Origin of the sequence: Marilutibacter maris (assembly GCF_003233695.1) — a bacterium.
Classification (GTDB): domain Bacteria; phylum Pseudomonadota; class Gammaproteobacteria; order Xanthomonadales; family Xanthomonadaceae; genus Marilutibacter; species Marilutibacter maris.
In genome coordinates this window covers 3,787,866-3,844,780 of record NZ_CP029843.1, presented here as the reverse complement: position 1 = coordinate 3,844,780, position 56,915 = coordinate 3,787,866, and the positions used below count along the sequence as shown (strand labels likewise).

The following is a 56,915-nucleotide window of genomic DNA, read 5'->3' as shown; positions in this document are numbered from 1 at the left end:
CCGGTGCGTATGTGCGAATGGGTCGCATCTTCGCTGTATCTGGCCGGAGTGTGTGCTATATCGGACCTCTGCCAAGGGGGCAGGTGCGCCGCGACCGGCGCGCTCGGGCATGCGGAACGGGGCCGCGCAAGCTGTCGCGACCGGCGCAGCGCGCGGATCGTGTCGATCTGGATAGGCCATGCAGGGACGTAGCCATGACGCTGAAGGAACTGAGATGCCTGTTGGCGATCGTCGACGCCGAGCTCAATGTCAGCGCGGCGGCGCAGGTGCTGCATGCGACCCAGCCGAGCCTCTCGCGCCTGTTGAAGCTGCTCGAGGAGGAACTGGGATTCCAGTTGTTCGTCCGCCACGGGCGCAGCCTGGCCGAGGTGACCCCGGCCGGACATGAGGTCATCCGCATCGCGCGCCGCATCGTCGGCGACGTCGCCAACATCCGTGCCTACGCCGCCAACGTGCGCGGCGGGAATTCCGGCGACCTGTTGCTGGCGATGCCGCAGATCTATGCGCGCCACGTGCTGCCGTCGGTGCTGTCGGAGCTGGTCAGGCGCTATCCGCGCCTCAACGTGCATATCCAGACCACGGCCGAGGGCGAGTCGCTGGAGCGGCAGATGCTCGGCAGCGGCGACATGATCCTGGTCAGCACCGCCGGCGACGGCGTGCCGCCGGGCCACGCGATTCCGCTGTTCACCTGGAAGCGGGTGGTCCTGGTGCCGCAGACGCACCCGTTCGCGCACCTCGACCGCGCCCTGACCCTGCCGGAGCTGGCCAGCGAGGCACTGGTGACCTACGAGGCCTCGCGGCGCCGGGATTCATCGCTGCGACGGGCGCTCGAGCAGGCCGGACTGGAAGCGCGCTTCGCCTGTTCCGCCCAGGATGCGGGCCTGATCAAGGCCTACGTGCGGGCCGGGCTCGGCATCGGTCTGGTCGGCGAACTGGCGGTGGAGGACGAGGATTGCGAGACCTTCGCCGTGCTCGAGTGCGATCCCGCGTTGCCGGAGTGCGTGGCCTGGGCGCTGTTGCCGCCGGGCGCGGTGATCCGCGACTGCGCCTTGCAGTTGATCCAGCTGCTGGCGCCGCAACTGGACCCGCAGCAGATCCGGCAGGTGCTGGAAGACGGCAAGCGACCACTGTGGCCCGATCCGCTGCCCTGGCGGGGGGGCGCCACGGGGCCGGCCGGGGCCGGCGCGCATGCGCATCGGCGCCCGCTCCCCCGGGCGATGTCGCCGGGCGCCTACCTGGGCTGATCGGCGCGGTCGTCCGCGCGCAGGGTCACCACCAGCACGTCGCGATGGGCGGCGGCATCCGGGTCGAGCGCCTCCACCGCGGTGACGCCGTGGAATACCCGCCGGTCGTCGACCAGGGCCGCATCGAAGGCACGGGTCAGGGTGAAGTGGCCGATCTCGGTGCCATCGGGCGCATGGATGCTGGTGGTGCCGCTGGCGATGTTCTCGCGGTCGATCAACAGCACCAGCACGTAGTCGACGCCGTCGCGATGCCGGCCTTCGGGCGTCGGCAGGCCGGGCGTGCCGGCCCGGGCCTCGATGCGGAACTGGTGCACCTCGGTGTGCCAGCGGGCGACCCGCGGTGCCAGCGCGCCGAAGAACCGTTGGCAGTGGCGCAGGATCGTGCCCAGGCTGCGGCTGGTGGCGACCGCGTCCTCGACCGGCTCGAACCAGCGCTCGATGTCGCCCTGCAGCGGGTTGTAGTCGAGGGTCTGGTAATGCGGTTGATGCGGCTGGCGACGGATCGCCGGCACCGGCGTATCGACACCGTCGAGCGAGAACACCGCATGACGGCGGCGACGGTGCTTGCCGAGCCGGGCCAGGTAACTGTCGGTCGCCAGCCGGTTCCAGCTCCCGGCGAAGTCTTCCCAGTCGTCGAGCGGGCCGGTCGTTTCCAGCCACGCGCGCATCGTCGCCGCGTCGACGAAATCGAAGCCCTGGCCCCGCATCAGGGTGTCGTGGATGCGGGTGGCGGGCTCTGGATCGGTGCTTTCGTGCATGTTGGCGGGCCGGGCGGCGGGCTCAGCCGCCGACCCGCAGCGCCGCCTGTGCCAGCAGCGCCAGCACGCAGCCGAGGCCGGCGAACCAGGACAGGCTGCGCAAGCTGTGCAGATCGGCCAGGTAGAAGACGCCGTGCAGCACGCGCGCGACCACGAATGCGATCGCCAGCACCGCGATGCGTGCTTCCGGCACCCCGGCCAGCTGGGCGAGCACGACGCCGGCGGCGAACGGCGCGAACGCCTCGAAGGCATTGAGCTGGGCGGAATTGGCGCGATGCAGGCGCGGATTGTCCTGGCGCGCGAGCCAGCCGCGCGGGTCGCGGTTGTTGTAGCGCTCGCCGCCGGCCTTGGCGATGCTGACCCACAGATACGGCAGCAGCGCGGCGATCAGCACGCACCAGTAGGCGGTGGCCAGGGTCATCGCGGTTCTCCGGTGGGGGGCGAAGGGCGGGCTCGGGGCGCCGGCATGCGGACATCGGACACGCCCTGCGCGGGCGCGCCCTATCGAGCACGCACAGCGTAGCCGAAAGCGGGGCCGGCACGCGATCCCCGCGCCGGCGCGGAGGGGAGGCGCCGATACGACGACGGCGCCATCCGGCGCCGTCGTGAACCCTGTCGGGGCGGCCTGCCCGCCCCGGCGCCGGGTCTTACTCCGATCGCGACTGTTTCAGCTTGTCGTTGGCGGCGCGGAAGGCGTTGCCTTCGTACCAGTTCGGCCAACGGTCGCCGCCGGCCAGGTCGCGGCCGACGCTGTACAGCGCCTCCAGGTCCTGGACCACGCCGTCGAGTTTCCAGTCGGCGCTGAACTCGTCGGCGGGCTTGTGGTAGCGGTTGTCGCGATAGTCGAGCTGGGCCGCGTGGCCGGCCTCGGTGCCGCCCTCGAGCAGGTCGTCGCCGCCCTTGGCGTACAGCGCGGGCACGCCGGCCTTGGCGAAGTTGAAGTGGTCGGAGCGGAAGTAGAAGCCATCCTGCGGCGTGGCCTCGGCGACCAGGCTGCGGCCCTGTGCGTCGGCATGGGTCTTGAGGATGTCCTCCAGCTCCGAGCTGCCGAAGCCGACCACGGTCATGTCGCGGGCCTTGCCGATCACCGGCATCGCGTCGAGGTTGACCACCGCGACGGTCTTGTCGAGCGGGATCGCCGGGTGGGCGACGTAGTACTTGGAACCGAGCAGGCCGGACTCCTCCAGCGTCACCGCCAGGAACAGCAGCGAGCGTTCCGGCGCCGGCTCCTGCGCGGCGAAGGCCTCGGCGATCTCCATGATGCCGGCCACGCCGGTGGCGTTGTCGACCGCGCCGTTGTAGATGTGGTCCTCGCCGCCGCTGCCGGCGTCCTTGCCGTGGCCCTCATGGCCGCCGGCGTCGCTGTGGTTGCCCAGATGGTCCCAGTGCGCCATGTAGACCACCGCCTCGTCCGGACGCGTGCTGCCGGGCAGCATCGCGACCACGTTCTTGGACTCCTTCTCGGCGATCGTGCTCTTGAGGTCCAGCGACAGCGTCGCGTCGAGCGGGATCGCCTTGAAGCCCTTCTTGTTGGCGGCCACGTACAGCGCGTCCAGATCCTGGCCGAGGTCGGCCATCAGCGTGCGCGCGACATCGCCGGTGATCCAGCCCTGCGCCGGCAGGCGCGGCTCCGGATCGTCGGCCGCGCGCAGGTCGAACTGGGCACCGGACCAGGAATTCTTGACCACGTCCCAGCCGTAGGAGGCGCCCTCGGTGTCGTGGATGATGATCGCCGCCGCGGCGCCCTGGCGGGCCGCCTCCTCGTACTTGTAGGTCCAGCGGCCGTAATAGGTCATCCGCTTGCCTTCGAACAGCGACGCGTCCTTGGCATGGAAGCCCGGATCGTTGACGAACATGACCACGGTCTTGCCCTTGACGTCGACGCCGGCGTAGTCGTTCCAGCCCTGCTCGGGCGCGTTGACGCCGTAACCGACGAACACCAGCTCGCTGGCATCGATCTTCACCTCCGGTTGCCCGGTGCGGGTGCCGATCACCATGTCGCTGCCGAAGGCCAGCTCGCGCGGCTCGCCCTTGACGTCGAGCTTGAGCACGGTCGACTCGTCGGCGGTGGTTTCGACCATCGGCACCTCCTGGAACCAGCTGTCGCCGTTGCCGGGCTTCAGGCCCATCGCCTCGAACTGGGTCTTCAGGTAGTCGAGCGTGCGGGTCTCGCCGGCGCTGCCGGGGGCGCGCCCCTCGAACTCGTCCGAAGCCAGCGTCTCCACCCGTGCGGCGAAATCATCGGCGTTGATGCCCGCGCTGAACGCGTGGGCGGCGGCGCCGTCGGCGGGTGCCGCCGTGTCGGTCGCCGCCTCCGGCGCCGGTTGACTGCAGGCCGACAGGACCAGCGCGGCCGCGACCAGCGAGGTGGCCGCGGAGAGCGGGGTTCGGGCGGGAGTGCGGGACATGGAGCCTCCGTGGTGCGAATGCAGGACGAAGGATCGATCATACGACGGCGGCCCGGGACGTGCCCGGGCCGCCGGTCATGCCGTACCGCGGCGCCTACTCGGCCGGCGCGCGATCGGTGTCGTAGCGAACCGCGGTGGCACCGCTGATCGGGCCGGTGCGGGCGCTGGTGTGGACGTAGAGGGTGACCTCGCGCTCGAAGCGCAGCGCGCCCTCGACCACCGCGTTCGGGCCGATGATCACCCGCGGCGGACGCCGCTTGGTGTTGATCCGGATCAGGCTCGGGCTCGGCTTTTCGTAGTGGATGCCGCCGCGCACGTGCGAACCGGCGCCGACGGTCAGGTCGCCGGTCACCGTCTCGATGCCGCCGCCGACATCGGCATCGACCAGGCCGATCGCGCCGTTGACCGTCTCGACGTCGCCGGAGACCCGGCCCTGGCGGCCGACGAAGATGCTGCCGTTGACGGTTTCCATGCTGCCGTCGACGGTCACCGTCTCTTCCAGGCGGATGCTGCCGTTGACGGTCTCCAGAGCGCCGGTATGCGCCGACGCGGCGACCTTGATGCTGCCGTTGACCGTTTCCGCATCGCGGACCCGGGCGTTCTCGTGGATCCGGATGCTGCCGTTGACGGTCTCCAGGTCGCCGTACTGCTGGCCGGCCTCGGCGGTGATGCTGCCGTTGACCTTGTCGATGCTCTGCTGGGCGGCGGCCGCCAGCGGCATCAGGGCCAGCGCCAGCGCCAACGGGAGGGCGCCGACGGAGCGGCGGCGGGACGGGGCGGTGGTGTTCGGAGGGCTCATGGGCGATGTCCGTTCATGAAGGGTCTGCAGATGTGATGCACGGCAGGCCGGATGGGTTTAACGCGCGGTCCGGTGCCGGTCTGTCGGCTGCACGGCGACGGCGGTGCCGCGGCGCGGGCGGAAGGCGTCGCGACATCGCGTCGCCGGGCGCTCCGATACAATCGCACTCTCATGCACCCCGGGCCCCTGCCCGAAGTCACGGAACCCCGCCATCGTGTCCGAAATCTCCCGCGCCAAGCCGGCCCGAACCAAGCCGGTCGTCCTGCTGATCCTGGACGGCTGGGGCCACCGCGAAGACCCCGCCGACAACGCGCTCGCCGCCGCCCGCCTGCCGAACTGGGACGCGCTGCTGGCGGAGGCGCCGCATACCCTGATCCATACCGAGGGCCGCCATGTCGGCCTGCCGGACGGACAGATGGGCAACTCCGAGGTCGGCCACATGAACCTCGGCGCCGGTCGCATCGTCTACCAGGACCTGACCCGGATCGATGCCGCGATCGAGGATGGCAGCTTCGCCGCCAATGCCGAGCTGCTGGCCGCCTGCAACGCGGCCAGGGCCAGCGGCGGCACCCTGCACCTGATGGGGCTGCTGTCGCCCGGTGGCGTGCACAGCCACGAGCGTCACCTGTTCGAGATGATCGCCCTGGCCGCGCGCGAGGGTGTCGAACGCGTCGCCGTGCACGCCTTCCTCGACGGCCGCGACACCCCGCCGCGTTCGGCCGAGGCCAGCCTGAAGGCGCTGCAGGCCGCCTGCGAGGCCGCCGGCAACGCCCGCGTCGCGACCGTCAGCGGCCGCTATTACGCGATGGACCGCGACAAGCGCTGGGACCGCGTGCGCCGCGCCTGGGACGCGATCGTCGAGGCCGCCAGCGACCACCACTCGCCCGATCCGATGACCGCGCTGGCCGACGCCTATGCCCGCGACGAGAACGACGAGTTCGTGTCGCCGACCGTGGTCGACGACGGCGCGACCATGCGCGACGGCGATGCGGTGGTGTTCATGAACTTCCGCGCCGACCGCGCGCGCCAGCTGACCGCGGCCTTCGTGGCGCCGGATTTCGAGGGTTTCCACGCGCGCCGGCCGGTGCTGTCGCGCTTCGTCTGCCTGAGCGAGTACGACGCCAGGCTGCCGGCCCCGGTGGCATTCCCGCCCGACGATCTGCGCAACACCCTGGGCGAGGTGCTCGAGCACAACGCGCTGAGCCAGTTGCGCATCGCCGAGACCGAAAAGTATGCGCACGTGACCTTCTTCTTCAGCGGCGGTCGCGAGGCGCCGTACCGCGGCGAGGAGCGGATACTGATTCCCAGCCCGCAGGTCGCGACCTACGACCTGCAGCCGGAAATGAGCTGCCCCGAGCTGACCGCGAAACTGGTCGAGGCGATCGGGTCGGGCCGTTTCGACGTGGTCGTCTGCAACATCGCCAACCCGGACATGGTCGGCCACACCGGCGTGTTCGAGGCCGCCGTCAAGGCGGCCGAGGCGGTCGACACCGCGGTCGGCGCGATCCGCGCGGCGGTGCGCGCGGCCGGCGGCGCGCTGCTGGTCACCGCCGATCACGGCAACCTGGAGATGATGAAGGACCCGGTCACCGGCCAGGCGCACACCGCGCATACCGTCGGTCCGGTGCCGTTCGTCTACGACGGCCCGCGCGCGGCATCGTTGCGCAGCGGCGGCGCATTGCGCGACGTCGCGCCGACCATGCTCGACCTGCTCGCTCTGCCGCAGCCGGCGGAGATGAGCGGGCAGAGCCTGCTGGCCGGTTGATGCGCGCGCGGCGCGGCGACACGCTCGCCCTGCTCGCCGGCGTCGTGCTGGCGACGGTCGCGGCCACGGCGCCGGCGCAGAACAGCCGCGAGACCGAGCGCAAGCTGCAGGAGGTCCGGCGCGAGCTGAAGGCGGTCGCCGCCGAGCGGCGCCGGATCGAGGGCGAGCGTGGCGCCGCCAACCGCGAGTTGCGCCAGGCCGACGAGCAGGTCGGCCGTTCCAGCCGCCGCCTGCGCGAGATCGAGCTGCAACTGGCCGACGAACAGGCCTCGCTGGATGCGCTGCATGCGCGCCGCGCCGGGATGCGGGAGACGATGCAGGGCCAGCGCGAGGAGCTGGCGCGGTTGTTGCGCGCGGCCCACGCCCAGGGCGGGCAGGCGCCGCTGAAAGTGCTGCTGTCGCAGGACAGCGTGGCCGAGGCCAACCGGCTGCTGGCCTATCACCGCTACCTCCAGCGCGACCGTGTCGCCCGCATCGCCGAGCTCACCGCCGCGCTGGAGGAGCTCGACGCGGTCGAGCGCGACATCGCCGAACGCCAGAAACAGTTGCAGGACTCGCGCCAGGCGCTGGACCGCCAGCTCGCGCAGTTGCAGGACGACCGCAAGGCCCGCGCCCAGCTCGTCGCCCGGCTCGACCAGCGTTACCAGGACCGGCGTGCCCGCGAAGGCGCGCTCGGCCGCGATGCCAAGGGCCTGGAGCAACTGCTGGCGCGCCTGCGTGCGGCGGCGGCCCGTGCCGAGGCGCAACGCCGCGCCGCGGCCGCGCGCGCGGCGCGCGAGGCCAGCGCCAGCGGAACGCCGGCGCCGGCACGCACCGCGGTGGCGGCGGCCGCGGTCGGCGGCCCCCAGGTCGGCGGCGTCGGCTGGCCGCTCAGCGGCACCCTGCTGGCCGGCTTCGGTGCGCGCATGCCCGACGGCCGCAACAGCGACGGCCTGCTGCTCGCGGCCAATGCCGGCACCGCGGTCAAGGCGGTCGCCGACGGCCAGGTCGTCTACGCCGAGTGGATGACCGGCTACGGCCTGTTGCTGATCATCGATCACGGCAACGGCTACATGAGCCTGTACGCCCACAACGACGCCCTGCTCAAGGACGCCGGCGACAGCGTCAAGCGCGGCGATGCGGTCGCCAGCGTCGGCAGTTCCGGCGGACACGGCCGTCCGGCGCTGTATTTCGAGCTGCGCCGCAACGGCCAGCCGGTCAATCCGAACGTCTGGCTGCGACGCTGAACCGTGCATTCATCGCGTCACTGGGTTAACGAAAGCTTCCGTCGCCACCGCCTAACGTGTTCATATTCAAAGGGCCGTCGCCGGCTGTGGTGACGCCCGACTGGAAACGCCCCGGAGGGCCGTGCATGAAATCCCGTTTCCCCGTCCTGTTGACCGCACTGCTGCTGGCCCTGCATGGCCTGAACGGCGCGATCGCCCAGGAGGCCCCCGCCGTGCCGCAGACCGATGCGCCGGCACAGGACGCCCAGCCCGAGCCCGACGCCGGCAAGGCGGACGACAGGAAAGTGCCGCTCGACGAGATCCGCCGCTACGTCGCCGTCTACAGCGCGATCAAGCAGGCCTACGTCGAGCCGGTCGACGATGGCGACCTGATGCAGTCGGCGATCCGCGGCCTGCTGTTCGACCTCGACCCGCACAGCGTCTACTTCGAAAAGAGCCAGGCCGAGGAATTCGACGAGCAGTCGCGGGGCGCCTACGAGGGCATCGGCGTGGAGCTGCAGCGCCAGCCCAACGGGACCTTGAAGGTGGTCGCGCCGATCGACGACACCCCGGCCGCGCGCGCCGGCCTGCAGTCCGGCGACCTGATCACGGCGATCGACGGCAAGGGCTTCAAGCCCGACGAAGGCGACACCTCGGCGCCGTTGCGCGGTCCGGCCGGCTCCTCGCTGACCCTGACCGTGGTCCGCGAGGGGCGCGACAAGCCGTTCGACGTATCGCTGACCCGTGAGGTGATCCGGATCACCAGCGTGCGCGCCAAGATGCTCGAACCCGGCTACGGCTACGTGCGCATCAGCGCCTTCCAGGCCGACACCGCCGCCGATTTCGAGAAGCAGCTCGCGGTGCTGAAGGAACAGGCCGGCGGCCGCCTGCGCGGGCTGCTCATCGACCTGCGCAGCAATCCCGGCGGTTTGTTGACATCGGCGGTGCAGATCGCCGACGACCTGCTGGAGAAGGGCGTGATCGTCAGCACCCGCGGCCGCCTGGCGATCAGCGACGCCGAGTTCTCGGCGACCCCGGGCGACCGCCTCGACGGAGCGCCGGTGGTGTTGCTGGTCGATGCCGGTTCGGCCAGCGCCTCGGAGGTGCTGGCCGGCGCGCTGCGCGACAACGATCGCGCCCGCATCGTCGGCAGCCGCACCTTCGGCAAGGGCTCGGTGCAGACCGTGATGCCGCTGGACAACGGCGATTCGGTCAAGCTGACCACCGCGCGCTACTACACGCCCAGCGGGCGCTCGATCCAGGCTTCCGGCATCGCCCCCGACGTGCTGCTGCACCCCGGCGAGGACGCGGCCAACGGCGGCCGCGCCAGCTACGTCGAGTCCAGCCTGCGCGGCCACCTGGCCGGCAGCGAGGAAGAAGGCGAGGGCCCGGCCGGCGAGGAGCAGACCGGCGAAGTGCTGGCCGGCGAAGCGCATATCGCCTCGGCGCTGGCCGAGCTGAAGAAACTGGCGACGACGGTCGCGGGCGCCACGCCCGCGCAGTGAGCGCGGCGATCGTCGTCGCGGCTCGGCCGGTCGCGAGAGAGCGGCCGAGCCGACGGTCCGGGTGGTCGCGGGAGATGGTCGCAGGCGTCGCGACAAAGTCGACGCCCGCGGCGATGCCTCAGCGAGGCGGCTTGGCCGGCATCGGGAACGGCGTGACCACCTTCTCGCCGGTGGCGGCATCGCGGATCGCCGACTGGCTTTTGCGTTCGACTTCCTCGATCCGCACGATGCTCTGGATCGGCAGGTGCAGGGCGCGGGTATTGCCGAACTCGTCGCGCAGACGCTCCTCGGTCGGGTCGATGACCACCCCGTCGCCGAGATCGAAGACCAGCTCGCGGATTTCGGTGAAGCCCCACAGCGCACCGGATGCGACCTGGCGGGCATACAGTTCGTAGACCTTGCCGGCGTTGAGGAAGGTGACCTTGTAGAGCGTCTTGGACATGGGCAGGGACCGGGAGCGTTCACCCCTACGATGGGGCTGCGCCGGCGCCTTCTCAAGCGTCGGCGGCCGGGGTCAGTAGCCGCTGCGCTGGCGCATCCGGCGGGCGATGCCGGCCCGGGTCGCCAGCGCGAACGCGCCGCCGAAGGCGAAGCCGGCCAGGTGCGCCGACCAGGCGACCGCGCCGAACGCCGGTCCGAACCAGGTGAACAGGATCTGCAGCAACGCCCAGATGCCGATCAGCAACGAGGCCGGCACGCGCAGGAACTGCAGGTACAGGCCCAGCGGCAGCACCACCCCGAGCTTGGCGTGCGGGAACAGCGCCAGGTAGGCGCCGATCAGCGCCGAGACCGCGCCGCTGGCGCCGATGATCAGGCCGTCGGGGGTGCCGATCGTGATCACCGCCGCCAGGTTGGCGATCGCGCCGCCGAGCAGGAACACCAGCAGCAGCCGCCACGGCCCCATGCTGCGCTCGGCCGGCAGTCCGAAGATCAACAGGAACACCAGGTTGCCGAGCAGGTGCGCCCAGTCCGCGTGCAGGAACAGCGCGGTGACCAGGCGCTGCCAGTCCGCCGCGGACGAGGAGGTCAGCCCGCCCGACAGCGCCCCCCATTCCATCAGCAGGCGTTGCTGCTCGCCGGCCGGCAGCAGCGCCACCCAGGCGAAGCACAGCCACAGCGCCGCGAACAGCAGGGGCGTGGCCCAGCGCATCGGCGCTTTCTTGCGGGACGGGACGGCGATGAACATCGGGTGGGCGGAATCGGGTCCGTTCGTGGAGGGGAAGGCCCCGGGATGGGACGCAGTGCCGGGTGGCCATGACCTGTGGGACTGGGGCGCGGGCCCCGTCCCGGACGATAAGGCATCCGTGCCGGCCGATGTGGATCCCGATGCCGAAACGCCAAGTTGGGTTGTTAGCATCGGGTTAATTCGCACGCTATAGTGCATACGGCGTCGTATGTCGGGAGGGGTTTCCGGCACGCCCGGCACAGGGATACCGGTGCCGCGCAAACGACCCGGAAGACCAAATAACACTCCAATGGAGACGACACGCATGCAACACGCACACCGCATCACGCGCCTGTCGGCGCTCGCGCTGGGCATTACCGGCGCGCTGGCCTTCGGCCAGGTCCACGCTTCGGGCTTCCAGCTGAAGGAAAACAGCGTCAAGTCGATGGGCAGCGCATTCGCCGGCGCCGGTGTCCGCAACGACGACGCCTCGGTGGTCACCAACAACCCGGCGACCATGACCCAGTTCGAGGGCACCACCATTCAGGGCGATTTGACCGTCATCGACCTGAACTACGAAGCCGACGACGTGCACGGCTACGACGTGCTCGGCCAGCCGCTGAGCGGCGGCAACGGCGGCCAGGCCGGCGATGTCGCCCCGGTGCCGGCGGTTTCGATCGTGCACAAGTTCGACAACGGCACCGCGATCGGTGCGATGGTCAGCGCGCCGTTCGGTCTGAAGACCGAGTACGACCGCGACTGGGTCGGCCGCTACTACGCCGCCACCTCCGACGTGCAGATCGTCGACCTGACCCTGTCCGGCGCGATCGACCTCAACGACCGCTTCTCGGTCGGTGCCGGCCTGATCTTCTCCAGCGCCGACGTGACCCTGTCCAAGGGCGTCGACTTCGGCACCGCGCTGTTCGGCAACCCGGCCACCCGTCCGCTGCCGTTCGCGCGTCCGCAGGCCGCCGACGGCTTCGCCGAGGTGCAGGGCGACGACGTCGGCTTCGGCTGGCTGCTGGGCTTCAACCTGCGTCCGACCGACAAGCTGACCATCGGCCTGTCGCATCGCTCCGAGATCGATTTCGAGCTCGACGGCGACGTCGACTGGACCGTGCCGGCCAACGTCCGCGCGGTGTTCGATTCCAACCCGATGACCGCCGCGCTGTTCAACGACGGCGGCGCGGGCGCCAAGCTGACCACCCCGTCGGTGACCACCCTCGACGTGCGCTACCAGTTCACCGATGCGTTCTCGATGGCCGCCAGCTACGTGGAGACCGATTGGAGCTCGCTGCGCGAGGTCCGCATCGAATTCGACGGTCCGGACCCCGACTCGGTCGAGGAGTTCCGCTGGGGCGACACCAGCTTCGCCTCGATCGGCGCCGACTACAAGCTCAACGAGAGCTGGACCGTGCGCGCGGGCTTCGCCTACGACGAGACCCCGACCACGTTCGCGCACCGCACCCCGCGCCTGCCGGACGAGGACCGTCGCTGGTACTCGCTGGGCGCGACCTGGAACGTCAGCGAGGCGCTGGAGGTGAACTTCGCCTACACCTACCTCGATCCGGACACCCCGAACATCGGCATCATCACCCCGCCGCAGGCGGGTGGTCAGCGCCTGTTCGGCTCGTTCGACGGCGATGCGCACCTGTTCGGTGTTTCGGGCCAGTATCGCTTCTGATCGCGGTCGACGCCTGGCAACAGCCACAAAAAACCCCGCCTCGGCGGGGTTTTTTGTGGGTCCGGGAAGCGCGCCTCAGTCGCTCAGCGTCAACAGCGAGGCGTTGCCGCCGGCCGCGGTGGTGTTGACGGTGATGGTCTTCTCGGTGGTGAAGCGCGGCAGGTAGTGCGGGCCGCCGGCCTTGGGGCCGGTGCCGGACAGGTTCTGGCCGCCGAACGGCTGCACGCCGACCACCGCGCCGATCTGGTTGCGGTTGACGTAGCAGTTGCCGACCTTGACCTTGGCGGCGATCTTCTCGACGGTCTCGTCGATGCGCGAGTGGATGCCCAGGGTCAGGCCATAGCCGGTGGCGTTGATTGCGGCGATCACCGCATCGAGCTGGCTGGCCTTCCAGCGGATCACGTGCAGCACCGGGCCGAACACCTCGCGCTGCAGCTGGTCCAGCGACTTCAGCTCGTAGGCGCGCGGGGCGAAGAAGCATCCGTGCGCGGCATCGTCGTCGAGAGCGGCCTCGGCGATCAGGGTCGCCTCCTTGTCCATGCGCGCGGCGTGATCGACCAGGATCTGGCGCGCGTCCTCGTCGATCACCGGGCCGACGTCGGTGGACAGCTGGCCCGGATCGCCGACCTTGAGCTCGGCCATCGCCCCGGCCAGCATGCCGATCACCTTGTCGGCGATGTCCTCCTGCACGAACAGCACGCGTGCGGCCGAGCAGCGCTGGCCGGCCGAGGTGAAGGCCGAACCGATCGCGTCCTTGACCAGTTGTTCCGGCAGCGACGACGAGTCGGCGATCAACGCGTTCTGGCCGCCGGTTTCGGCGATCAGCACGCCGATCGCCGCGTCGCGCGCGGCCAGCGCGCGGTTGATCGCGCGCGCGGTCTCGGTGGAGCCGGTGAAGGCGACGCCCGCCACGCGCGGGTCGCGGGTCAGCGCGGCACCGACGGTGGCGCCGTCGCCGGGCAGGAACTGCAGCACCGCTTCCGGCACGCCGGCCTCGTGCAGCAGCTTGACCGCGTAGTAGCCGATCAGGTTGGTCTGCTCCGCGGGTTTGGCGATCACGCTGTTGCCGGCGGCCAGCGCCGCGGCGACCTGGCCGGTGAAGATCGCCAGCGGGAAGTTCCACGGGCTGATGCAGACGAACACGCCGCGGCCGGACAGCTGCAGGGTGTTGCTCTCGCCGGTCGGGCCGGGCAGCGCCTCGGGGGTGAACAGCTTGCGCGCCTGGCCGGCGTAGTAACGCAGGAAGTCGACCGCCTCGCGAACCTCGGCGACGCCGTCGGGGATGCTCTTGCCGGCCTCGCGGGTGCACAGGGCGATGTACTGCGGCATCCGCTGTTCCAGCAGGTCGGCGGCGTGTTCGAGGATCGCGGCGCGACCGGCCGCCGGGGTCTCGTTCCAGCCGTCGTGCGCGGCGACGGCGTTGTCCAGCGCCTGCTCGACGGTGGCGCTGTCGGCGGCCTGCCAGTGGCCGACGACCTGGCGGCGGTCGGCCGGGCTGGTCACCGCGCTGTCGGCGCCGGCCGGATTCGCGCCGGGCACCAGCGGGGTGGCGCGCCAGGGCCGGGCCGCCTCGGCGTTGATCTGCTCGGCGAGCGCGCGCAGCTGATCGTCGTTGGCCAGGTTGACGCCCATGGAATTGCTCCTCTCCAAATGTTGTTCCGAAGCCTGCTGGTTCGATGCCGCGAAGCTGCGGTACAGGTCGACCGGCAACGGGATGCGCGGGTGGGGGATGGATTCGAATGCCGATACCGTCTCGACCGGGTCGGAAATCAGCTCGTCGATGACGATGTCCTCGTCGGTGATGCGGTTGACGAAGCTGGAATTGGCGCCGTTCTCCAGCAGGCGGCGGACCAGGTACGGCAACAGGTCCTCGTGGCTGCCGACCGGGGCGTAGACCCGGCATGGCGCGTCGAGGCGGTCGGCCGGGATCACTTCGGCGTAGAGGTCGTCGCCCATGCCGTGCAGCTTCTGGAACTCGAACTGGCGCTCGCGGCCGAGCAGCTTCGCGCGCTGCCACACCGCGGCGATGGTCTGCGCGTTGTGGGTGGCGAACATCGGGTAGATCGCATCGCCGGCCTCCAGCATGCGCCGCGCGTTGGCCAGGTAGCTGACGTCGGTGTTCGGCTTGCGGGTGAACACCGGGAAGCCCTCGTAGCCGTCGACCTGGGCGCGCTTGACCTCGCTGTCCCAGTACGCGCCCTTGACCAGGCGCACCGGGATGCGGCGGCCGTGGCGGCGGGCCAGCTCGGCGATGAAGTCGATCACCTCCGGCGCGCGCTTCTGGTAGGCCTGGATCGCCAGGCCGTAGCCTTCCCAGCCGTCCAGGGACGGGTCGGCGTAGGCGGCGGCGATGACATCGAGCGAGAGTTCGAGGCGATCGGCCTCCTCGGCGTCGATGGTGAAGCCGATCGCGTAGGACTTGGCGAGCCGGGCCAGCTCCAGCACCCGCGGCACCAGCTCCTCCATCACCCGCGCGCGCTTGGCGTGTTCGTAGCGCGGATGCAGCGCCGACAACTTGACCGAGATGCTGGGCGCGGCGAACACCTTGTCGCCGGTCGCGTCGCCGCCGGCATGAGTCTTGCCGATCGCATGGATCGCGTCGTGGTAGGCCTTCAGGTAGCGCAACGCGTCCCGGGTGGTCAGCGCGCCCTCGCCGAGCATGTCGAACGAATAGCGGTAGCGGGCGTTGCCGCCCTTCCTCGAGCGCGCCAGCGCCTCGCCGATGGTCCGCCCCATCACGAACTGGTGGCCCATGATCCGCATCGCCTGGCGCACCGCCAGACGGATCACCGGTTCGCCGACGCGGCCGACCAGGCGCTTGAACGCGCCGTGCACGTCGCGCTTGGTCTCGTCGTTCATGTCGACCAGGCGGCCGGTCAGCATCAGGCCCCAGGTCGAGGCGTTGACCAGCACCGACTCGGACTGGCCCATGTGGCGCTTCCAGTCGGCCTCGCCGAGCTTGTCGCGGATCAGCTTGTCGGCGGTGTCCTGGTCGGGGATGCGCAGCAGCGCCTCGGCCACGCACATCAACAGCACGCCTTCCTCGCTGCCCAGATCGTACTGGCGCATGAAGGCTTCGATCGCGCCCTGGTCCTCGGCGCGCGAGCGGACCCGGGACACCAGATCGGCGGCCTGTGCCTGGGCGGCGGCGCGCTCGGGTTCGGGCAGGCGGGCGGCGTCGAGCAGGGCGCGCACGTGGGCGGCTTCCTCGCGCCGCCAGCCGGCGGTGATCGCCGCGCGGGGCGCGTCGGGAACCGGCGGCAGCTCGGGGGACAGGATCGGTCGGGACGGCGGGCCGTCGCTGTCGACGGCGGCGGGGGAGAGGTTGGCGGGCATCGGGACCACGGAACGGCCGGGAAAGTCCGCTAGTGTAGGCCGCCGCGCGCGCGCGCGCCCGTACGCGGGCGACTGGAACAGGGTCGGCATGGTCCGGCCCGGGCGGCGGCGCCCGCATCCGCGCCGCACGGGCCCCGGACCGGGGTCGGCGCGGCCGCCGCCGGAACCCGACCGGGAGCGCAAACCCCGTGGCTTTTGCCTGTGTTATCAGTCGCTTGGGGGCGGAGTTGCGGGCCTTGCCAGGGAGTCGATGAGATGCGGCGTCTTGTCGCAGGGCCCCCCGCTCGCTACCATTTCCCGGTTTTCCGTAGCGCCGGACGCGGCGTGATGGGCCCCCGCATGGCGCGATGGGCTCGCCAGCCACCTGAGTCGGACGGTCCTTCCGCGCACACCTGCCTGTACCGGGGTGCGCGAACCGGGCCGGGTCGGGCAGCCCGCGGAGCAACCCAAGACACCATTTGATTGATTCGATTTACTGGGGCTCGAGAGTGATGAAAGCCGGTTGGTTCAAGCAGTGGGCAGCAGGCGTCGCCGTGATGGCGCTGCCGATGCTGGCGCAGGCGCAGGCGGCGGATCCCAAGCCGTGGCAGCTCAACATGGGCCGTGGCGTGACCCACCTGTCGCACAATGCCTACGAGGCCCACATGCTGGCGCTGTGGATCTGCGTCGGCATCGGCATCCTGGTGTTCGGTGCGATGGCGGTGGCGATGGTCAAGTTCCGCCATTCCAAGGGCGCCAAGCCCGACACCAGCTTCACCCACAGCACCAAGCTGGAGGTCATCTGGACCGTGGTTCCGGTGGCGTTGCTGGTGCTGATGGCCTTCCCGGCCACCAGCAAGCTGATCAACATGTACGACACCCGCGACTCGGAAATGACCGTCAAGGTCACCGGCTTCCAGTGGATGTGGAAGTACGAGTACCTGGGCGAGGGCGTGGAGTTCACCAGCCGCCTGGACCGCAAGAGCGACGAGCTGCGCCAGCAGACCCGCCAGACCCGCCAGACCGTCACCGCCGAGGACCACGAGCACTACCTGCTCGACGTCGACAACGTGCTGGTGCTGCCGACCGACACCAAGATCCGCTTCGTGATCACCGCCGACGACGTGATCCACGCCTGGTGGGTGCCGGCGCTGGGCTGGAAGCAGGACGCGATCCCCGGCATCGTCAACGAGGCCTGGACCCAGATCGACGAGCCGGGCATCTACCGCGGCCAGTGCGCCGAGCTGTGCGGCAAGGACCACGGCTTCATGCCGATCGTGGTCAAGGCGGTGCCGAAGGACGAGTACCAGCAGTGGCTGGCGGCGCAGAAGCCCGCGCCCGCGCCGGTCGAGGCCGCGCCCGCCGCGCCCGCCGACGAAGCCGCGCCGGCGGATGCCGACGAGCAGAACACCGAAGCCACCGCCGCTGCCGACGTCGACGACGCGGCAGTCGCCGGCTGACCCCCCTTTTTGCTTCGCGCAAGCACGTTTCTTCGAGGTTAGGCCATGGCCGTCACCCACGCAGATCACCACCACGACGACCACGCCCACAAGCAGGGCTTCATCGAGCGTTGGTTCTTCTCGACCAACCACAAGGACATCGGCACGCTGTACCTGGTGTTCAGCTTCATCATGTTCATCGTCGGCGCGGCGATGAGCGTGATCATCCGCACCGAGCTGGCGCACCCGGGCCTGCAGCACGTCAGCCCCGAGTTCTTCAATTCGATGACCACCATGCATGCGCTGGTGATGATCTTCGGCGGCGTGATGCCGGCCTTCGTCGGCCTGGCCAACTGGATGATCCCGCTGCAGATCGGCGCGCCGGACATGGCGCTGCCGCGCATGAACAACTGGTCGTTCTGGATCCTGCCGTTCGCGTTCAGCCTGCTGCTGATGACCCTGTTCCTGCCGGGCGGCGGCCCGGCCGGCGGCTGGACCCTGTACCCGCCGCTGTCGTTGCAGGGCGGCAACAACGTCGCCTTCGTGATCTTCGCCATCCACATGATGGGCATCAGCTCGATCATGGGCGCGATCAACGTGATCGCGACCGTGCTCAACATGCGCGCGCCGGGCATCGACCTGCTGAAGATGCCGATCTTCTGCTGGACCTGGCTGATCACCGCCTTCCTGCTGATCGCGGTCATGCCGGTGCTGGCGGGCGCGGTCACCATGCTGCTGACCGACAAGTTCTTCGCCACCAGCTTCTTCAACGCGGCCGGCGGCGGCGACCCGGTGATGTACCAGCACATCTTCTGGTTCTTCGGTCACCCCGAGGTCTACATCATGATCCTGCCGGCGTTCGGCGTGGTCTCGGAGATCATCCCGACCTTCAGCCGCAAGCCGCTGTTCGGCTACCAGGCCATGGTGTACGCGACCGCGTCGATCGCCTTCCTCTCGTTCATCGTGTGGGCCCACCACATGTTCACCGTCGGCATGCCGCTGGGTGGCGAGATCTACTTCATGTTCGCGACGATGCTGATCGCGGTGCCGACCGGCGTGAAGGTGTTCAACTGGGTCACCACGATGTGGCGCGGCTCGATCTCGTTCGAGGCGCCGATGCTGTGGGCGATCGCCTTCGTGATCCTGTTCACCATCGGCGGCTTCTCGGGCCTGATGCTGGCGATCGTGCCGGCCGACTTCCAGTACCACGACACCTACTTCGTGGTCGCCCACTTCCACTACGTGCTGGTGACCGGCGCGCTGTTCTCGATCATCGCCGCGGTCTACTACTGGTGGCCGAAGTGGACCGGTCGCATGTACAGCGAGGGCATGGCCAAGTTCCACTTCTGGTGGACGATGATCTTCGTCAACCTGCTGTTCTTCCCGCAGCACTTCCTGGGCCTGGCCGGCATGCCGCGCCGCATCCCGGATTACAACGTGGTGTTCGCGGACTGGAACCTGGTCAGCTCGATCGGCGCGTTCGGCATGTTCGCCACGCCGTTCATGATGGCCTTCATCCTGTGGCGTTCGAAGGCCGTGGGCGCCAAGGCCGAGGCTCGCGCCTGGCCGACCGCGAAGGGCCTGGAGTGGACCGTGCCGAGCCCGGCGCCGCACCACACCTTCGGTACCCCGCCGGTGATCCGCGACGGCGACCTCGCCCACGGCGACGTCAGTCATTGATGCGAATCCCTCGCAAGAGCCCGCACTTCATGTGCGGACTTTTGCGGACTTTTCACGAAAGCCACGCTTGATCCAAATCAGTCGATGACCGCATCCCACGACCCGCGCCATGATCTCGATGCCCGCCGCAAGGCGGCGCGTCGCACGGCGGTCTGGGTCGCGTTGATCGCGGTCGGCGTGTACGTGGCGTTCCTGCTCAGCGGAGTGTTCGGGCAATGACCGCGCCGTCGACCGACAAGGCGTCGTCCGGCGGCGGCCGCAGCGCCAGCGCGCGGATGGCGGTGGTGATGGTCGGGGTCGGCGTCTGCGCGTTCGCGTTCTCGTTCATGCTGGTGCCGCTGTACCGGATTGCCTGCGAGAAGGTGTTCGGCATCCGCTTGGAACGTACCGCCGCCGAGGAGACCTCGGCCGCGACGGTCGAGGCGCGCTGGGTCACGGTCGAGTTCGACGGCGGCGTGAACTCCAAGCTGCCGTGGGCGTTCAAGCCGAACCAGACCACGATGAAGGTCAAGGTCGGCCAGCCCTACGACACCACCTACTACGCGCACAACAACAGCGACCGCGTCATCGTCGGCAGCGCCGTGCCGTCGGTCGCGCCGGCGCGCGCCTCGGGCTATTTCAACAAGACCGAGTGCTTCTGCTTCACCGCGCAGACCCTGCAGGCGGGCGAAACCCGCGACATGCCGGTACGCTTCATCATCGATCCGGACCTGCCGGCCGACGTCAAGACGGTCACGCTGTCCTACACTTTCTTCAAGAACGACGTGCTGACCGCAGAGCAGGCCGCCGCTTCCCCGCACGGGAACGCGACGTCCGCACCGCGGGCCGCGCCCTGATCTGTAAACGCTCCAGCTCTGAACGGAACCGCCGCCATGGCCCAAGCACATTCGCCAGACGCCAACGTCTACTTCGTCCCGCACAGCAGCCGCTGGCCCTTCCTCGGCTCGATCGCGCTGTTCGTGACCATGATCGGCCTCGCCAGCTGGATGAACGACATCAGCTGGGGCAGCAAGGCCTTCCTGGTCGGTGTCGCGCTGCTGGTCGGCGTGCTGTTCGGCTGGTTCGGCGACGTGATCCGCGAGTCGGTCGGCGGCAACTACAACAAGCAGGTCGACACCTCGTTCCGGATGGGCATGGTCTGGTTCATCTTCTCCGAGGTGATGTTCTTCGGCGCCTTCTTCGGCGCGCTGTTCTATGCCCGCCAGTTCGCGCTGCCGTGGCTGGGCGGCGAGGGCGACGGCGTGATGACCCACAGCCTGCTGTGGAACAGCTTCAGCAACGCCTGGCCGACCAACGGCCCGGGTTCGATCGGCGGCAGCTTCCAGACCATTCCGGCCTGGGGCCTGCCGCTGCTGAACACCCTGATCCTGCTGACCTCCGGCGTCACCGTCACCATCGCCCACCACGCGCTCAAGGCCGGCCACCGCGCCCAGCTGTTGCTGTTCCTGGGCCTGACCGTGCTGCTGGGCTGCGTGTTCCTGTTCTTCCAGGCCGAGGAATACATCCACGCCTACAAGGAGCTGAACCTGACCCTGGGTTCGGGCATCTACGGTTCGACCTTCTTCATGCTGACCGGCTTCCACGGCGCCCACGTCACCCTCGGCACGATCATGCTGGCGGTGATCTGGTTCCGCTGCCTGAAGGGGCACTTCAGCAAGAACGACCACTTCGGGTTCGAGGCGGTGGCCTGGTACTGGCACTTCGTCGACGTGGTCTGGCTGGGCCTGTTCCTGTTCGTCTACGTGCTGTAAGGGCGGACCATCGAAATCGGGACCGGGAGTCCGCCGCGGCGGAATTCCCGTCCCCAAGCAAGAGGCGACGGCACCCCGTCGCTCTTTTGCTTTCTGCGAATCCCGAAATCCCGCTGTCGGTTTACGGGTTGCGGCCGACGCCGTGGAATTCGATCCAGCCCATGTAGCTGGCCAGGACGACCAGCAGGATCAAGGCCACGGACAGGGCGACGCGGCGGGTCAGCGCCTTGACGGTGCGGCGGCTCTCGCCCTTGTCGACGAGCATGTAGTAGAGGCCGGCGCCCAGGTTCCAGAGGATGACGATCAGAAAGGCAATGACCAGCAGGGTCTTCAACGAGTCGTTCATGGCGGCCTCCGATCGACTGCCGGCTGATGCGAGCCTGTCATTATCGCAGGCCGTGTCCGCCAAGTCGCCGGTGACGGGCCGATGAGTCGTCGCCGCAACCTGCTGGTCGGCTGGACGCTGGCGATCTTGACGATGGTCGGGTTCGTTAATCTCGGCCTGTGGCAGTCGCGCCGGGCGGTCGAGAAGCAGGGCATGCTGGATGCCGCGCAGGCGGTGCTGACGGCGCGGCGGCCGTTGCCGCTGTCGCTCGCGGCCGACCCCGCACGTGCGCGCGACTACGACTGGACACAGGGCCAGGGCGAGTTCGTCGACGCGCCGGCGGTGCTGCTCGACAATCAGCAGCACGAGGGCCGCACCGGTGTGCGGGTGTACCGGCTGTTCGCCGAAGACGACGGCATGATGCTGCTGGCCGACCTGGGCTGGCTGCCACTGCCCGGCGACCGGCGGATGCCGGCGGTGCCGCGTCCCGAGGGCCGGATGGCGGTGCGCGGCCTGCTGGTCCGGCCGCCTTCCGCCGGCCTGGTCGGCGCGGACGTCGAAAAGACGGACGATGGCGACAATCTGCTGGTGACGCGGCTGGATGCGCAGGCGCTGCCGTCGGCGCTGGGGCTGCAAGCCCTGCCGCCGCGGGTGTTGCGCTTGGACCCGCAGTTGGAGATCGGCTATCAGCGCGACCTGGAGCTGTTGCCCAACACCCTGCCGCCGGAAAAGCATCGCGGCTATGCCGTGCAGTGGTTCGCGCTGGCGCTGGCGGTGCTGGTAACCGCGCTGGTACTGACTTTCAGAAGAAAATCCACGAATCGATGAACGACACCCAGACCCGCAACCGCAACCGCACCGCGCTGATCCTGATCGCGGTCCTGTTCTTCGGCAGCATGGCCGTGGCCGGCCTGCTGCGTTTCTCCGGCTGGAAGCCGGAGGGGATGAAGAACCACGGCGAGCTGTTGCAGCCGGCGGTGGACGCCCGCGCCAGCGTGCCGCGCGACATCGACGGCGCCGACTACCTGTGGAACCCGGAGGCGCGTACCTGGCGCATCGTGGTCGCGGCGCCCACCGGGTGCGGCACCGAATGCGCCGAGGTCGCGCGCCAGGTCGAGCTGGTCTGGGAACTGTTCAACAAGGATGCCGACCGCGTCCACGTGTTGTGGCTGGGGCGCTGGCCGGAGGCGGTCAAGCGCCCGGGGACCCTGTTCGAGATCGCCGACGATGGCGGCCTGCGCGGCCACCTGCCGCAGGCCGATGCCGGCGGCGCGCCGGTCTACGTGCTCGACCCGAACGGCTTCGTGGTTCTGCGGTACGCTCCGGGCTTCGATCCCGGCGGCCTGCGCAAGGACATGGTCAAGCTGCTCAAGCTGCGCTGAGGGCCAGCGTCCCGCAGCGGGACCGTGCGCGGCCCGGCTGCGATCGATGGAAATGACCGACAGGCCCGCGTCCAACGGGGCCCCATGACAAGAATCCAATGAATACCCCATTCAAGGCCGCTACCTTCTCCAAGCACTTCCACCGCATCGCCTGGCTGGCGGTGGCGCTGGCGACCTGCGTGATCGTGTTCGGCGCCTTCGTGCGCCTGTCCAATGCCGGTCTGAGCTGTCCGGACTGGCCGACCTGCTACGGCCGCGCGACCTGGCCCGGCGCCAGCGCCGACGCGGTCGACCATGCCGCCTCGGCGATCCGTCCGTTCGAGTCGCACAAGGCCTGGCGCGAACAGGTCCACCGCCATCTGGCCGCGACCCTGGGCCTGCTGGTGCTGGCGCTGGCCCTGCTGGCGGCGCGAAAGCGGCGCTACGGCATGGCCCAGATCCTGGTCGCGGCCGGTCTGGTCGCGATCGGCATTCCGCTCTACATGCATGGCGAGCACGTCGCGGCATCGGCGCTGGCGATCCTCGGCGAGGCGATCCTGCTGGCGGCGGCGCTGCGCTGGAGCAATCTGGACCTGTCGCGCGTGGCGGCGCTGACCCTGGCGGTGATCATCTTCCAGGCCCTGCTGGGCATGTGGACGGTGACCTGGCTGCTCAAGCCGATCGTGGTGATGGGGCACCTGCTCGGCGGCCTGCTGACCTTCTCGCTGCTGTTGTGGATGGCCTGGCGCGCGACCGCCGCGCCGATCCGGCTGGCCGATACCCCGCAGCTGCGGCGCTGGGTGGTGCTCGGCCTGTTGCTGTTGGGCGTGCAGATCGCACTGGGCGGCTGGACCAGCGCCAACTACGCGGCGCTGGCCTGCGGCAACGACTTCCCGACCTGCGTTGGCCAGTGGTGGCCGCGTCACGACTTCGGCGAGGCCTTCGTGCTGTGGCGCGGGATCGGCGTCGACTACGAGGGCGGCATCCTCGACGGCGAGGCCCGCATCGCGATCCAGCTCGCCCACCGGATGATGGCGATGGTGGTGTTCGCCTACCTGATCGCGTTCGCGGTGCGGCTGATGCGCCTGCCCGGCATGCGCGGCTGGGGCGTGTTCGTGCTGGCGATGGCGCTGGTCCAGGTCGGCCTGGGCATCGCCAACGTGATGCTGAACCTGCCGCTGGTGGTGGCGGTGCTGCACAACGCCGGCGCGGTCGTGCTGCTGTTCGCGATGGTGTCGCTGCTGGCGCGCCTGGAGGCGCCGGAGCACTGATGACTTCCTCCACCGGCCAAGGCTTCGCGGCGACCGCGAAGCAGTACTGGGACCTGACCAAGCCGCGGGTGGTCGCCCTGATCGTGTTCACCGCGCTGGTGGGCATGTTCCTGGCGGTGCCCGGAATGCCGCCGCTGCGCGAGTCGGTGCTGGGCTTCCTGGGCATCTGGCTGGCGGCCTCGAGCGCGGCCGCGATCAATCAACTGCTGGATTCGCGGATCGACGCCAAGATGGCGCGCACCGCGTGGCGGCCGATCGTGGTCGGGCAGATCACCCCGGCCAGGGCGCTGGCGTTCGCGCTGGTGCTCGCGGTGCTGTCGATGACGGTGCTGGTGGTCTGGGTCAACGCCATCACCGCGATCCTCACCTTCGCCTCGCTGATCGGCTACGCGGTGATCTACACCGTGTTCCTGAAGCGGGCGACGCCGCAGAACATCGTGATCGGCGGCATCGCCGGCGCGGCGCCGCCGCTGCTGGGCTGGGCCGCGGTCACCGGCATGCGCGGCGAGTGGGACTGGCCGCATGCGCTGCTGCTGGTGCTGATCATCTTCGTGTGGACGCCGCCGCACTTCTGGGCGCTGGCGATCTTCCGCCGCGACGACTACGCGCGCGCGCTGGTGCCGATGCTTCCGGTCACCCACGGCGTCGAATACACCCGCTGGCAGATCCTGTTCTACACCGTGCTGCTGGTGGTGGTCAGCGTGCTGCCGGTGGTGTTCGGCATGAGCGGGCTGTTCTACCTCGGCGGCGCCCTGGTGCTGGGCCTGGTGTTCCTCGCCCATGCCTGGAAGCTGATGGACCCGCCGGACGAGTTCTACGCGATGCGGGTGTTCAACTACTCGATCGTCTACCTGATGGCGCTGTTCGCGTTCCTGATGGTCGATCACTGGCTGCTGCCGTGGCTGCACGCCGGCTGAGCGGGCGCTACTGGCGGAAGGCCAGCACCAGGGTGCGCAGCGCCTCGCGCGAGCCGGGGTCGCCCAGCGCGCCATAAAGCATCACGTCCTGGGCGGGAATCGGCGGTAGGCCCAGTTCCGCACCCACGTCGACCGTGCCGGAAGGGGCCGTGCGCTTGGCCAGCAGGGCCACCGCCAGACCTCCGGCGGCGGCAGCGCCCAGCACCGCCGCGCCCTTGCCGACAAAGACCTCGTTCCATGCGATCCCGGCCCGGTCGAGCGCCGCCACCGCTGCGGCGCGCACCCGGCAGAGGTTGCCTTGAGTGGCCAGCGGCAGCGGCTGGTGGGCGCGGGGCTGCCAGCGGGCCGCGGCGAACCACGAGAACTCCTCGGCGAACGCGGCTTGGCCGCGCTTGCGCCCATCGTCCGGACGTAGCACCAGCGCCGCATCCAGTTCATTGTGTTCGAAGGCTTGCATCAGCTCGCGGGTGCCGGCCACCCGCATTTCCAGCCGCAGGCCAGGGTGGCGTTCATGCAGTCGCCGCAACAGGCCCGGCAATTCACCGCCGACCAGTTGGTGGCTGACGCCGACCGCCAGTCGCCGCACTCCGATGGCGAACGCCTCGGCGGCGCGGTCGTGACTGGATACCAGTTCGCGTGCGGCCGCCAGGAAAATCAGGCCTTCGGCGGACAAACGCACGTGCCTTGGCGTGCGTTCCAGCAGGCGTCGGCCCAGCTGCTGTTCCAGCTTGCGCAGCTTCATGCTGACCGCGGACTGGCTGACGCCCAGAGCATCGGCCGCGCGGGTGAAGCCCTGCAGCTCGGCGACCAGGACGAAGGCCTTTACTGCGTCGACATCAAGCGATTTCACTCAAAAATTCGATTATGGAATTATAGAAACATCTATGGATGTCTTTTTGGAATGATACAGGCGACGTAGGCTGCCGTCATCGCCTGCTTTGGAGCCGCCAATGAAAGCCTTGATCACCATGACCCTTGCCACTCTGACTGGACTGGCCATCCGTGATGTACCCGAGCCGCCGGCGCCGGTTTCGCCGCTGCGCGGCACTTGGAACCTGCTGGCGGCGGACAAGATCCTTGCCGATGGCAGCCGCGTGCGTGATTACGGCAATGCACCGAAGGGGCGCTTGATCGTCGATGCGCACGGGCGCTATTCGCTGCAGATCTTCAAGTCCGAGCGCCCGCGTTTCGCTTCCGCCGGCAAGGCCGGCGGCAGCGGCGACGAATTCGCCGCAGCGGTGCTGGGTTCCAGCACCCACTACGGCACGATTGAATCGGACGCACAGCAGGGCGTCCTGCGGTTCCGCATCGAAGGGGCTTCATTCCCCAACTGGGAAGGTAGCGTGCAACAGCGCAGCTACACCCTGGAGGGGAACACGCTGAGCTACCGGGTGCCTCCGCGGCCGGACGGCAGCATCCCAGTCTCGGTATGGCTGCGGCTGGAGGAATGAGGCATGCCCACTTCGTGACCGATTCGCATCACTTGAGCAGATGCTGTTGCCAGAACAGCATCGTCGCGGCGGTGAAATGGTCGGCGTTGCTCTTCTTGCGGAAGCCGTGGCCCTCGTCGTTGAACAGCAGGTACCAGACCGGCTGACCGTTGCCGCGCACCGCCTCGACGATCTGCTCGGCCTCGGTCCAGGGCACCCGCGGGTCGTTGCGGCCCTGGGCGACGAACAGCGGCGATGTGATCTTCGCGGCGCCGTTGAGAGGCGAGATCCGGTCGAACAGCGCCGCCATCGCCGGGTCGCGCTCGTCGCCGTACTCGGCGCGGCGCAGGTCGCGGCGATAGTCCTCGGTGTTCTTCAGGAAGGTGCCGAAGTGCGAGATGCCGACGATGTCGACGCCGGCGCGGATGCGCTCGGGGTAGTGCATCAGCGAGGCCAGCACCATGTAGCCGCCGTAGCTGCCGCCGTAGACGCCGACGCGGTCGGCATCCAGCTCGGGCCGGGTCGCGATCCAGTCGAGCAGCGCGCCGATGTCGCGCACCGAGTCCTCGCGGCGGGGGCCGTTGTCCAGGCTCAGATAGGTCTTGCCGTAGCCGGCCGAGCCGCGCACGTTCGGCACCAGCACGGCGATGCCGAGCTCGTTGGCGAGGAACTGCGCGGTCGGGCTGAAGCCCGGACGCGCCTGGCTCTCCGGGCCGCCATGGATCTGGATCACCACCGGCAGCCTGCGCCCCGGTGCGGCCTCGGCCGGGCGGTAGTAGAACGCGGGAATCATCCGCGGCCCGCCGTTCCCGGCCTGGTCGAAGGTCGGGAAGTGGATCAGGCTGGGGGCGACGAAGCGGCCGGTGTCGAGGCCGCCGACCTCGCTGCGGGTCCAGCGGGTCAGGGTGCGCGCGTCGATGTCGATCACATAGGCGTCGCTGGGCGAGGTCGCGCTGTTGAGGGTCAGCGCCAGGCGCCGGCCGTCGGGCGAGAACGCCAGGCCGCCGAGCAGACCGATCGGCAGCTCGGGCAGCGCGACCGGGCGGTGCTCGGGCAGCGACAGCAGGTGCAGCCGGCCGATGCCGTCCTCGTTGCTGACGAAGGCCAGATGGCGGCCGTCGTCGGCGAGCGCGAACTCGCTCACGTCCCACGGGATGTCGGCGCTGAGGATGGCCGGCGCGCCGCCGGCCGGGTCGTGATGGCGCAGGCTGCGGAACTCCTGCGGCGCGCCGTCGACCGCCTCGTCGGAGACGTAGTACACCGCACGATCATCCGGCGCGTAGCGGAAGGCGCCGAAGGCGGCCTTGCCGCCGTCGACCGGAAACATCGTCAGCTCGCCGCTGTCGAGATCGACCTCGCCCGGATGGGCTTCGGCGATGGAGACGTAGCGGCTGACCAGCAGACGCTTGCCGTCGGCGGAGAAATCCAGGGCGCCCCAACTGCCGCCCTCGATGACCACCGCCCGGGCCTGGCCGCTGCGGGTGTCGCGCACCCAGATGTCGCGATCGGTGCCGTTGCGGGCGGTGCTGGTGTAGGCCATCAGGGCGCCGTCGCGGCTGAGCACGACCTCGTTGTTCTGGGTGCGTCCGCCATCGGTCAGCAGGGTGCTGCCACGGGTCCGGGCATCGAACCAGTACAGCTGCGAGAACTCGTCTCCACCGCTGTCCTTGGCGAACACGAAGCCCTGGCGCCAGGCCCGCGGCGGTGCCGCGACCATGCCGGCGAGCGGCTCGGGGTAGAAGGTCAGCTGCTCGCGCATGCCCAGCGGCTGGCACACGCGATGGGCCTGCGCGGTTTCGGCGAAGCGGGTCGCGACCAGCAGGCAATCGTCGCCGAGCCAGCCGGCGACGTTGGCGCCACGGGTGTTCTGGTAGCGGTTCAGGCGCTCGACCAGCGCGTCCGGGGTCGCCGGGATGTCCTCGCTGATGCGGTTGCCCTCCTCGACCCGGACAACGTCCTGGCCGGTGGCGGGTGCTGACTGGACGGTGGCGCTGACCACGACCAGGGTGGTGGCGAGCAGGGCGGTCTTGCGGATTCGAGCGTGCGGCATGGCGTGGCGCTTCCCCGGGGCGTTGGAACCGCTGAGCTTAGCGCGGGCGCCGCGGGGGCAGGTGAGCCATCGAATGGGTTGCGCTAGAGTCCGGACAGCATCCATCGGGGAGAATGGCATGTCGGACCGACGCGAGTTCCTTGGACAGCTCACCGCCTTGACCGCGGCAGCCGCGGCCGGCGTGGCGCTGCCGTCCCTGGCCATGGCGGCCGGCCCGCGGACGCCGGCCTGGCCACCCTACCGGGATACGGTCGCGATCGATGGCGCCTCGGGATTGATGCTGGTCTACCTGGAGGAGGGCGACCCGGCGATCGCGGGCGAACTGCGGGCCGCGCGCGATTGCGGACTGGCCGCGACCCTGCTTACCGTCGCCCCGGCCGGCCGCTTCTGGCTCGACGACGCCGCGTTCGAACGGGCCAGGGCCAACATCGACAAGTGGAATGGCTTGATCGAGCGCCATCCAGGCCACCTGGCCGCGATCCGCAGCCATGACGACCTGCAGCGGGCGCATGCGTCCGGTCGGGTCGGAATGATCTTCGGCTTCCAGGGCACCGAGCCGTTGGGCGAGGACATCGAGCGCATCCCGATGTTCCGCGAACTGGGCGTGCGGGTGATCCAGCTGACCCACAACCGCCGCAACCTGGTCGGCGACGGCTGCATGGAGCCGGGCAACGCCGGGCTCAGCAACTACGGCCACCAGGTGGTCGAGCGGCTCAATGCCGAGCGCATCGTGGTCGACCTCGCGCACGGCTCGCAGCGCACGATCCGCGAGGGCATCGCGGCCTCGAAGGCGCCGGTGCTGATCAGCCACACCGGCTGCCGCGCGCTGGCCGACCTGCCGCGCAACACCGCCGATGCCGAGCTGCGGGCGATGGCCGAGCGTGGCGGCGTGGCCGGGATCATCTTCTGGCCCTACCTGCGCACCGACACCCAGCCGATGGCGATCGACGTGGTCCGCCATATCGAGCACGCGATCGATGTCTGTGGCGAGGACCACGTCGGCATCGGCACCGACACGCCCATCGCGCCGGTGGAGCGCACGCCGGAGTTCGAGCGCAACAACCGCGAGTTCATGCGCGGGATGAAGGAGGACGGCATCTTCGCCAAGGACCGTCCCGACGACCTGTACACCTTCATTCCGGATCTCAACAGCGCCGACCGCTTCGACACCCTCGCCGCGCTGCTGTCCCGGCGCGGCCATTCCGATGCGCGCATCGGCAAGATCCTCGGCGGCAACTTCGCCCGGGTGATGCGCGAGGTGTGGGGTTGAGGGCCGCGTCGGGCTAGTTGTCGCCGGTGCCGGCGTTGCGCTCGCGCCAGAGCGCCGCCAGGGTCTGGCTCAGCTCGCGCTTCTCCTCGGCCGACAGCGCCGAGTTGCCGCCCTCGCGCATGCGGTTTCGCAGTTCCTCGTGCCGTTGCAGCAGGGTCTGGTGTTCGAGCCGGGCGATCGCCTCGTGGAACTCGGCGCGCCATGCGGCTTCCTCGCCGGGCAGCGACTGCGCCGCCAGCTTCTGCAGCGAGGCCTGCTCGTCGCGGTCGGCGAAGTGTTCGATCAGGCTGCCGGTGCCGATGTCCGGACGCTCGTAGACCAGTTGCAGCATCTCGCACAGCAGGTCGACGCCGGGTTGGCGCAGCGGCGCGAAACGGTAGGGCGGCAGCAGCTCCAGCCCCAGCGTCGGCGACTGCAGCAGCAGGGCGATCGCGCTGCGCACCAGGCTGCGCCTGGCCGGTGCCGGGCCGGCGCCGGCGCGCGCGCGATGCGCGGGGACGTGGGTGTCCGGGGTGCTGGCGCGGGCGCCGACCCCGGTCAGCTCGGTCAGCCGCTGCCGCATCAGGTCGGCGAAGGCACCGTCCGGAATCTGCGCCAGCAGCGGCTTGGCGCGCTCGGCCAGCCGGCCCTTGCCTTCCAGGGTGGCGAGATTGACGTCGGCGGAAAGCGAGTCGAACAGGAACTGCGACAGCGGAGTGGCCTGCTTCAGGCGCGCGTTGAAGCCCTCGCGGCCCTCCTGCCGCACCAGCGAGTCCGGGTCCTCGCCGTCGGGCAGGAACAGGAAGAACGCCTGGCGGCCGTCCTTCATCCGCGGCAGCACCGACTCGACCGCCTTCCAGGCGGCGGCGCGACCGGCGCGGTCGCCGTCGAAACAGAAGTGCACGTCCGGCGCGTTGCGGAACAGCAGTTCGGCATGGTCGGGGGTGGTCGCGGTGCCGAGGGTGGCGACCGCGGTGTCGACGCCGTGTTGGAACAGCGCGACCACGTCCATGTAGCCTTCGACGACGACGATGTGCGGGATCTTGTTGTGCGCCTGGCGCACCTGCCACAGGCCATACAACTCGCGGCCCTTGTGGAACAGCGGCGTCTCCGGCGAGTTGAGGTACTTGGGCGAGTCGTCGGCGTCGACCACGCGCCCGCCGAACGCGATCGTGCGGCCGCGCCGGTCGAGGATCGGGAACATCACTCGGTTGCGGAACTTGTCGTAGACGCGGCCGCTGTCGTTGCGGGACATCATGCCGCCGCGTTCGAGCAGGCGCAGCCGGCGCTCGTCGCCGCCGAGCGCGTCGCGCAGCGCGTTGAAGCCGGGCGGCGCGAAGCCGATGCCGAAGCGTTCGCGGATGGCGGCGTCGACGCCGCGGTCGTCGAGATAGGCCTGCGCCTTGGCGTTGCCGTCGAGCTGCTTGCGGTAGAAGCGGGCGCTGGCCTCCAGCGCCGCGTACAGGTCCTGGCTCTCGGGGTTGGCGTTGCGCTGCTGGGTCTCGCGCGGGACCTCCATGCCGGCGTGCCGCGCGAGTTCCTCGACCGCGTCGAGGAACTCGAGGCGGTCGTAGTTCATCAGGAAGCTGATCGCGGTGCCGTGCGCGCCGCAGCCGAAGCAGTGATAGAACTGCTTGGTCGGCGAGACGGTGAAGCTCGGCGAACGCTCGTCGTGGAACGGGCAGCGCGCCGAGTACTCCTTGCCCTGGCGCTTGAGCGGCACGCGCGCGTTGATCAGCTCGACGATATCGGTGCGCGCGAGCAGGTCATCGATGAAGGCGTCGGGGATGCGGGCCATGATCGGCTAGGATGCCACGCGCGGCGGCGGCTCCGGTCAGTCGGATTCGGGGCGGTCGGCGGCGTCGGCGGAACTGGCCGCCAGGCGCCGCAGGGCCTCGCCGTCGATCCGCTGCACGGTCCATCCGTCCATGCCGACCGCGCCGATCCGGCGATAGAACCCGATCGCCGGGGCGTTCCAGTCCAGCACGCTCCACTCGAAGCGGGCGCAGTCGCGCTGCACCGCCAGCCGGGCCAGGTAGGCGATCAGGGCATGGCCGACCCCGCGGCCGCGGAACTGCGGGCGCACGAACAGGTCCTCCAGGTACAAGCCGCGCCGGCCCTGCCAGGTCGAGAAGTTGTGGAAGAACAGCGCGAACCCGGCCGGCTGGCCGTCGGCCTCGGCGATCATCACCTCGGCCGCCGGCTGCGCGCCGAACAGCTGCGCCTCCAGCAGGGCCTCGGTGGCGAGGACCGCGTCGGGTTCGCGTTCGTACTCGGCCAGCTCGCGGATCAACGCCAGGATCAGCGCCACGTCGGCGCGGACCGCGGGGCGCAGCACCACGCCCGGGTGCGCGGTGGTCACGGTCTGCGTCACCGCGCTCAACCCGCCAGGCGTTGCTTGACCAGCTTCGAGACCAGGCCCATGTCGGCCTGGCCGGCCAGCTGGGGCTTGAGCACGCCCATCAGCTTGCCCATGTCGGCGGGGGCGCTGGCACCGGTCTGGGCGATCGCCGCGTCGACCGCGGCCAGGATCTCGGCCTCGCCCAGCTTGGCCGGCAGGTAGCGCTCGATCACCACGATCTCGTCGCGCTCGACCTGGGCCAGGTCCTCGCGGCCGGCACCCTCGTACTGGCTGACCGAGTCCTTGCGCTGCTTGACCATCTTGTCGAGCACGGCGAGCACGGCGGCGTCGTCGAGTTCGACGCGCTCGTCGACTTCCTTCTGCTTGATCGCGGCGTTGACCAGGCGGATCACGCCCAGGCTGTGCTTGTCGCCGGCCTTCATCGCGGCCTTCATGTCGTCGGTGAGTCGTTGCTTGAGGCTCATGGTCATGGCATCGGGTCCGTAAGGAGGGAAGGGAGAGGCGCCCAGGCTGGGCGCGACAACACAAAAAGCCGGCAGCGCTGGGCGCGGCCGGCTTCTTGCGGACTTCGGCGGCTCAAGCGGCGCCCAGGACCGGAGTCCCGGGCGGCTGGCGACCGCGCGCCGAGGATCGAGCAAGCCCGAACGGGCAGGCCGACCCGGCGTGCCTGGATCAGTACAGGCGCTGGCGCTTGGTCACATCGCGCGAGGCGCGACGGGCCTGACGCTTCACCGCCGCGGCGGCCTTGCGCTTGCGTTCCTGGGTCGGCTTCTCGTAGTACTCGCGCTTGCGGGTCTCGGCGAGGACGCCGGCCTTCTCGCAGGTGCGCTTGAAGCGGCGCAGGGCAAACTCGAAAGGCTCGTTTTCGCGGACTTTGACGCTGGGCATGTGGTATCTCGGTACGGGAACAGGCCCGGTCCTTCCGGGCGAGCCGCGTATGATAGCCGTATCGGGCCCTGCGCCGCAAGTCGCCCCAACGACGGACAATGGGCCGTTGCCCTTTAGCCCGTTGTGGGAGCGGCGTGAGCCGCGACCGCGCTTCCCGCGAAACCCATCGCGGCTCACGCCGCTCCTACGGCCCCCAGCCCCAGCCCCAGCCCAGTTAATGAAAGTCCTTGGCATCGAAACCAGTTGCGACGAAACCGGTGTGGCGGTCTACGACACCGACGCCGGCCTGCGCGCGCATGCCCTGTACAGCCAGATCGCCCTGCACGCCGAGTACGGCGGCGTGGTGCCCGAGCTGGCCAGCCGCGACCACGTCCGCAAGCTGCTGCCGCTGATCCGCCAGACCCTGGCCGAGGCCGGGTTGGGCATCGAGGATCTCGACGGCGTCGCCTACACCGCCGGTCCGGGCCTGGTCGGCGCCCTGCTGGTCGGCGCAGGCGTGGCCCGCGCGCTGGCCTGGGCGCTGGAGGTGCCGGCGATCGGCGTCCATCACATGGAGGGGCACCTTCTGGCGCCCCTGCTGGAGGACGGCCCGGCCGGGCGGCCGCAACCGCCGTTCGTCGCCCTGCTGGTGTCCGGCGGGCATACCCAGCTGATCCATGTCGAGGCGATCGGCCGCTACCGGCTGTTGGGTGAGACCCTCGACGACGCCGCCGGCGAGGCCTTCGACAAGACCGCCAAGCTGATGGGCCTGCCGTATCCGGGCGGTCCGCAACTGGCGATGCTGGCCGAACGGGGCCGCCCGCAGGCGTTCCGCTTCTCGCGGCCGATGACCGACCGGCCCGGCCTGGATTTCAGCTTCAGCGGGCTGAAGACCCAGGTGCTGCTGGCCTGGCGCGACAGCGACCAGTCCGACCGCACCCGCGCCGATGTGGCCCGCGGCTTCGAGGATGCGGTCGTCGATACCCTGGCGATCAAGTGCGGGCGCGCGCTGGACGCGTCCGGTTGCGACACCCTGGTGGTGGCCGGCGGCGTCGGCGCCAACAAGCGGCTGCGCGCGAGGCTGCAGGCGATGGCCGAGCAGCGCGGCGGCCGGGTCGCGTTTCCGCGGCCGGCGTTCTGCACCGACAACGGCGCGATGATCGCGTTTGCCGGGGCGCTGCGGCTGCGGGCCGGCCAGCACGACGACGCCTCGGTGCGGGTGACCCCGCGCTGGGACATGGCGTCTTTGGAGCCAGTAGTGAGTGGATGAGTAGCGAGTGAAGAGGAGTGAGAAAAGGCATTGGGTCACCGGCAGCCGCTGGATCGAAACCGGTGCAGGAATGACAATGCCCCTGGCAGCCCCCTGAGCTTTTCTCTCGCTTCTCACTCCTGCCCTCTCACTTCTGGCCCTACCCCCCATGGATCACGTTTTCATCGAAGGCCTCGAGATCGATGCCCTGATCGGCATCTACGACTGGGAGCGCCGGGTCCGCCAGACCCTGGTGTTCGATATCGAGATGGCGTTCGACAACCGGGTCCCTGCGGCGACCGACGACATCGCCGACACCTTGAACTACAAGGCGGTCAGCAAGCGCGTGATCGCCTATGTGCAGGCATCGGAGTTCGGTCTGGTCGAGACGCTGGCCGAGCGGGTCGCGCAGATCATCCTCGACGAGTTCGGCGTGCGCCGGTTGCGGCTCAAGCTCAGCAAGCCCGGTGCGGTCCGCGGCGCGCGCGCGGTCGGTGTGGTCATCGAGCGTTCGCGGGCGGGCGATACCCTGCCGGCGGCGGCCGCCGACTGAACCGGGGGGCCTCCGCCGTCGCCGCGGGGGTTGAACCTGAACCGGACGTACCTACCCTGAAGGACTGAGCCCCAGCAACCCGTATCCATGCAAGCGCAAGCCGAATCGATCAAAGCCCAGCTCGACGCCATCGCCGCCCAGTCCGCCGGCATGGACTGGACCGTGACCCTGGGCGTGCTGGCCGGCCTGGTGGTGCTGGCCGCGCTGGTGGACTGGCTGACCCAGCGCATCGTCCGCCCGCTGGTATCCCGGGCGGTGCGGGTCAGTCCGACCAAGATCGACGATGCGCTGCTCGCCCATGGCGTGATCAAGCAGCTCTCGCACATCGCCCCGGCGCTGGTGATCCATTTCGGCATCGCTCTGGTGCCGAACCTGCACGAGACCCTGGTGCAGGTGATCGGCAAGGGCGCGATCGCCTACATGGTGCTGGTGGTCGCGATCGCGATCAGCGCGTTCCTGTCCGCGCTCAACGACATCTACGAGCGGCGTCCGGCCGGCCACAGCCGTCCGATCAAGGGCTACGTCCAGCTCGGCAAGATCATCGTCTACACGATCGCGCTGATCGGCATCATCGCGGTGCTGATCGGCAAGTCGCCGCTGGTCCTGCTCGGCGGACTGGGCGCGTTCGCCGCGGTCCTGCTGCTGGTGTTCAAGGACACCATCCTGTCGCTGGTCGCCAGCGTGCAGATCGCCTCCAACGACATGGTCCGGGTCGGCGACTGGATCGAGATGCCGTCGCTGGGCGTGGACGGCGACGTGGTCGACATCGCCCTGCACACGATCAAGGTGCAGAACTTCGACAAGACCATCGTCACCGTGCCGACCCACCGGCTGATCGAGGACAGCGTCAAGAACTGGCGCGGCATGAGCGATTCGGGCGGCCGCCGGATCAAGCGCGCGCTGTACGTGGATCAGGGCAGCGTCGGTTTCCTCGACGAGGCGATGCGCCGCAAGCTGGGCCGCTTCGCGTTGTTGAAGTCGCACTTCGAACGCAAGAAGGCCGAGCTGGACGAATGGAACGCGCAGGCGCCCGAGCGCGGCGCCGAGCCGGTCAATGCGCGCCGGCTGACCAATCTGGGCTGCTTCCGAGCCTACGTGACCGCCTATCTCGAGTCGCACCCGAAGGTCGATCACGGCAAGACCCTGATGGTGCGCCAGCTGGAGCCGGGGCCGACCGGATTGCCGCTGGAGCTGTACTGCTTCGCCGCGACCACCGAGTGGGGGGCCTACGAGGCGATCCAGGCCGACATCTTCGATCACCTGCTGGCGATCCTGCCGGAGTTCGGGCTGCGCTTGTTCCAGCAGCCCGGCGGCGGCGACCTGATGGCCGGCATCGCGGCGCTGCGGGTGCCGCTGGACGCCGCCGCGTGAACCGGCCACGGGGCAGCCGCGCCTACCTGAGCCTGGGCAGCAATCTGGACCCGGAGGCCAACCTGGCCAGCGGCATCGCCGCGCTGCGCGAGCAGTTCGGCGCGATCGTGCTGTCGGAGGTCTACCGCACCGCGGCGGTCGGGTTCGACGGTGGCGACTTCCTCAATGCCGCGGCGGTGATCGAGACCACGATGGATCCGTATGCGCTCAATGCCTGGCTGCATGCGCTGGAGGACGCGCATGGCCGCGATCGCAGCGGCCCGCGCTTCGGCAACCGCACGCTCGACATCGACATCGTGCTGTTCGACAACCGTGTGCTCAGCGGCCCCGGCAACCTGCACATCCCGCGGCCGGAACTCAAGCACGCCTTCGTGCTGAGGCCGCTGGCGGAGATCGCGCCGGAGACGGTGGTGCCCGACGACGGACGCACCCTGGCGCAGCTGTGGGCGGCCCATCCCGATTACGGGGCGGCGATGGAGACGGTCGCGCTGTAGTCGCGGCCGTGCCGCGGCGGGCCGCCTGGGGCATCATCGGCGGCCTGACACCGATACCGGAGCGCACGATGCAACGACGGGACTTCCTGCTGGCGACCGCGGCGAGCGCGGCGTTGACCGCGCCGGGCATGGGCTGGGCGCGCCCGGCATCGCGGTTGAAGGTCGGTCTGATCGGCGTCGGCATGCGTGGCCAGGTCCATCTGGCCGAGCTGCTCAAGCGCGAGGATGTCGAGGTCGTCGCGCTGTGCGACATCGAGGCCTACATGCTCGATACCGCGCTGGCGATGGTGGCCGCGGCCGGGAAGCCCAGGCCGCGCGTGTTCACCGGCAGCGATCATGCCTACGAGCAGATGCTCGCCGACGCCGACCTGGACGCGGTGATCATCGCCACCCCGTGGGAGTGGCACGCACCGCAGGCGATCGCGGCGATGGAGGCGAAGGTCGCGGTCGGCTGCGAGGTCGTCGCCGGCATCACCCTCGACGATCACTGGCGCGTGCTGCGGGCGCAGCAGCGCACCGGCACCCCGTACATGCTGCTGGAAAACGTCTGCTACCGCCGCGACGTGCTGGCGGTGCTGAACATGGTCCGCCAGGGCCTGTTCGGCGAGCTGGTGCACCTGGAGGGCGGCTACGAGCACGATCTGCGCGCGGTCAAGTTCAACTCCGGCGAGCCGGGCAAGCCCTACGGCGGCGGCGTCGAGTTCGGCGACAAGGGCTGGTCGGAGGCGAAGTGGCGCACCCCGCACTCGGTGCGCCGCAACGGCGAGCTCTATCCCAGTCACGGCATCGGCCCGTGCGCGATGTGGGCCGACATCCATCGCGGCAACCGCTTCGAGCGGCTGACCAGCTATGCCAGCAAGGCGCGCGGCCTGCACGATTACGTGGTCAAACAGGGCGGCGCCGACCACCCGAACGCCCGGGTCGGATTCGCGCTGGGCGACGTGGTCACCACCCAGCTGGTCTGCGCGAACGGCGAGACCATCCTGCTGACCCACGACACCTCGCTGCCGCGGCCGTACTCGCTCGGGTTCCGGGTGCAGGGCACCGGCGGCCTGTGGATGGACGTCAACAAGTCGATCTATCTGGAGGGCAGGAGTCCCGAGCCGCATCGCTGGGAGGACGCCCAGGGCTGGCTGGAGCGCTACGACCATCCGCTGTGGAAGCGCTTCGCCGCCCAGGCCGAGGGCGCCGGGCACGGCGGCATGGACTTCTTCGTCGTGCACGCCTTCGTCGAGGCGCTCAAGGCCGGCGACCCGATGCCGATCGACATCTACGACGCGGTCGCCTGGAGCGCGATCACGCCGTTGTCCGAACAGTCGATCCGCGAGGACAACCGGACCCTGGCGTTCCCGGACTTCACCGAGGGCCGCTGGCGCGACCGGGCGCGGATCTTCGCCCTGGGCGCCGACTACTGAGGGAGCTTCATCGGCGCGCCGGAACGGGCATAATTGGCCGCAGGGGGGATCCTTCGAGAGGATCTCAGGCACATGTTCGAAAAGTTCAGGCGCAGTTGGGCGCTGGTCAAGGCCAGCGCGTCGGTGTTGCGCTCCGACAAGGAATTGATGCTGTTCCCGCTGGTTTCGTCGGCCGCCACCGTGCTGGTGCTGGCGACCTTCGCGGTCCCGACCTTCGCGTTGCGCATCTTCGAGAATGGATTCGGCCCGGTCGGAGCGATCTGGGCGTTCGCGTTCTACTTCTGCCAGTACACCGTGATCATCTTCTTCAACAGCGCCCTGGTGGGGGCGGCGTTGATCCGGCTCGAAGGCGGCGATCCGACCCTGGCCGACGGCCTCAGGGCGGCGCGGTCGCGGCTGGGCGCGATCCTCGGCTACGCCGCGATCGCCGCCACCGTCGGCATGCTGCTCAACGCGATGAAGAACCGCGAGAACAACTTCATCGTGCGCCTGATCGGCAGCGGCCTGGGCATGATGTGGACGCTGGCGACCTTCCTGGTGGTGCCGGTGCTGGTCAGTACCGACGTCGGCCCGGTCGATGCGCTCAGGAGCAGCGTCAACCTGCTCAAGCGGACCTGGGGCGAGAACGCGATCGGCCAGATCGGGATCGGCACCGCGTTCGGGCTGATCACCGTGGTGGTGGTACTGATCGGCGCCGGCTGCACGGTCGCCGCGTGGATGGTCTCGGCCGGGCTGGGCATCGCGGTCGCGGTCGTGTTCGTGATCGCCGTGCTGCTGCTGGGCGTCTACCAGTCGGCGCTGAGCGGGGTGTACTCGGCGGCGCTGTACCAGTACGTGACCCGCGGCGAGACGCCGGCCGGGTTCGAGGACGTGCCGCTGGCGCAGGCCTTCGCCGGCAAGTGAGCGCAAGGGTCGGGGCGCGGCGCGCTGCCGCGTCCCCGGCCGGGTCAGACCGACAGCATCCGGCCGCCGTCCAGGTGCAGGACCTGGCCGGTGCTGTAGCGGGCATCCATCAGCAGCCAGCGCACCGCCTCGGCGACCTCCTCGGGGGTGCCGGTGCGGGCCAGCGGCGTGCGTTCGAGCATCTGCGCCTGCTTGAGGCTGCAGCTGTCGCCGGCGATGTCGCTGCCGTTGGGCTCCGGCCACAGGATCGCGCCGGGGGCGACCGCGTTGACCCGCGCCTGCGGCGCCAGTTCCAGCGCCAGCGACCGGGTCATCGCCAGCAGTGCGGCCTTGGCCATGCAATAGACGGTGTGGTCGCGCAGCGGACGCTCGGCGTACAGGTCGGTCAGGCTGACGATCGCGCCGCCGGCCTGGCGCAGATGCGGGGCCGCGGCCTGGGCGAGGAAGAACGGTGCGTGCGCGTTGCTGGCGAACAGGTGGTCCCACTGCGCCGGGGTGGTGGCGCCGATCGGCGAGGGCTCGAAGGTGGAGGCGTTGTTGACCAGGGCGTCGAGCCGGCCGAAACGGCCGACGGTGGCCGCGACCAGTTCCGGCAGGCGGTCGAACTCGCCCAGGTCCGCCTGCAGCGGCAGCACGCTGTCGGCGCGCGCGTCGTTCAGCGCGGCGGCAAGCGCCTGCGCCGCATCGGTGGAGCCGCGGTAGTGCAGGGCGATGTCGTAGCCGGCCGCATGCAGATGGCGGACGATGGCGGCGCCGATGCGGCGGGCCGCGCCGGTGATGAGGGCGACGGGGCGGTTGGCGGGCATTGCGGATGTCGCGGAAGGACCGGCCCCGAGCGTAGCGAGTGAGCGCGTCACCGCCAACCGCTTGCCCCGGCCGTCGATGCCTGGGAGCGGCGAGGCGCCGCGCGGCGCTGGACTGACGGGCGTCGGCCATGGCCGGGTCGACACGTGGGAAACGATCCGGTCGCGACTCTGTGTTTTTCGGGCCCTGGGCTTTTCGTAGGAGCGGCGTAAGCCGCGACCGGGCGTTCATGGGAAAGCTCCATCGCGGCTTACGCCGCTCCTACGGGGTTCGCGGGCGCAGCCTCGGGGATCGCGGCTTGCGCCGCTGCTACGAAAACTGGGGCTGCAAGCGTCCGGGCTGCGATACTTGTCCGATGACCTCGCTTCCGACCCCCGATACCGACGCGCTCGCCCACAGCGGCCGCCTGTCGGCGCACCTGCGCGCCGAGATCCAGGCCAGCGACGATGCCGCGATCCCGTTCTCGCGCTTCATGGAGCTGGCGCTGTACGCGCCGGGTCTGGGCTACTACAGCGCCGGCGCCAGCAAGTTCGGTGAGGAAGGCGACTTCGTCACCGCGCCCGAGCTGGGGCCGGTGTTCGCCGCCTGCACCGCCGAGGCGCTGGCCCCGGTGATGCAGCAGGTCGGTCCGGAGGGCCTGTTCCTGGAGCTGGGAGGCGGTACCGGCGCCTTCGCCGAAGTCGCGCTCAAGCGCCTGACCGAACTGGACGCGCTGCCGGACCGTTACGCGATCCTCGAGCCCAGCGCGCAGTTGCGCCAGCGCCAGCGCGAACGCCTGCAACGGCGGCTGCCGCCACCGCTGTTCGATCTGGTCGAGTGGGTCGACGGCCCGTTTCCGCACGACTGGGAAGGCGTGTTGTTCGCCAACGAGGTGATCGATGCGCTGCCGACGCCGCGCTTCGCGATCGTCGATGGGCAGGTGCACGAGGAGTTCGTGGTGATCGACGAGGCCGGCGACGGCCAGGGCTTCGCCCGCATCACCCGCCCGGCCGATGCGTTCCTGACCAATGCGGTGCGCCACATCGAGCAGCGGCTGGAACGCCGGCTGCCGGACGGCTACCGTTCCGAGCTGCTGCCGCAGCTGCCGTACTGGATCCAGGCGGTGTCCGGCGGCATGGAGCGCGGCGCGATGCTGTTCGTCGACTACGGCTACCCGCGCGGCGAGTACTACCTGCCCGAGCGCAGCGACGGCACCCTGCGCGCGTTCTACCGTCAGCGCATGCATGCCGATCCGATGCTGTGGCCGGGCCTGCAGGACCTCACCGCCTCGGTCGACTTCACCGCGCTGGCCGAGGCCGGCGTCGGCGCCGGTTTCGACTTCGCCGGCTACTGTTCGCAGGCCAGCTTCCTGATGGGCAACGGGCTGGCCGGGGTGCTGGAGCGGATCGAGCGGATCGCCGACGAGGGCGAGCGCCTGCGCCGCACCGAGGAGGTCAAGAAGCTGACCCTGCCCAGCGCGATGGGCGAGCGCTTCCAGGTGATGGGCTTCGAGAAGGACGTCGAGTTCGGCACCGCCTTTCTCGCCGGCGACCTCAGCTTCCGCCTGTGAGCCGGGAAGCGTCGCCGCTGCTGCGCGGATTCCGCCGGCCCGCGCTGTGGCTGGGCGCCTGGCTGGCGCTGGTCGCGGCGGTGGTGACCGCCTCGCTGTTGCCGGCCGCGGAACTGCCGGCGGCGCCGTTCGACGGCGTCGACAAGTTGGAGCACTTCCTTGCCTACGCGGTGCTCGCCGCCGGGGCGGTGATGCTGTTCGCCCGTGGCGGGATCCACTGGCTGCTGGCGATCGCGCTGGTCGCGCTGGGGGTCGGCCTGGAGTTCGCCCAGGGCGCGCTGACCGCGTCGCGCCAGGCCGACGCTGCGGACGCACTGGCCAACACGCTCGGGGTGCTGGCGGGCGCCAGCCTGGGCTGGACCCCGGCGCGGCTGTGGCTGCTCCGGTTGGACGCGCGGCTGCCGTAACCGGCGCTCGCCTGGCCCGGTGGTGCCGGCATCGAGGTGACTGCCGATCGCGGCCGGCGATCGGCGGGGTCGCTGAAACCGTTTTCTCCGTAACCGATTGATCTGGCTCCGATTCGCGTCGCCGGCGGCGCGGAATCCGGGGGGCGAGGGTGGCGCGCCGCAACAAGATCGCAATACCGCCAACCACGTCACAAGGATGGGCGCAGAAAAGGATTCCGACTGATTGCGCAAAGGTTAAGAAAGGGTAAATCTCGCTTCGGACCGGTCGGGGAAGGCCGGCGCCATCCGTCACCGAGCAAGGAAATCGAGACATGCCCGTCGCCACCCAACGTCACCGCCTGACCCTGGCCATCGCCGCCACCTTCGCCGCCGGCGCGTTCGCCGCGCCCGCCGTCCAGGCCCAGGACGCCACCACCCTCGACCGCATCGAAGTCGTCGGCTCGCGCGTGCTCGGTCGCACCGCCGAGGACACCGCGGCGCCGGTCGACATCATCAGCGCCGAGGAGATCCGCACCACCGGCGCGATGGAGGTCGGCCAGATCCTGCAGATGCTGGAGCCTTCGTTCAACTTCTCGCGCACCTTCGTCTCCGACGGCACCGACATCCTGCGCCCGGCCACCCTGCGCGCGCTGGGCCCGGACCAGGTGCTGGTGCTGGTCAACGGCAAGCGCCGCCATCAGCAGGCGCTGGTCAACGTGCAGCAGACCATCGGCCGCGGCTCGGCCGGCACCGACATCAATGCGATCCCGGTTTCGGCGATCGAGCGCATCGAGGTGCTGCGCGACGGCGCGGCCGCGCAGTACGGCTCGGACGCGATCTCCGGCGTGATCAACATCATCCTGAAGAAGCAGACCGACCACACCGAGGTATCGGTCGAGGGCCTGCAGTACTACGCTGGCGACGGCGAGATGCTGCACGGTTCGGTCAACACCGGCTTCAAGCTCGGCGCCGACGGCTTCATCAACCTCTCGGCGGAGGCGCGCAACCGCAACGAGACCAACCGCGCCGGCCCCGACAGCCTGCGCGTGGACCCGCCGCGGGTGACCCAGCGCCTGGGCGATGCCGACGCCAAGGACTACTACCTGTGGTTCAACAGCGGCCTGCCGGTCGCCAATGGCGAGCTGTACGCGTTCGGCGGCCTGTCGCGGCGCGAGGGCGACTCCTCCGGCTTCTTCCGCAGCGCCGGCGACAACCGCACCGTGCCCGACCTGTATCCGGACGGCTTCCTGCCGAACATCCTGACCACGGTCGACGACGGTTCGATCGCGGTCGGTTACCGCGCGCCGCTGGGCGACATCTGGGACTGGGACATCTCGATCAACCACGGTCGCAGCAAGTTCGGTTTCGAGGAGAGCAACTCGGTCAACGTCAGCTGGTGGTACGAGCCGATCGATCCGACCGACCCGTCCGCCGGCATCCACGGCACCTCGCCGACCTCGGCCGACACCGGCACCCTCGAGTACGACCAGACCACCTTCAACCTGGATTTCCGCGGCAGCGTCGGCGGCTTCAACGACGAGCCGATCTACCTCGGCACCGGTCTTGAGTACCGCCGCGAGAACTACGCGATCCGCGCCGGCGACCCGGTCTCCTACACCTACGGCCGCACCGACGACCGCGGCATCGACATCGTCGGCCAGACCGGCGACACCGCCCAGCCGGGCATGCAGGGCTTCCCCGGCTTCTCGCCGCGCGAAGCGGTCGACGAGGGTCGCCACAACGTCGCCGTCTACCTCGACGCCGAGACCAACCTCAGCGAACGCTTCCTGCTCGGCGCGGCGGCGCGCTGGGAGGACTACTCCGACTTCGGCAGCACGGTGACCGGCAAGCTGTCGGCGCGCTTCGACGCGACCGACGCGTTCGCGATCCGCGGCACCGTGTCGAGCGGATTCCGCGCCCCCGGCGTGCAGCAGCTGTTCTACGGCCAGCGTTCGACCAACCTCAACGCCGCCGGCGTGCTGACCGACACCCTGACCGCGCGCCAGGACAGCGACGTGACCCGGGCGTTCGGGATCGAGCCGCTGCAGGAGGAGACCTCGACCAGCGGTTCGCTGGGCCTGGTGTTCACCCCCAACGACCGCTTCTCGCTGACCGTCGACGTGTTCCGCATCGACATCGACGACCGCATCATCTTCTCCAGCAACATCCAGCCCGAGGCGGTCGGCAACGACGGCAACCCGTGCGCGGCGGACAACGCCAACTGTCCGATCGCGGCGATCCTGGACCCGATCGGCGTCGGCCAGGTGCTGTTCTTCACCAATGCGATCGACACCCGCACCACCGGCGTCGACGTCGTCGCCAATCACAACACCGAGTTCGCCGGCGGTTCGACCCTGAACCTGACCGCGCTGCTGCACTTCAACAAGACCGAGGTGACCGCGCGCCGCTCGCAGTCGCCGATCCTGTCGCCGGAAGCGCTGTTCGACGACACTCAGGTGACCCTGCTCGAAGAGGGCCAGCCCGGCGAGCACCATGTGCTGCAGGCGGTCTGGAACAAGGACGCCTGGCAGCTCACCGGTCGCGCCAACTACTACGGCTCGGTCGCCGGCGAGGGCTTCACGCCGGGCCTGAAGCAGACCTGGGGCGGCAAGACCCTGTTCGACATGAGCGTGCGCTACGCGTTCTCCGATGCGCTGTCGCTGACCGTCGGCGGCAACAACATCTTCGACGAGTACCCGGACAAGTGGGATGAGGTCGATGGCTTCCCGTTCCCGCAGCTGGGCTTCAAGTACGGCTGGGAAACGCTGCCGTTCGGCATGAACGGCGGCAGCTACTACGTGCGCGTGGACTACCGTTTCTGAGCGCCCGGACGGCGGGTCGCAGCGCCGACCCGCCGCCCCTCGCGGCCCGGAGCCGGAACTGCGACCCGGTGCCTGGAATCGGCAACCCGGAGCGGGTGCCGGCCTGGCAAGGTTTGCAATTTATTCAGGAACCGTTACATTCCGGGCTGAACGGCGGCTGACGGACCGATTGGGGGATCGCCCGCGCCGCGTTCATAGAGGGGGAGGGATGCCGGGCGGTGGGGAGACCGCCCGGCATCACTTTTTCTGCGGCACCGGTCCGGGCGGCCGGCGCGGCCCGCTTCTCAACCGCTCGGGTTGTCGCCACGTTCGGTGGCGATCGCCGCAATCCGCGCCCGTCGCAGGGCTTCGCCGATCGCCGGGCCGCTGAGTCCGCTGGCGACGTCCTGCGCACGCACGCCCATGGCCGCGGCCAGGGCCGCGCGCAAGGCTTCGCCCTGGGGATAGGGCGCCTCGGCCAGGCCGCCGCGTCCGCGCTTGTCGGCTTCGCAGACCACGGCCAGCTGGGCGATCCGCTCGGGCTTGCGGAAGCCGTCGCAGCGGGCGATCAGGTCGTGCAGCGTGGCCGCGCGCAGCTCGCGCAGGCGGTGCACGTTGAGGTGTTCGCGGCAGGCGATGGTGGCCAGCTGGCGATGCTCGTTCGGCACCTTCAGGCGCTCGCACAGGGCCTGCAGCGGCGCGACCCCGGCGTGCTCGTGGCCGACGTGGGCCGGCAGCTTCCCGGCCGGCGTCAGCGCCTTGCCCAGGTCGTGGGTCAGCGCGGCGAAGCCGATCAGGTCGTCGCCGGGCGCCAGTTGCGCGGCCATGTCGCAGACCAGTTCGATGTGTGTGCCGGTATCGACCTCGGGGTGATACTCGGCGCGTTGCGGCACCCCGTACAGGGCGTCGACCTCGGGCAGCACCGCCGCCAGCGCCCCGCACTCGCGCAGGGTGCGCAGGAACGCCGCCGGCGAAGCCGCGCCCAGCGCCCGCCGCAGCTCCTGCCAGACCCGCTCCGGAACCAGCTCGGCGAGTTCGCCGGAGTCGCTCATCGTGCGCATCAGCGCCATCGTCTCGGCGGCGACGCTGAAGCCCAGCGGCGTCAGCCGGGCCATGAAGCGGGCCGCGCGCAACACCCGCAACGGATCCTCGACGAAGGCCGGACCGACATGACGCAGGGTGCGCGTGCGGATGTCCTCGGCGCCGCCGAACGGGTCGACCCGATTGCCGTCGGGGTCCTCGGCGATCGCGTTGATGGTGAAGTCGCGCCGGGCCAGGTCCTGTTCCAGCGTCACCGACGGGTCGGCGTGGACGACGAAGCCGGCGTGGCCGCGACCGCTCTTGCGCTCGGTCCGCGCCAGCGCGTATTCCTCGCCGCTGTCGGGGTGCAGGAACACCGGGAAGTCGCGGCCGACCTGGCGGAAGCCGGCGTCGAGCATCTGCTGCGGGCTGCGGCCGACCACGACCCAGTCGCGATCGCCCGGCGTCAGCCCGAGCAGGCGGTCGCGGACCGCGCCGCCGACCAGATAGGCGCTTGGGATGTCGGGCATGGACGTAGATGGCATGGCAAGGGTTGCGGCGGACATGCGGGGGGCGGGTATACCACAACGCGCGCGCCGCCTGTGGAAACGGGGCTTTGCTTGCAGCGCGCTCCGCCGCCGTCCGTGGCTCGCTTGCGTCAACGCGCGCGGTCGGCCGCAAGCCGCTCCGCCAGCGTGCCCAGGGTCCGCAACGCGGTCTCCACCCTTGCGTCCCAGGGCAGGCCGCAACTCAACCGCAGGTGGTGGCGGTAGTCGCCGCGGCTGGAAAACAGATGGCCGGGGAGGGTGCCGATGCCGTGCGCGAGCGCGGCTTCGAACAGCGCCTGGCCCTCGATGCGCTCGGGCAGCTCCACCCACAGCGCCATCCCGCCGGCGGGGGAGGAGACGCGAGTCCCGGCCGGCCAGTGTTCGTGCAGTGCCTGGCGGTAGCGCTGCGCGTTGTCCGCAAGCGCGCGCTGCAGCCGGCGCAGGGCGCGGTCCAGGTCGTGGCGCGACAGGTAGTCGACGATCGCCAGCTGCGGCAGCGTGGCCGTGGCGACGGTGGTAAAGCACTTGGCGCGCAACAGTTGCGCGGTGCGTCGGCCGCCCAGCATCCAGCCGATGCGCATCCCGGGGGCGAGCATCTTGGAGTACGAGCCGCAGGTGACGACCGCGTCGTCGCGGTCGTAGCGGCGCAGGGGCGAGGGCCGCTGACCGGAATAGGCCAGCTCGCCGTACAGATCGTCCTCGATGATCACCACGCCGTGTGCGGCACAGGCGGCGACCAGGGCCTGCTTGTCGGCCTCGCGGGTGAGGCTGCCGAGCGGGTTGTTGAAATTCGGCACCAGGACCGCGGCGCGGACGGGATGCCGCTGCAGCAACTCGGCGACGCGGCGGGCATCGATGCCGGTGGTCGCGTGGTTGGGCACCTCGATCACGCGAAGCCCCTGTGCGGCGACGGCCTGCAGCAGGCCGTAGTAGGTCGGTGTCTCCAGCAGTACGACGTCGCCGGGGCGGGTGCTGGCTCGCAGGGCCAGGCTGATCGCCTCCATCGCCCCGGCGGTGACGACGATTTCGTCGGGGTCGATGTCCAGGCCGCATCGCGCATAGCGCAGGGCGATGCGCGCGCGCAGTGCCGGCAGGCCCTGCGGCACCGCGTAGCCGAGGGCGGCTCCGGGATCGCGCCGCAATGCGCGCGCGGTTGCGGCGGCGAGCGCGGCGGTCGGCAGCAGTTCCGGTGCCGGGGTGGCGGCATGCAGCGGAATCATGTCGCGGCGGCCGAGCACGTCGAGCACCCCGAGCAGGGCCGGGTTGCGGACCGGTTGCGGCGAACGCGTGGCGTGACGGGCGGTGAGCGCGCGCGGTGCCGACGCGGCCGGCGCGCGCACGTAGTAGCCCGATCGCGGACGCGCCTCGACAAGGCCCTCGCGCTCGAGCTGCAGATAGGCCTCCAGGACGGTGGCCAGGCTGACGCGTTGATCGCGGTGAAGCCGGCGCAGCGAGGGCAGCCGTTCGCCGGCGCGCAGCGTGCCGCCGCGGATCTGCCGGCGCAGACGTTCGGCCAGCCGTTCGTAGAGCAGGGAGCGGGGCATGGCGACGCCTCCGTGGCCGACGCATCTGTACTGGTCATTTTTGATTCTATCTGAATCTGTACCGGTGTCAGGCGCGTGCCTAGGCTGGCATTCCCGTCGTTTCGCGATCCCCCGCATGTCCCCTCCGGAACAGTCCGGCGCGGCGCCGCGTCGCGCGTTGCTGCAATTGCTGGTGGCCGAGGTGCTGATCGGTTCGGTCGGCGTGTTCGTTCTCGAGAGCGGCCAGGATGCGATCACCGCGGTGTTCTTCCGCTGCGTGTTCGGCAGCGCGTTCCTGTTGGCCTGGGGCGGGCTGCGCGGGTATTTCCGCGGCCTGCTCGGGCAGACGGCCCTGCTCCGGGCCGCCGCGCTCAGCGGCGTATTGCTGGTGCTGAACTGGGTGGCGCTGTTCGCCGGCATGGCGCGCTCGTCGATCGGCGTGGCGACGATGGTCTATCACTTCTTCCCGTTCGCGATCCTGGCGATGGCGGCGTTGTTCCAGGGCGAGCGCACGCGTCCGGCGGATCTGGGCTGGTCCGGCATCGCCTTCGCCGGCGTGGCGCTGAGCGCCGATCCGGCGCGGATGCTCGGCGAGGCGGGAACGGACTATCTGCTCGGGATCGCGCTCACCTTCGTCGCCGCCATCCTGTGCGGCGCGGCCATGCTGCTGTCGCGCCGGATCGGCCGCGAGCGGCCGTTCGTGCTGGTGCTGGTGCAGTGCCTGGTGGGCGTGCTGATGCTGGCGCCGTTCGCCGACTACGCGGCGGTCGCACGGCCCGGCGCGCACTGGGCCTGGCTGGCCGGGCTCGGCCTGATTCACAGTGGCGTGTGCTACGTGCTGTTCTATTCGGCGTACCCGCACCTGAAGGTGGCCACGATCGCGGTGCTCGCCTTCGTCTATCCGGTGGTCGCGCTGTTGCTGGACTTCATCATCTACGGGCAGGCGCTGGGCGCGCTGCAGCTCGCCGGGGTGGCGCTGATCGTGACCGGTACGCTGGGCGTGAACCTGCGCTGGCGGTGGCGCGGGCAGGTGTTGGCGACGACCTGGGGGAAGCTCAAGGGCGGCGCGGGCCACTGAGATCCGCGGCACCGCTGCGACGATGCCGCGATGGCATCCGGCGGGCCGATACGCGCCCGTCGGCACGCAGGCGTCGGGGACGCGCTCCGGCGTCCGGCCCGACCGGCCGGGCTCAGGTGTCGGTTGCGAGGATCTCCGGCAGCCGCTCCGTCACCGGCGTGGCCTCGATGCCGAGCCGGGACAGGCCGTCCTCGCCGCTGACCGAGTCGAGCTGCAGCGAGCGCCAGTTGTCGCGGCTGATCGGCTTGCCCGGCAGCCACTCGCCGATCTCCGCCTGCAGCTTGCCCAGGGCCTCGGGCAGCGCCAGCACCGCGCGATGGCGGCCGCGCGCGCGCGCGGTCAGGCGGATGATCTCGGCCAGGGTCAGCACTTCCGGGCCGACCAGCGGGTAGGTCTGATGGACGCAGGCCGGGTCGTCGAGCGCGCGCGCGAAGGCCTCGACCACGTCGCCGATCCAGACCGGCTGGAACCGCGCCTGCGCGCGTCCGACCGGCAGCACCGGGGCGAACTTCAGCAGCCCGTCGAAGCGGCAGAACAGGCCGTCGCCGGGGCCGGCGATCACCGACGGCTGGAAGATCGTCCAGTCCAGCCGCGACGCGCGCACCTCGCGCTCGGCGTGGCCGCGCGCCTGCAGGTAGTGACTCTCGCCCAGGCCGGCATTGAGCGCGCTCATCTGCAGCAGCCGGCGCACATCGTTGTCGTGCATCGCGGTCAGCAGCGAACGGGTCAGCTCGGTGAAGACCCGCTCGAAACCTTCGCCGCTGTCGCCCTTCTCGTTGAGGATGCCGGTGAGGTTGACCACCGCGTCGGCGTCGTCGAGCACCGCGCGCAGGAAGTCGACATCGTGGACATCGCCCTCCAGCAGGCTGGCGTCGCGGGTCAGCTGGGCGCGCTTGGCGCGGTAGGCGGCCGGGTCCGGCGCCGGTCCGCGGCTGAGCACGGTGACGCGGCGGCCGTCGTCGAGCAGGCGGCGCACCAGCGGCCGGCCGACGAAGCCGGTGCCGCCGAGCACGACCACATGGCGGATACGCTCACCGCTCACCGGTTCGCCCCCTCCGCGCCGGCCGCGGCGCAGACGAAGCCCTTGCGCGGGCCCTGGGTGCGGCCGCGGATCCGGTCCTCCAGGCGCAGCGCGTCACCGTCGAGCTTCCAGTCGTAGATCACGCTGAAGGCCAGCACCCGGGCGATGTACTCGCGGGTCTCGCGATAGCTGACGGTCTCGATCCAGAAGTCCGGGTCCATGCCCGGACGCTGGGTGCGCCAGCGCAGCAGCGGCGTCGGGCCGGCGTTGTAGCCGGCGATCGCGAAGTAGGGTTGGCCGCCGTTCTCGTCCATCATCTGCCGCAGATAGGCGCTGCCGAGGATGATGTTGGTGTCGGCGTCGTACAGGCTGGCGGCGCCGCCCCACGGCAGGCCCAGCTTCGCCGCCACCGCGGCGCCGGTGGCCGGCAGGATCTGCATCAGGCCCAGCGCGTTCGCCTGCGAGCGCGCGCGCGGATTGAAGGTGCTCTCGGCGCGGATCTCGGCCGCGACCCAGGCCGGGTCGAGGCGGTTCTTCGCCGCCTCGCGGCGCAGGGTGGCGTCGTGGTGGAGCGGAAAGCGCAGGTCGTACAGGCGCCGCTCGTCGGGGTTGGACAGCTGCAGCCCGAACACCGCGCGGTCGAACCAGCCGTTGGCCTGCGCGTACTCGACCGCGATCAGGCGCTCGGCGTCGCTGAAGCGCGACAACGCGTCCTTCCATTCGGCCACCGCCCAGCCGATCTTCTCCAGGCGCATCAGCGACACCGCGCGGCCCAGCGCGGGGTCGCCGGTGACCTTGGCGACGGCCGCGGCATCCGGGCGCGGTTGCAAGGGGCACAGCGTGTACGGGAGCCCGGCGCGGTCGGCGGCGAGGAAGCCATGGAAGTCGCTTTCGGTCGCGGTCTGCCGGTACAGCCGCTGCGCGGCCGCGCCGTCGCCGGTCTTTTCCCTCAGCCGTGCCTCGAAATAGCGCCAGCGCGATTCGCCGCGCTGCTCGGCGCCCATCTTGCCGATCGCGGTGAGCGCGGCGCCCCAGTCCGAGCGCGACAGCGCTTCGCGCACGCGCCACTCGTGCAGGCGCGGGTCGTAGCTGGCCTCGGGCACCGCATTGAGCCGGCGCGCCGAGTCCGGCAGGTAGGAGGCCACCGTCCACAGGGCGATCTGGTACAGCGCGCGGCCGCGGTCGGCGTCGTCGAACTGCAGGGCCTGCGCGTACTGCGGCAGCTGTTGCTCGGCGCGGTCGGGGTCGGCCTTGCCCAGGCGTGCCAGCCCCTGCGAGGCGACCCGGCGGCTGCGCTCGGTCTTCGGCCAGCGCAGGGCACGCGAATGCGGGCTGTCGATGAAGGCGGCGTAGTCGTTGGCCAGCTCGCGTTGATCGGCAGGCAGGCCCCTGGCGATGCTGCGCATCATCCCCGACTGCCAGGCGTCGGTGGCCTTGTCGAAGCGCTGCCAGCGCAGCTCGGCGGTCAGGCCGCCGCGTGCGGCGAGCGTGTCGAACACCGGATCGCAGGCGTTCGGCAGCGAGCGGCCGCTGCTGAGCCAGATCGCCTGGGCGCGCGCGTTCCAGTCCTGGCCGGCGCGGCCGAGGGCCTGTTCGGCGTGCAGCTTGTGGCAGGCCAGCGGGGTGTCGTCGGCGCCATCGCGCCAGGCCGCGAGGAAGCCGCTCCAGTCCTCGCGCCTGGCCAGTTGCATCAGCCAGGCGCGGCGGAAGGTCTCGCCCGCGGCCTGGCCGCCGCGGCGCTGCAGGAAGTCCTGCGCGCGTGCGCTGGGCAGGCCGTCGAGGCCGCGACGCAGGCTGGCGTACTCGACCCAGGCGAACAGCGGATGGTCGGCGAGGTCGCGGTACTCGACGGCGCGGAACTGACCGCTCTGCGCCGCGCCGATGGCCTGCTCGATCCGCGGCAGGCGCGGGTCGGTCAGGGGTTCGAGGGTCGAGGCGCGCGCGGACGCACTGGCATTGGCGGTCGCGTTGCCGGCGGCCGTGGCGGGGGCGGACTGCGCGCAGGCGGAGGTGGCGAAGGCGACCAGCGCGAGGGCGAGCGCGGCATGCAGGGAGGGGGCGGCAATCATCGTCGGAACTATAGCGGAGCCGACATGAAGGAAAATTCCAACGCGGTTGCGGCAACGCGATCGCAAGTGCGCTTCGCGTCGCGCGGCCGCCCGTGCCGAGCGCCAGGTCAGACCGGTCTCGCGGGGCCACCGGAAGGGGATGATGCCGGCGGATTTTCACGTACCCTGCGTGCCTGCTCCCCCACCTTGCGGATCGCCGATGTCGCTGCCGGTTTCGTTGATGCTGTTTCTCGCCCTGGGCGCGGTGGCCGGCGTGCTGGCCGGCCTGCTCGGGGTCGGTGGCGGACTGGTCCTGGTCGCGGCGCTGGCGTGGCTGCTGCCGTTGATCGGCGTTCCGCAGGACGCGGCGATGCACGCCGCGCTGGCCAGTTCGCTGGCCAGCATCGTGCTGACCGCGGCGGCCTCGGCGCGCGCGCACCATCGGCGCGGCAGCGTGCTGTGGCCGACGGTCGCCTGGATGGTGCCCGGCCTGTTGCTGGGCGGTTGGCTCGGCAGCGGCCTGGCGGTCAGGATCGACGACGACGTGCTGCGCTACATCGTCGCCGGCTACTGCCTGATCGCGGCCGCGCAACTGTTGCTGGGGCGCCGCCGTACGCCCGCCGCCGACGGCGCCGCGCCGCCGCGCGGCCCCGGCATGGCGCTGGCCGGAACCGGTATCGGTGCCCTGTCGGCGGTGGTCGGCATCGGCGGCGGCAGCATGACCGTGCCGCTGCTGGTCGCACTCGGCACCGCGCCGGTGCGCGCGGTCGGCACCTCGTCGGCATGCGGCGTCGCCATCGGCATGGCCAGCGCGGTCGGCTATGCGCTGCACGCGCCGCCGGGCGCGCTGCCGGCGCATGCGGTGGGTTACGTCTACCTGCCGGCCGCGCTGGGCGTGGCGGCGGCCTCGGTGCTGGCCGCGCCGTTCGGCACCCGGCTCGCCCACCGTCTGTCGGGCGAAACCCTGAAGCGGATATTCGCGGCCTTCCTGGTCCTGGTCGGCGTCAGCCTGCTGCTGGGCGGCTGAGCGTCGCGGCGCTCCACCGCGCCCGGTCGTACCACGGCGCCCGGAATTCTTTCTCCGCATTCCCGCTCCGGGACCGTCGGCGGGCGACCGTTGTTCACGGATAGCGTCGGGCCGGCTCGGCCGGGCGATCGTGCGTGGGCTCGCGGCACTGCCGGACAAGGCCCGGAGCCGGCCGCTACCGCAGGTCGCCCCCTTGAATCGCCGCCGTGGGTCGCCGCTCAAAACAGCGACGCAGTTCTCATTGCCGATTTCAGTTTCCCACCATGCCGGAGGGCACCCTGCCGCTTTGCCTGTTGTGGCACCTTTACAAAAAGTTTACAAAGCGGAGTGCGCCGCATGGATGCAACAGGGGAGCGGCGCGCCATTCGATTGTTTGGTCCCACCGCATTGTTCTTAGGGAGAGAGTTCGATGAAACCGCAACGACGAAACACGCTTGCATACGCGATTCACGCGTCCCTGCTGGTCGGTCTGACGCTGCCGCTGATGGCGGTCGCGCAGGATACGCAGGATCAGGCCAAGACCCTCGACACGGTTACCGTCACCGGTACCCGCATCAAGCAGACCAACGCCGTCACCGCCCAGCCGGTGTTCGTGCTCAATCGCGAGAAGCTGGAGCAGACCGGTGTGCAGACGGTCGGCGAGATCCTCCAGCAGCTGACCGCCAGCGGCCAGGCGCTCAACGCCAAGTTCAACTCCTCGGGCAACTTCGGTTATCCGGCCGACGGCGGTGGCATCGGCGCCGGCTCGGCCCAGGTCGACCTCCGCCATCTGGGCTCCAAGCGCGTCCTGGTCCTGGTCGACGGCATCCGCTGGGTCAACGAATCCTCGGCGTCGGGCGTCTCCGGCAGCGCCGACGTCAACACCATTCCGCTGGCGATCGTCGAGCGCATCGAGGTGCTGGAGGACGGCGCCTCGTCGATCTACGGTTCCGACGCGATCGCCGGCGTGGTCAACGTGATCACCCGCCGCAACTTCGAAGGCACCGAGATCCACAGCTACTACGGCGAGTACTCCAAGGGTGGCGAGACCACCGAGGCCTCGCTGACCATCGGCGGCGGCGGCGAGCGCTTCAACGCGGTGTTCGCGGCCAGCTACTACGAGCAGAAGGGCATCAGCTCGGGCGACTGGGAGCAGTCGGCCTATCCGACCCCGGGCACCGGCGTGCGCGGCGGCAGCTCCGGCACGCCGCAGGGCCGCGCGATCTTCTGCGATCCGTCGCGTCCGGCCGGCTCGGTCGGCTTCTGCGACCCGGCCACCGACTTCTGGTACGACGTCACCCTCGACGACGGCACCACCTCCCCGGTCTGGAATCCGGCCGATCCTGACGCCGGCACCTACCACGGCTTCACCGGCGCCGACCGCTTCAACTTCGCGCCGTTCAACCTGCTGCTGACCCCGAGCAAGCGCAAGGCGCTGTTCACCAGCGTCAACTACGACATCAGCGACAACGTGCGCCTGCACGCCAAGGCGCTGTACAACAACCGCACCTCGGTCAACCAGGCCGCGCCGGAGCCGATCTTCGTCGGTCCGTTCGCCGGTACCGGCGGCATCGCCGACACCATCAGCATCCACGAGGACAACCCGTACAACCCGTACGGCATCACCCTCGATGCCAACAGCAACTTCGGCTTCGTCACCAAGCGCCCGATCGAGGTCGGCCCGCGCCGGTTCGAGCAGGACGTCGACACGATCTACTTCAACGTCGGCCTGGACGGCCTGTGGAACGTCGGCAACGGCTACAACTGGGACGTCAACCTGGTCCACTCGGAGAACAAGGCCGAGCAGCGCTTCACCAACGGCTACAACGTCGCCAAGATGAAGCTGGCGCTGGGCGACCCGGCGGTGTGCGCACAGGTGCCCGGCTGCGTGCCGCTGGACCTGTTCGGCGGCCAGGGCCGTCCGATGACGCAGGAGATGATCGATTACATCCGCACCACCCAGATCGACTCCAGCAAGCAGACCCTGGACCTGATCTCGGCCAACATCACCGGCGATCTGTTCGCGATCGGCGACCGCTATGCGGGCTTCGCCGCCGGCCTCGAGCACCGCAACTACAAGGGTGAATTCAATCCCGATCCGCTGCGCCAGAGCGGCGAGTCGCAGGATTCCTTCGCCGCGGCGGTGTCGGAGGACTACGACGTCAGCGAGGTCTACGTCGAGGGCAACTTCCCGCTGCTGGATACGCTGGATGTCAGCGCGGCGATCCGCTATTCCGACTACTCGACCTTCGGCGACGCGACCACCGGCAAGATTGGTTTCCGCTGGCAGCCGATCGAGGACCTGGTGCTGCGCGGCACCTATTCCGAGGGCTTCCGCGCCCCCAACCTGGGCGAGCTGTACGGCCTGACCCAGTTCGGCGCCACCCTGGTCGACCCCTGCGGCTCCACCGGCAATCCCGGCCCGGCCTCGCCTGACCTGGCCGCCGGCTGTCTGGCCCAGGGCGCGGGTCCGAACTTCGAGCAGGCCAACACCCAGATCACCACCTTCACCGGCGGCAATCCGAACCTGGAGCCGGAAGAGTCCGACAGCTACACCTTCGGCGTGGTCTATGCGCCGAGCTGGGCGGAAGGGCGCGCGTGGTCGGATCGCCTCGACTTCGAGTTGAGCTACTACAACCACGAGATCGACGGCGCGATCCAGGCCCGCGACCTGCAGGCGCTGCTGCTGACCTGTCTGCGCGAGGGCGGCGTCGGCACCGTCAACTGCGCCGGCTTCACCCGCCAGGCCGGCGGCAACCTCAACCCGCCGGAGAACTTCCTCGACAACCTCGGCACGATCGAGACCGACGGCCTCGACATCAAGGTCAACTGGATCGGACCGGAGTGGGGCTGGGGCCGCCTGAACGCCTCGCTGCAGGCGACCACGGTGTTCGGCTATGAAGCCATCGACATCGACGGCAACAAGTCGCAGCGCGAGGTCGGCATCGAGGTCAGCGACAGCGCGATCCCGGACTGGCAGACCAATCTGCAGGTCGGCTGGACCCTGGGCGACTGGAACGTCAACTGGACCTCGCGCTACATCAGCGCGGTCGACGAGGCCTGCAGCAACGTGCCGGTCGGCGAGGCGCCGGGCTGCATGGGCGGGGTCGAGTTCAACACCCTGGGTTCGACCACCGTGCACGACCTGCAGCTGGGCTGGCGCAACGCGTTCGCGCTGGAAGGCCTGAAGCTGTCGGCCGGCGTCAACAACGTGTTCGGCAAGGATCCGCCGGTCTGTCTGACCTGCTCGCTGAACGGCTACGACGCGGGTACCTACGACCTGCCGGGTTCGTTCTGGTACATCAGCGCCGACTACCGCTTCTAAGCGCGGTCGAAGGTGCTGGAAACGACGGCCGGTGGGCGACCACCGGCCGTTTTGTTGCGGCGGTGCCGGACGGCATGCGTTGATCGGGGTGCCGGTGCGGCCCTGGAATGCACCGCCGCCGCGTCGAACGGCGATGCCCAGGCGCCCAATCGGGCCGTGTTCGAGCCTTTCTGGCGTTACATGTGCGTTACATCGGTCGCGGGCGCGCACAGGCGACCTGCAGCGGCCATACTCGGGTCGGACCGCAGACTTCAATACGGGGAATCACCATGGTGCAACCCAGCTCTGTCGCCGCCGCGTCGGCGCAGGACTCCGAGAACACCCGTTTCATTCTTCTGATCAGCCTGGTGGCGACGATCGGCGGCTTTCTGTTCGGTTTCGACAGTGGCGTGATCAACGGCACCGTCGACGGCCTGCAGCGGGCCTTCGATTCCGACTCGGTCGGTACCGGTTTCAATGTCGCCTCGATGTTGCTGGGTTGCGCGTTCGGCGCGTTCTTCGCCGGCCGCCTCGCCGACCTGTACGGCCGCCGCACCCTGCTGATCGTCGCGGCGGTGTTCTTCATCGTCTCGGCCTGGGGCTCGGGCGTGGCCGGATCGTCGGCCGAGTTCATCTTCTATCGCATCCTCGGCGGCCTCGCGGTCGGTGCGGCCAGCGTGATGTCGCCGGCCTACATCAGCGAGGTCTCCGCCGCGCACTACCGCGGCCGGCTGGCGACGGTGCAGCAGATCGCGATCATCTGCGGCCTGTTCGCCGCGTTCATCAGCAATTACCTGCTGGCGAAGTTCGCCGGCACCTCGACCGAACCGCTGTGGGGCGGCCACGAGGCCTGGCGCTGGATGTTCTGGATGGAGATCGCGCCGGCCGCGCTGTTCCTGGTCCTGTTGCTGTTCATCCCCGAAAGCCCGCGCTTCCTGGTGGTGAAGGCGCGCAAGCCGCAGGCGCTGGCGGTGCTGACCCGGCTCTACGGCAGCGTCGCCGGTGCCGCCAAGTTCGACGAAATCGAGGCCAGCCTGGCCCGGGATCATCATCGCCCGCGCTTCTCCGACCTGATCGCCAAGGCGACCGGGCGGGTGCGCCCGATCGTGTGGGTCGGCATCGGCCTGGCCACCTTCCAGCAACTGGTCGGCATCAACGTGGTGTTCTATTACGGCGCGGTGCTGTGGCAGGCGGTCGGCTTCTCCGAAAGCGACGCGCTGCTGATCAACGTGCTGTCCGGCGGCCTCAGCATCGGCGCCTGCCTGCTGACGGTGGTGCTGATCGACCGCATC

General features: G+C 69.9%; 47 protein-coding genes and 1 pseudogene (1 of these 48 only partly in view). 29 read left to right on the top strand and 19 right to left on the bottom strand.

Annotation, left to right across the window (positions count from 1 at the left end):
• Nucleotides 1-194: 194 nt before the first annotated feature.
• Nucleotides 195-1,244 (top strand): LysR substrate-binding domain-containing protein, encoded by a 1,050-nt coding sequence (locus tag C9I47_RS16575; protein ID WP_111267745.1) that lies wholly within the window; start codon nt 195-197, stop codon nt 1,242-1,244.
• Here the strand turns inward: C9I47_RS16575 and C9I47_RS16570 are convergent.
• The 4 genes from C9I47_RS16570 to C9I47_RS16555 all read right to left on the bottom strand — a co-directional run bounded on the left by C9I47_RS16570 (nt 1,232) and on the right by C9I47_RS16555 (nt 5,209).
• Entirely contained in the window at nt 1,232-2,002 is a 771-nt protein-coding gene (locus tag C9I47_RS16570; protein WP_111267744.1) for a 2OG-Fe dioxygenase family protein, read from the bottom strand. The genes C9I47_RS16575 and C9I47_RS16570 overlap by 13 nt on opposite strands.
• Nucleotides 2,003-2,024: 22 nt before the next feature.
• Complete coding sequence (locus C9I47_RS16565) at nt 2,025-2,423, bottom strand: MAPEG family protein (protein WP_211371842.1); 399 nt, start codon at nt 2,421-2,423, stop codon at nt 2,025-2,027.
• 226 nt (nt 2,424-2,649) lie between these two features.
• On the bottom strand, nt 2,650-4,410 hold the full coding sequence (locus tag C9I47_RS16560; protein WP_111267743.1) for a M28 family metallopeptidase: 1,761 nt from the start codon (nt 4,408-4,410) through the stop codon (nt 2,650-2,652).
• Between the two features lie 94 nt (nt 4,411-4,504).
• Complete coding sequence (locus C9I47_RS16555; RefSeq protein ID WP_111267742.1) at nt 4,505-5,209, bottom strand: DUF4097 family beta strand repeat-containing protein; 705 nt, start codon at nt 5,207-5,209, stop codon at nt 4,505-4,507.
• Nucleotides 5,210-5,423: 214 nt separating this feature from the next.
• On the opposite strand from C9I47_RS16555, the gene gpmI reads away from it, so the two are divergent.
• From gpmI to C9I47_RS16540, 3 genes and pseudogenes are all read left to right on the top strand, one after another.
• Nucleotides 5,424-6,974, top strand: a complete 1,551-nt coding sequence (gpmI, locus tag C9I47_RS16550) for a 2,3-bisphosphoglycerate-independent phosphoglycerate mutase (protein WP_223250195.1) — start codon at nt 5,424-5,426, stop codon at nt 6,972-6,974.
• Entirely contained in the window at nt 6,974-8,200 is a 1,227-nt protein-coding gene (locus C9I47_RS16545; protein WP_111267741.1) for a murein hydrolase activator EnvC family protein, read from the top strand. Before gpmI ends, C9I47_RS16545 begins: the two co-directional genes overlap by 1 nt.
• Before the next feature lie 125 nt (nt 8,201-8,325).
• Nucleotides 8,326-9,803, top strand: a pseudogene (locus C9I47_RS16540) (S41 family peptidase); the annotation flags it as partial.
• Here C9I47_RS16540 and C9I47_RS16535 read toward each other — a convergent pair.
• Both C9I47_RS16535 and C9I47_RS16530 read right to left on the bottom strand, forming a co-directional pair.
• A complete protein-coding gene (locus C9I47_RS16535) occupies nt 9,803-10,126 on the bottom strand; it encodes a DUF1820 family protein (RefSeq protein ID WP_111267739.1) in 324 nt (107 codons plus the stop codon). The pseudogene C9I47_RS16540 and the gene C9I47_RS16535 sit on opposite strands and share 1 nt — an antisense overlap.
• 72 nt (nt 10,127-10,198) lie before the next feature.
• Nucleotides 10,199-10,870 (bottom strand): rhomboid family intramembrane serine protease, encoded by a 672-nt coding sequence (locus tag C9I47_RS16530; RefSeq protein WP_111267738.1) that lies wholly within the window; start codon nt 10,868-10,870, stop codon nt 10,199-10,201.
• 304 nt (nt 10,871-11,174) lie between these two features.
• On the opposite strand from C9I47_RS16530, the gene C9I47_RS16525 reads away from it, so the two are divergent.
• Nucleotides 11,175-12,533, top strand: a complete 1,359-nt coding sequence (locus C9I47_RS16525) for an OmpP1/FadL family transporter (RefSeq protein WP_170288287.1) — start codon at nt 11,175-11,177, stop codon at nt 12,531-12,533.
• A gap of 75 nt (nt 12,534-12,608) precedes the next feature.
• Here the strand turns inward: C9I47_RS16525 and putA are convergent, their stop codons facing one another.
• Entirely contained in the window at nt 12,609-15,869 is a 3,261-nt protein-coding gene (gene putA, locus C9I47_RS16520; protein ID WP_111267736.1) for a bifunctional proline dehydrogenase/L-glutamate gamma-semialdehyde dehydrogenase PutA, read from the bottom strand.
• Nucleotides 15,870-16,360: 491 nt separating this feature from the next.
• On the opposite strand from putA, the gene coxB reads away from it, so the two are divergent.
• From coxB to C9I47_RS16500, 5 genes are all read left to right on the top strand, one after another.
• On the top strand, nt 16,361-17,308 hold the full coding sequence (coxB, locus tag C9I47_RS16515; RefSeq protein ID WP_111267735.1) for a cytochrome c oxidase subunit II: 948 nt from the start codon (nt 16,361-16,363) through the stop codon (nt 17,306-17,308).
• 45 nt (nt 17,309-17,353) lie between these two features.
• Entirely contained in the window at nt 17,354-18,967 is a 1,614-nt protein-coding gene (ctaD, locus tag C9I47_RS16510; RefSeq protein ID WP_111267734.1) for a cytochrome c oxidase subunit I, read from the top strand.
• Nucleotides 18,968-19,051: 84 nt separating this feature from the next.
• A complete protein-coding gene (locus C9I47_RS18125; protein ID WP_262982910.1) occupies nt 19,052-19,186 on the top strand; it encodes a hypothetical protein in 135 nt (44 codons plus the stop codon).
• A 56-nt stretch (nt 19,187-19,242) separates the two neighbouring features.
• A complete protein-coding gene (locus tag C9I47_RS16505) occupies nt 19,243-19,803 on the top strand; it encodes a cytochrome c oxidase assembly protein (RefSeq protein WP_407067530.1) in 561 nt (186 codons plus the stop codon).
• 36 nt (nt 19,804-19,839) lie between these two features.
• The gene (locus tag C9I47_RS16500; RefSeq protein ID WP_111267732.1) at nt 19,840-20,718 is read left to right on the top strand and encodes a cytochrome c oxidase subunit 3; all 879 of its coding nucleotides are present in this window, start codon (nt 19,840-19,842) and stop codon (nt 20,716-20,718) included.
• A 121-nt stretch (nt 20,719-20,839) separates the two neighbouring features.
• Here the strand turns inward: C9I47_RS16500 and C9I47_RS16495 are convergent, their stop codons facing one another.
• Nucleotides 20,840-21,064, bottom strand: coding sequence for a twin transmembrane helix small protein (locus C9I47_RS16495; protein ID WP_111267731.1), 225 nt, complete (start codon nt 21,062-21,064; stop codon nt 20,840-20,842).
• Nucleotides 21,065-21,145: 81 nt separating this feature from the next.
• Here C9I47_RS16495 and C9I47_RS16490 point away from each other — a divergent pair, with 81 nt between their 5' ends.
• The 4 genes from C9I47_RS16490 (at nt 21,146) to C9I47_RS16475 (ending at nt 24,592) form a co-directional block, all read left to right on the top strand.
• Entirely contained in the window at nt 21,146-21,871 is a 726-nt protein-coding gene (locus tag C9I47_RS16490) for an SURF1 family protein (RefSeq protein ID WP_111267730.1), read from the top strand.
• Nucleotides 21,868-22,425, top strand: a complete 558-nt coding sequence (locus tag C9I47_RS16485) for a hypothetical protein (protein ID WP_111267729.1) — start codon at nt 21,868-21,870, stop codon at nt 22,423-22,425. Before C9I47_RS16490 ends, C9I47_RS16485 begins: the two co-directional genes overlap by 4 nt.
• 98 nt (nt 22,426-22,523) lie before the next feature.
• A complete protein-coding gene (locus C9I47_RS16480; protein WP_111267728.1) occupies nt 22,524-23,675 on the top strand; it encodes a COX15/CtaA family protein in 1,152 nt (383 codons plus the stop codon).
• The gene (locus tag C9I47_RS16475) at nt 23,675-24,592 is read left to right on the top strand and encodes a heme o synthase (protein ID WP_111267727.1); all 918 of its coding nucleotides are present in this window, start codon (nt 23,675-23,677) and stop codon (nt 24,590-24,592) included. Before C9I47_RS16480 ends, C9I47_RS16475 begins: the two co-directional genes overlap by 1 nt.
• Before the next feature lie 7 nt (nt 24,593-24,599).
• Here the strand turns inward: C9I47_RS16475 and C9I47_RS16470 are convergent, their stop codons facing one another.
• Complete coding sequence (locus tag C9I47_RS16470) at nt 24,600-25,442, bottom strand: LysR family transcriptional regulator (protein ID WP_111267726.1); 843 nt, start codon at nt 25,440-25,442, stop codon at nt 24,600-24,602.
• Nucleotides 25,443-25,542: 100 nt separating this feature from the next.
• Here C9I47_RS16470 and C9I47_RS16465 point away from each other — a divergent pair, with 100 nt between their 5' ends.
• Nucleotides 25,543-26,043 carry a lipocalin-like domain-containing protein gene (locus tag C9I47_RS16465; RefSeq protein WP_111267725.1) on the top strand — a complete coding sequence of 167 codons (501 nt, stop codon included), beginning with the start codon at nt 25,543-25,545 and terminating at the stop codon, nt 26,041-26,043.
• Between the two features lie 28 nt (nt 26,044-26,071).
• Here C9I47_RS16465 and C9I47_RS16460 read toward each other — a convergent pair whose 3' ends face one another.
• A complete protein-coding gene (locus C9I47_RS16460; protein WP_111267724.1) occupies nt 26,072-28,072 on the bottom strand; it encodes a S9 family peptidase in 2,001 nt (666 codons plus the stop codon).
• Nucleotides 28,073-28,190: 118 nt separating this feature from the next.
• On the opposite strand from C9I47_RS16460, the gene C9I47_RS16455 reads away from it, so the two are divergent.
• Nucleotides 28,191-29,342 (top strand): dipeptidase, encoded by a 1,152-nt coding sequence (locus C9I47_RS16455; RefSeq protein WP_170288253.1) that lies wholly within the window; start codon nt 28,191-28,193, stop codon nt 29,340-29,342.
• A 13-nt stretch (nt 29,343-29,355) separates the two neighbouring features.
• On the opposite strand, the gene dnaG is transcribed toward C9I47_RS16455, so the two are convergent.
• The 4 genes from dnaG to rpsU form a co-directional block, all read right to left on the bottom strand.
• The gene (gene dnaG / locus C9I47_RS16450; protein ID WP_111267722.1) at nt 29,356-31,119 is read right to left on the bottom strand and encodes a DNA primase; all 1,764 of its coding nucleotides are present in this window, start codon (nt 31,117-31,119) and stop codon (nt 29,356-29,358) included.
• Nucleotides 31,120-31,155: 36 nt separating this feature from the next.
• The gene (locus C9I47_RS16445; protein ID WP_223250194.1) at nt 31,156-31,695 is read right to left on the bottom strand and encodes a GNAT family N-acetyltransferase; all 540 of its coding nucleotides are present in this window, start codon (nt 31,693-31,695) and stop codon (nt 31,156-31,158) included.
• Between the two features lie 5 nt (nt 31,696-31,700).
• A complete protein-coding gene (locus C9I47_RS16440; protein ID WP_111268207.1) occupies nt 31,701-32,147 on the bottom strand; it encodes a GatB/YqeY domain-containing protein in 447 nt (148 codons plus the stop codon).
• 208 nt (nt 32,148-32,355) lie between these two features.
• Nucleotides 32,356-32,571 carry a 30S ribosomal protein S21 gene (gene rpsU / locus C9I47_RS16435; RefSeq protein WP_111267721.1) on the bottom strand — a complete coding sequence of 72 codons (216 nt, stop codon included), beginning with the start codon at nt 32,569-32,571 and terminating at the stop codon, nt 32,356-32,358.
• A gap of 217 nt (nt 32,572-32,788) precedes the next feature.
• Between rpsU and tsaD the strand changes: the two genes are divergently transcribed.
• From tsaD to C9I47_RS16405, 6 genes are all read left to right on the top strand, one after another.
• Nucleotides 32,789-33,820: a tRNA (adenosine(37)-N6)-threonylcarbamoyltransferase complex transferase subunit TsaD gene (tsaD, locus tag C9I47_RS16430; RefSeq protein ID WP_111267720.1), complete on the top strand. Its 1,032-nt coding sequence runs from the start codon at nt 32,789-32,791 to the stop codon at nt 33,818-33,820.
• A 148-nt stretch (nt 33,821-33,968) separates the two neighbouring features.
• Nucleotides 33,969-34,352, top strand: a complete 384-nt coding sequence (gene folB, locus C9I47_RS16425) for a dihydroneopterin aldolase (RefSeq protein WP_111267719.1) — start codon at nt 33,969-33,971, stop codon at nt 34,350-34,352.
• A gap of 87 nt (nt 34,353-34,439) precedes the next feature.
• Entirely contained in the window at nt 34,440-35,723 is a 1,284-nt protein-coding gene (locus C9I47_RS16420; protein WP_223250193.1) for a mechanosensitive ion channel family protein, read from the top strand.
• A complete protein-coding gene (gene folK, locus C9I47_RS16415) occupies nt 35,720-36,217 on the top strand; it encodes a 2-amino-4-hydroxy-6-hydroxymethyldihydropteridine diphosphokinase (RefSeq protein WP_111267718.1) in 498 nt (165 codons plus the stop codon). The genes C9I47_RS16420 and folK overlap by 4 nt, the downstream gene beginning before the upstream one ends.
• 68 nt (nt 36,218-36,285) lie before the next feature.
• On the top strand, nt 36,286-37,632 hold the full coding sequence (locus C9I47_RS16410; protein ID WP_111268205.1) for a Gfo/Idh/MocA family protein: 1,347 nt from the start codon (nt 36,286-36,288) through the stop codon (nt 37,630-37,632).
• Between the two features lie 72 nt (nt 37,633-37,704).
• Complete coding sequence (locus C9I47_RS16405) at nt 37,705-38,535, top strand: DUF6159 family protein (RefSeq protein WP_111267717.1); 831 nt, start codon at nt 37,705-37,707, stop codon at nt 38,533-38,535.
• 44 nt (nt 38,536-38,579) lie between these two features.
• Here the strand turns inward: C9I47_RS16405 and C9I47_RS16400 are convergent, their stop codons facing one another.
• A complete protein-coding gene (locus C9I47_RS16400; RefSeq protein WP_111267716.1) occupies nt 38,580-39,341 on the bottom strand; it encodes a pteridine reductase in 762 nt (253 codons plus the stop codon).
• Between the two features lie 353 nt (nt 39,342-39,694).
• On the opposite strand from C9I47_RS16400, the gene C9I47_RS16395 reads away from it, so the two are divergent.
• The 3 genes from C9I47_RS16395 to C9I47_RS16385 all read left to right on the top strand — a co-directional run bounded on the left by C9I47_RS16395 (nt 39,695) and on the right by C9I47_RS16385 (nt 44,096).
• On the top strand, nt 39,695-40,888 hold the full coding sequence (locus C9I47_RS16395) for a class I SAM-dependent methyltransferase (RefSeq protein ID WP_111268204.1): 1,194 nt from the start codon (nt 39,695-39,697) through the stop codon (nt 40,886-40,888).
• Nucleotides 40,885-41,295, top strand: coding sequence for a VanZ family protein (locus C9I47_RS16390; protein ID WP_223250192.1), 411 nt, complete (start codon nt 40,885-40,887; stop codon nt 41,293-41,295). The genes C9I47_RS16395 and C9I47_RS16390 overlap by 4 nt, the downstream gene beginning before the upstream one ends.
• 311 nt (nt 41,296-41,606) lie before the next feature.
• A complete protein-coding gene (locus C9I47_RS16385; RefSeq protein ID WP_111267715.1) occupies nt 41,607-44,096 on the top strand; it encodes a TonB-dependent receptor plug domain-containing protein in 2,490 nt (829 codons plus the stop codon).
• Between the two features lie 284 nt (nt 44,097-44,380).
• Here the strand turns inward: C9I47_RS16385 and C9I47_RS16380 are convergent, their stop codons facing one another.
• Together C9I47_RS16380 and C9I47_RS16375 are read right to left on the bottom strand one after the other, a co-directional pair.
• The gene (locus tag C9I47_RS16380; protein ID WP_111267714.1) at nt 44,381-45,625 is read right to left on the bottom strand and encodes a multifunctional CCA addition/repair protein; all 1,245 of its coding nucleotides are present in this window, start codon (nt 45,623-45,625) and stop codon (nt 44,381-44,383) included.
• A gap of 128 nt (nt 45,626-45,753) precedes the next feature.
• Nucleotides 45,754-47,187, bottom strand: coding sequence for an aminotransferase-like domain-containing protein (locus C9I47_RS16375; protein ID WP_111267713.1), 1,434 nt, complete (start codon nt 47,185-47,187; stop codon nt 45,754-45,756).
• Nucleotides 47,188-47,302: 115 nt separating this feature from the next.
• Here C9I47_RS16375 and C9I47_RS16370 point away from each other — a divergent pair, with 115 nt between their 5' ends.
• Nucleotides 47,303-48,244, top strand: coding sequence for a DMT family transporter (locus tag C9I47_RS16370; protein WP_111267712.1), 942 nt, complete (start codon nt 47,303-47,305; stop codon nt 48,242-48,244).
• Nucleotides 48,245-48,356: 112 nt separating this feature from the next.
• Here C9I47_RS16370 and C9I47_RS16365 read toward each other — a convergent pair whose 3' ends face one another.
• The gene (locus C9I47_RS16365) at nt 48,357-49,286 is read right to left on the bottom strand and encodes a complex I NDUFA9 subunit family protein (protein ID WP_223250191.1); all 930 of its coding nucleotides are present in this window, start codon (nt 49,284-49,286) and stop codon (nt 48,357-48,359) included.
• Complete coding sequence (locus tag C9I47_RS16360) at nt 49,283-51,334, bottom strand: transglycosylase SLT domain-containing protein (protein ID WP_111267711.1); 2,052 nt, start codon at nt 51,332-51,334, stop codon at nt 49,283-49,285. Before C9I47_RS16360 ends, C9I47_RS16365 begins: the two co-directional genes overlap by 4 nt.
• A gap of 199 nt (nt 51,335-51,533) precedes the next feature.
• On the opposite strand from C9I47_RS16360, the gene C9I47_RS16355 reads away from it, so the two are divergent.
• The 3 genes from C9I47_RS16355 to C9I47_RS16345 form a co-directional block, all read left to right on the top strand.
• Nucleotides 51,534-52,340 carry a sulfite exporter TauE/SafE family protein gene (locus C9I47_RS16355; RefSeq protein WP_223250190.1) on the top strand — a complete coding sequence of 269 codons (807 nt, stop codon included), beginning with the start codon at nt 51,534-51,536 and terminating at the stop codon, nt 52,338-52,340.
• 409 nt (nt 52,341-52,749) lie between these two features.
• Nucleotides 52,750-55,644, top strand: a complete 2,895-nt coding sequence (locus C9I47_RS16350) for a TonB-dependent receptor plug domain-containing protein (protein ID WP_111267710.1) — start codon at nt 52,750-52,752, stop codon at nt 55,642-55,644.
• 272 nt (nt 55,645-55,916) lie between these two features.
• Nucleotides 55,917-56,915, top strand: partial view of a sugar porter family MFS transporter gene (locus C9I47_RS16345; protein WP_407067487.1) — the 5' portion only. The gene runs 432 nt beyond the window's last position; only the first 999 of its 1,431 coding nucleotides appear in the window; it begins with the start codon at nt 55,917-55,919; its stop codon lies off the right edge, out of view.

Excerpts from the sequence above, each read along its gene's own strand:
- C9I47_RS16575 (WP_111267745.1), top strand. The coding sequence starts at position 195 with ATGACGCTGAAGGAACTGAGATGCCTGTTGGCGATCGTCGACGCCGAG.
- C9I47_RS16570 (WP_111267744.1), bottom strand. The coding sequence starts at position 2,002 with ATGCACGAAAGCACCGATCCAGAGCCCGCCACCCGCATCCACGACACC.
- C9I47_RS16565 (WP_211371842.1), bottom strand. The coding sequence starts at position 2,423 with ATGACCCTGGCCACCGCCTACTGGTGCGTGCTGATCGCCGCGCTGCTG.
- C9I47_RS16560 (WP_111267743.1), bottom strand. The coding sequence starts at position 4,410 with ATGTCCCGCACTCCCGCCCGAACCCCGCTCTCCGCGGCCACCTCGCTG.
- C9I47_RS16555 (WP_111267742.1), bottom strand. The coding sequence starts at position 5,209 with ATGAGCCCTCCGAACACCACCGCCCCGTCCCGCCGCCGCTCCGTCGGC.
- C9I47_RS16545 (WP_111267741.1), top strand. The coding sequence starts at position 6,974 with ATGCGCGCGCGGCGCGGCGACACGCTCGCCCTGCTCGCCGGCGTCGTG.
- C9I47_RS16535 (WP_111267739.1), bottom strand. The coding sequence starts at position 10,126 with ATGTCCAAGACGCTCTACAAGGTCACCTTCCTCAACGCCGGCAAGGTC.
- C9I47_RS16530 (WP_111267738.1), bottom strand. The coding sequence starts at position 10,870 with ATGTTCATCGCCGTCCCGTCCCGCAAGAAAGCGCCGATGCGCTGGGCC.
- C9I47_RS16525 (WP_170288287.1), top strand. The coding sequence starts at position 11,175 with ATGCAACACGCACACCGCATCACGCGCCTGTCGGCGCTCGCGCTGGGC.
- putA (WP_111267736.1), bottom strand. The coding sequence starts at position 15,869 with ATGCCCGCCAACCTCTCCCCCGCCGCCGTCGACAGCGACGGCCCGCCG.
- coxB (WP_111267735.1), top strand. The coding sequence starts at position 16,361 with ATGAAAGCCGGTTGGTTCAAGCAGTGGGCAGCAGGCGTCGCCGTGATG.
- ctaD (WP_111267734.1), top strand. The coding sequence starts at position 17,354 with ATGGCCGTCACCCACGCAGATCACCACCACGACGACCACGCCCACAAG.
- C9I47_RS18125 (WP_262982910.1), top strand. The coding sequence starts at position 19,052 with ATGACCGCATCCCACGACCCGCGCCATGATCTCGATGCCCGCCGCAAG.
- C9I47_RS16505 (WP_407067530.1), top strand. The coding sequence starts at position 19,243 with ATGGCGGTGGTGATGGTCGGGGTCGGCGTCTGCGCGTTCGCGTTCTCG.
- C9I47_RS16500 (WP_111267732.1), top strand. The coding sequence starts at position 19,840 with ATGGCCCAAGCACATTCGCCAGACGCCAACGTCTACTTCGTCCCGCAC.
- C9I47_RS16495 (WP_111267731.1), bottom strand. The coding sequence starts at position 21,064 with ATGAACGACTCGTTGAAGACCCTGCTGGTCATTGCCTTTCTGATCGTC.
- C9I47_RS16490 (WP_111267730.1), top strand. The coding sequence starts at position 21,146 with ATGAGTCGTCGCCGCAACCTGCTGGTCGGCTGGACGCTGGCGATCTTG.
- C9I47_RS16485 (WP_111267729.1), top strand. The coding sequence starts at position 21,868 with ATGAACGACACCCAGACCCGCAACCGCAACCGCACCGCGCTGATCCTG.
- C9I47_RS16480 (WP_111267728.1), top strand. The coding sequence starts at position 22,524 with ATGAATACCCCATTCAAGGCCGCTACCTTCTCCAAGCACTTCCACCGC.
- C9I47_RS16475 (WP_111267727.1), top strand. The coding sequence starts at position 23,675 with ATGACTTCCTCCACCGGCCAAGGCTTCGCGGCGACCGCGAAGCAGTAC.
- C9I47_RS16465 (WP_111267725.1), top strand. The coding sequence starts at position 25,543 with ATGAAAGCCTTGATCACCATGACCCTTGCCACTCTGACTGGACTGGCC.
- C9I47_RS16460 (WP_111267724.1), bottom strand. The coding sequence starts at position 28,072 with ATGCCGCACGCTCGAATCCGCAAGACCGCCCTGCTCGCCACCACCCTG.
- C9I47_RS16455 (WP_170288253.1), top strand. The coding sequence starts at position 28,191 with ATGTCGGACCGACGCGAGTTCCTTGGACAGCTCACCGCCTTGACCGCG.
- dnaG (WP_111267722.1), bottom strand. The coding sequence starts at position 31,119 with ATGGCCCGCATCCCCGACGCCTTCATCGATGACCTGCTCGCGCGCACC.
- C9I47_RS16440 (WP_111268207.1), bottom strand. The coding sequence starts at position 32,147 with ATGAGCCTCAAGCAACGACTCACCGACGACATGAAGGCCGCGATGAAG.
- rpsU (WP_111267721.1), bottom strand. The coding sequence starts at position 32,571 with ATGCCCAGCGTCAAAGTCCGCGAAAACGAGCCTTTCGAGTTTGCCCTG.
- tsaD (WP_111267720.1), top strand. The coding sequence starts at position 32,789 with ATGAAAGTCCTTGGCATCGAAACCAGTTGCGACGAAACCGGTGTGGCG.
- folB (WP_111267719.1), top strand. The coding sequence starts at position 33,969 with ATGGATCACGTTTTCATCGAAGGCCTCGAGATCGATGCCCTGATCGGC.
- C9I47_RS16420 (WP_223250193.1), top strand. The coding sequence starts at position 34,440 with ATGCAAGCGCAAGCCGAATCGATCAAAGCCCAGCTCGACGCCATCGCC.
- C9I47_RS16410 (WP_111268205.1), top strand. The coding sequence starts at position 36,286 with ATGCAACGACGGGACTTCCTGCTGGCGACCGCGGCGAGCGCGGCGTTG.
- C9I47_RS16405 (WP_111267717.1), top strand. The coding sequence starts at position 37,705 with ATGTTCGAAAAGTTCAGGCGCAGTTGGGCGCTGGTCAAGGCCAGCGCG.
- C9I47_RS16400 (WP_111267716.1), bottom strand. The coding sequence starts at position 39,341 with ATGCCCGCCAACCGCCCCGTCGCCCTCATCACCGGCGCGGCCCGCCGC.
- C9I47_RS16395 (WP_111268204.1), top strand. The coding sequence starts at position 39,695 with ATGACCTCGCTTCCGACCCCCGATACCGACGCGCTCGCCCACAGCGGC.
- C9I47_RS16385 (WP_111267715.1), top strand. The coding sequence starts at position 41,607 with ATGCCCGTCGCCACCCAACGTCACCGCCTGACCCTGGCCATCGCCGCC.
- C9I47_RS16380 (WP_111267714.1), bottom strand. The coding sequence starts at position 45,625 with ATGCCCGACATCCCAAGCGCCTATCTGGTCGGCGGCGCGGTCCGCGAC.
- C9I47_RS16375 (WP_111267713.1), bottom strand. The coding sequence starts at position 47,187 with ATGCCCCGCTCCCTGCTCTACGAACGGCTGGCCGAACGTCTGCGCCGG.
- C9I47_RS16370 (WP_111267712.1), top strand. The coding sequence starts at position 47,303 with ATGTCCCCTCCGGAACAGTCCGGCGCGGCGCCGCGTCGCGCGTTGCTG.
- C9I47_RS16360 (WP_111267711.1), bottom strand. The coding sequence starts at position 51,334 with ATGATTGCCGCCCCCTCCCTGCATGCCGCGCTCGCCCTCGCGCTGGTC.
- C9I47_RS16355 (WP_223250190.1), top strand. The coding sequence starts at position 51,534 with ATGTCGCTGCCGGTTTCGTTGATGCTGTTTCTCGCCCTGGGCGCGGTG.
- C9I47_RS16350 (WP_111267710.1), top strand. The coding sequence starts at position 52,750 with ATGAAACCGCAACGACGAAACACGCTTGCATACGCGATTCACGCGTCC.